Consider the following 56828-nt stretch of genomic DNA (forward strand, 5'->3'; position numbering starts at 1 on the left):
GTGTCTCGCGTGGCGACAGGGTCAAGCCATTGGCGCTGGTGCTGGAGTCGACCGTATACGCCTGAGTCTCTTCCGTGGTGCCGCCTTGCGCCTCGCCGACGACGGTCATCGCCTCAAGCGTGCGAGTCTCATCCGCGATAGCGGTGGCACTGAGCAGTGACGAGGTCGCGAGCGCAATGGAGAGGGCGAGTGGCGAGCGAGTGAAACCTGGACGGCGGAGTGAGTGAGCCAAGACTGCGTTCCCTAGTTGTTTATAATAATCATTATTATTTACCCGCTGGCGGCACTTTTGTTTTGCGAAATGCCAGACACGCTTTGCGGGATGCCAAGAATGAAAATTTCGGGGAACTTCATGAGCCCGGCGTGGTGCTATCGGGCGATGGGTCTGGTCATGCGGCAGGCCTGAGACAGCCGCCGGGCCTCTCATACAGGCCATGCATGCGGGCCACGCGCGCGCTCCACGCATTCAGGCCACGCACGCAAGTGACATACTGAAACGCCCCGCGACCGTTCATCCGGTCGCGGGGCGTTTCGTTTCAGAACTGTTGCTCTTTGTCTTGTGGTGCAGGACGGCTCAGGGTTACGGATCAGAGGTTACGGCGCGCTCACTCGCGCTCGACCCACGCCTTCCAGCCGCCGTACTCGCTGATGTCCGTCATCGGCACGCCGCTGTCAGCGGACACCGAGCAGATGAAGCCTGCGACCCAGCGGCCATCTTCGAGTTCGATCTGGCCCAGTCCCAGCGGGAAGGGGATGCCGGCGAGGAAGCTGCCGACGCTGCCGATGGGCAGAGACCAGATCTCCAGCGCGATGCTGGTGCCGTTCTGCGGGGCACGCAGCATGGCCGGTTTGGCGGGTGTCGCGTCATCCAGTTGATAGAGGCGGTAGCTGGGTGCGCTGTGAGTGCGCGCGACCAGACGGGCATCGCGCTGGGTGAGCTGATGATTGAGCGGCATGCCGCTGAGGTGTGCGCCGCAGACGGCGATCTCGAGTCGGCCATTGGCCGCCGCGGGCAGCTGGCTTTCCGCGAGGCGCGCCTGAGGACGGGCGACGGCGCTGGCACCCAGCGGCAGCGCGAATTCGTGCTCGAGCAGACGCGCGATGCTGAGCAGCTGCAGGTCTTCGAAGGCCGGCGCGAACAGCGTCACGCCTCCCGGCAGACCCTGGCGATTGAAGCCCACCGGCACGGCCAGCGCGCTCAGATCCAGCAGGTTCATGAAGTTGGTCCAGGTGCCTAGCTCGGAATTGACCGCGATCGGCGCCTCGGCCAGCTCCGCCTTGGTCGGCAGGCGCGGCGTGGTCGGTGCCAGCATCACGTCCACCTGCGCCAGCAGCGCCTCGGCCTGACGGCGATATTCGGCCAGCTGATAGCGCGCATCGAAGGCATCGACGGCCAGCGGCGTGGCACCGCCGAGGGTGATCTCGCGGGTTACCGGGTGCAGCGCCTCGGGGTTGCGCTCGATCAGCTCGCGCACCGCGTGATAGCGCTCCGCCACCCAGGGGCCTTCATACAGCAGGCGCGCGGCGGCCAGCAGCGGACTGCAATCCAGCTCGACCAGCTCGGCCCCCAGCGCCTTGCACTGGCGCATCGCGGCTTCCATGTAGCCGCTGTAATCGCTGTCGGTATGCCATTGAGCACGCGGCGGCACGCCGATGCGCAGGCCAGTCAGGTCGGGCAGCACGCCATAGGCCTGGCCGTGAACGCTGAAGTCATGCTCGCGCGCCCAGCGGTTGTCGGCATCGAACTGTGCGGTGACGGACAGCACCTTCGCGGCATCATCGCAGCCCAGCGCGAAGATGGAGATGGTATCCAGCGTCGCGCAGGCCGGTACCACACCGCCTGCGCTGAGCAGGCCAAGCGTCGGCTTCACGCCGACCAGATTGTTGAAGCAGGCCGGAACCCGCCCGGAACCCGCCGTGTCCGTGCCCAGCGCGAAGCTGACCTGGCCCTGGGCGGTGACGACGGCGGAGCCACTGCTGGAGCCACCCGGCACATAGGCGGGGTCGAAGGCATTGGCCGGGGTGCCGTAGACCGGCAGGGCGCGTTCACCGACCAGCCCGGTGGCGAACTGGTCCAGATTGGTCTTGCCCATCGGAATCGCGCCTGCTGCGATCAACTGCTTGACCACGAAGGCATCATCGCTCGGCGTGTAGGCAAAGTCCGGGCAACCGGCGGTGGTGGTCACGCCGGCGAGATCGATATTGTCCTTGATCGCGAAGGGAATGCCGTAGAGCGGCAGCGACTCGGGCGCCACGTCGTCCAGACGTGCCAGATAGGGTTCCAGCTGCTGTGCTGACAGGCGGGTGATCCAGGCGGCGTCGGTCTCGGCCTGCGCGGCCAGCAGCTCGTCCACCAGTTGGCGCGGCGTCATCTCACCGGCCTGATAGGCCTTGCTCAGCGCCGTGATGCTCAGGTTGAGCGGGGTATGGGTCATCATCACAGCGTCTCCTCGGAGGACAGGGTCGATCGGGCGTTGTCTGGTGCGCTGGTATCAGCGGAATCCGTGGTTTCCACGGCGGTCGACAGCACGATCAGTGGTTGGCCGGGGGCGACGCCACTGCCTTCCTTGATCGGCAGGCGCACGACACGGCCGGCGGTATGGGTGCGAATCTCGACTTCCATCTTCATCGACTCGACCAGCGCCACCACCTGGCCGGCCTCGACGTCATCGCCCTCGGCGACTTCCAGCTTCCACAGGCTGCCGGTGACCGGTGTCTCGATGCCCAGCTCGTCATCACTCAGGCTGTCGGCTTCCTGCACCTCGTTGATCTGATCCTCGAAGGTGAACTGGCCGCGCGCATGCCAGTCGTCGATTTCCTGCTGGAAGGCGGCCTGGCGGCGTTCGCGGAAGGCATCGGTCTCGGCCTGGTGTTCGGCGATCTGCGCCTGATAATCGGCGAGACGGAAGCGCGTCTTCTCGATCTTGAGGTCGTAACGCCCCTGAGGGTGATCACGACGGATCTGCTCGAGCGCTTCATGGCTGACCGGATGGAAGCGCAGCTGATCGAACACGCGCAGCAGCCACGGGGTGGTGAAGTGTTCGGTGCGGCGATAGCGATTCCACATCTGCAGCGTGCGGCCGACGAACTGATAACCGCCCGGGCCTTCCATGCCATACACGCACAGATAGGCGCCGCCGATGCCCACCGAGTTCTCGGCGGTCCAGGTGCGTGCCGGGTTGTACTTGGTGGTCACCAGCCGCTGGCGCGGGTCCAGCGGCGTGGCCACCGGTGCGCCGAGATAGACATCGCCGAGGCCCATCACCAGATAGCGGGCGTTGAGTACCGTCTCGCGCACTGCCGCCTCATCGGCGAGGCCATTGATGCGGCGAATGAATTCCAGATTGCTTGGGCACCAGGGCGCGTCCGGGCGCACCGAGCGCTGGTACTTGTCGATGGCCTGCTGACACGCCGGATCATCCCAGGACAGCGGCAGGTGCACGGTGCGGGCCTCGATCTCGATGTCCTCGACATCCTTGAGCGCGACTTCGGCCTGTTCGAGATGCGCCATCAGCGTCTCGAGCGTCAGGCTGCGCGGGTCGTAATGCAGTTGCAGCGAGCGAATGCCCGGGGTCATCTCCATCAGGCCGGGCAGCGAGTGTTCCTTGAGCCACAGCATCCAGGCGTGGGCGCGGAAGCGCAGCGCGATATCCAGCTCCATCTGGCCGAATTCGATCAGCAGGAAGTCATCCCCGGCGCGGCGATAGACGATCTGCTCGCCGCCTTGTTCGGCGCTCAGGCGCTTGAGCACAGGCGAGTCATCGGGGCGCGGACGTTTTGCGGCGATGGCGCTCAGCGTGGCGCCGCTGGTCTCCGCCTGGCCCTTTTCCAGAGTGTCGAGCTGGCCACTGGCGAGGGCGGCGATCACGGTGTCCTGCTGCACCTCGATGGTGCGAGCTTCCTCCAGGGTCAGTGCGACGAAGCGGATGCGATCACCGGCGGCCAGCTGGCCCAGCTTCCAGCGCTCGGCACGCACCACGGTGGCCGGACACACGAAGCCGCCCAGCGACGGGCCGTCCGGGCCGAGGATGACCGGCATGTCGCCGGTGAAGTCGATGGTGCCGAAGGCGTAGGCGTTGTCGTGGATATTGGAGGGGTGCAGACCGGCCTCGCCGCCGTCGGCGCGCGCCCACTGCGGACGCGGGCCGATCAGGCGTACGCCGGTGCGGCTGGAGTTGTAGTGCACTTCCCAGCGGTGGCCGAAGAAGGTGCTGATGTCGTCTTCGGTGAAGAAGTCCGGCGCCCCGTGCGGGCCATAGAGCACGCCGATCTGCCATTCGCGACCTTGTGTCCTGTCTTGAGCGTTCCCGCCTTGTTCATCCGCGACCAAGCTCGCGCCCTGCGGGATCAGCGCCTCGGGCAGCCGGGTCAGGGCGGGTGGGGGGCACTCGGCGAGATCGGCCAGCGGCAGGGTGTCGCCACTGCGCAGTGCACGTCCGGCATGGCCGCCGAACTGGCCCAGGGTGAAGGTCGCGCGCGAGCCCAGATACTGTGGGCAGTCGATGCCGCCGGCGATCAGCAGATAGCTGCGCGCGCCAGCGGCGACCTTGCCCAGACTCAGGGTGCTGCCAGCGGCAATCTCATGCACCTGCCACAGGGCAAGCTCGTGAGTCGCAGCGTCATCAGCTCCGTCTTGCGGTGCTGAAACGGACAGCGTGGCGGGCAGCGGCGCGCCGGCCAGTACCACGCGCGTGGCTCGGTGGAAGTGCAGCGTCGGGCCATTGAGGGTGATCTCGAGGCCTGCGGCATCGGCGGCATTGCCCAGCAGCGCATTGCCGAGACGGAAGGCGTAGTCATCGAAGGGGCCGGAGGGCGGCACGCCCACATCCCAGTGGCCCAGGCGACCCGGCATGTCCTGCACGGTGGTCAGGGTGCCGGGGACGAGTACCTCGAAGGTCGGCGCGGCCCACTCGAGGCCTTCCAGCCAGCGGGTGTAGATCTCGACATTGAGAAAGCGCGAGTCTTCCAGCAGGTGCGACAGCCACTGACGGTTGGTCTCGATGCCATAGAGGCGAGAGGCCGCCAGTGCCTTTGAGAGATCGCCGCGCGCCTGCTCGCGGGTCGGTGCGTGCACCATGACCTTGGCCAGCATCGGGTCGAACCAGGCGGGAACCTCGAAGCCGGCCTCGATGGAGTGATCCACCCGCAGCTGGCTGTCGTCGGCGAGGGCGGCGGTCACGGCGTCATTGGCGAACTCCACCTCGGTGAGCAGGCCGCTGGAAGGACGAAAGTCATGCTGCGGATTCTCGGCATAGACACGTGCCTGCATGGCGTGGCCGTGGGGAGTCAGCGGCGCGACCAGCTCGCGCAGATTGCCCAGCTCACCAGCGCCCAACTTGAGCATCCAGGCGACGATGTCCACGCCCCACACCAGCTCCGTGACACCGTGCTCGACCTGCAGGCGCGTATTGACCTCCAGGAAGTAGAAGGCCTGACGCTCGGCGTCATAGATGAATTCGACGGTACCGGCGCTGCGGTAATTGACGGCTTCGCCCAGGCGGATGGCGGTGGCGATCATGTCTTCGCGAACGCGCTCGGGCAGGTTGGGTGCCGGGCATTCCTCGATGACCTTCTGATGGCGGCGCTGACTGGAGCAATCGCGCTCGCCCAGCGCGATCACCGTGCCTTCGCCATCGCCGAACAGCTGCACTTCCAGGTGACGGGCGCGGGCGATGTACGCCTCGAGGAAGACGCCACCATCACCGAAGTTGCGCTCGCCCAGGCCCTTGACTGAATCGAAGGCGCGGCTGAGGGAGGCTTCGTCGTCACAGACCTGCATGCCGATGCCGCCGCCGCCGGCGGTGGACTTGAGCATCACCGGATAGCCGATACGGGCGGCCTCGCTCAGTGCGCTCTCGACGTCGTCCAGCAGGCCGGTACCGGGCACCAGCGGCACGCCGGCGTTCTCGGCGATGGTGCGCGCTTCGTGCTTGAGGCCGAAGGCGTGGATCTGTTCGACGGTCGGGCCGAGGAAGACCAGGCCGGCGGCGTCACAGGCCTGGATGAAGCGGGTGTTCTCGGACAGGAAACCATAGCCCGGGTGCACGGCCTGAGCGCCACTCTCGCGGGCGATGGCGATCAGCTTGTCGATGTCGAGATAGGTCTCGGCGGCGGCACCTTCGCCGAGGCTGTAGGCTTCATCGGCCTCGCGCACGAAGGGGGATTCACGATCGGCTTCTGCGTAGACGGCGACGCTCTGGACACCGAGGCCACGCAGCGTGCGCTGGATTCGGGTGGCGATGGCGCCACGGTTGGCAATCAGGACCTTGTGGAACATGACGGAGTCATCCTTCCGGCGGCGGGTCGTCCCGCCTTCAAACTGTGAGCTGCCGGTCGTCCGGTAGCCGGGCAGAGCCTTGAAGGCTGACGAGTGATGCAAGAGAGATGACATCGTCAGGTGGGGCTCGGCCTATCTTGTCGTGTGCTTGTGCGACGGCGGCTCAGCTCGGCCGATCAGCCCAAGGGCGAGTCGCTGATGCGGATGGCGACCGGTGTCGGGTCGTAGCCATTGCAGGGGTTGTTGAGCTGCGGGCAGTTGGAGAGCAGCACGTAGACGTCACGCTCGGCGACCATCTCGACGTACTTGCCCGGGCCGGACAGGCCGTCCTCGAAGCTCAGGCCCCCATCGGCGGTGACCGGCACGTTCATGAAGAAGTTGATGTTGTGGCCGATGTCGCGCTTGGTCAGGTCGTACTTCGGGTAGCGGGCGATGGCCAGCATCCAGTTGTCACGACAGGAGTGCATATGGCGCTTCTCCAGGTCGTAACGCACGGTGTTGGACTCGCTGGAGCAGGCACCGCCCAGGGTGTCATGCCGGCCGCAGGTATCGCCGGTGATGGTCAGCAGCGCACGGCCACGGGTGGAATAGAGCACCGTGCCGGTGGTCAGGTAGACCTTGCCCTGCTCGCGCACGGTGTCCATCGCACTGTAACGCTCGGCGGTGTCGTCGGCTGAGAAGAACAGGGTGTCGGCGGCCTGATTGCCGTGCAGGTCGGTGATGCGCAGGTGCTGGCCGGCGCGGACCAGGCCGATGAAGTGATCGCCGGCCTCGATGGTGCGCTCAAGCTCGCGCGGCTGCTGTGCGGGGTCGGCGTAGCTCAGCGGGCCACCGTCCGTCGTGGTCGGGGTGTGGGCATGTGGCTGTTCAAGTGTCGAGGTGCACATGGGGATGTCCTTTGTCCTTGTCATCTGGGGCGTCGTTTGCCACTAGCCAGTCGGCGTGGCGTCCGTCTGCTGTCGGGGGACGCCTCAGCCCGCCAGGTGATAGAGCTGGTTGTTGGCGTAGGCGCGGGCATTCTCGGGGCGCGACAGATAGCAGGCATCTTGCTCATCCATCGGCGTCGCGGTGCCGAAGGTCATGTCCACGCCGCGCAGCGGGTAGTCCTCGGCGGGGTCCAGCGGATGCGGACAGGTGTGCAGCATGACGAGGGTGTCCATCTCGAAGCGCAGGGTGACGCTGTCGCCGGCGGCGCAGTGGTCCGCGACGTAGTGCAGGTTGGCGTCTTCATCGGCGCGCACGCGGGAGAACAGGTTGAGGTTGGCGCACAGGTCGCGCTCGCCCAGACCGTACTTGGCCATCTCGATCAGCAGGCTGTCGTGGCCGCTGGGCGTGAAGTCGTTAAAGGCTTGCTGATAGGCCTTCTTGTGCCAGCCCTTGGCGGCGAAGTGATGCTCCATCAGGTTGCCGCTGGCGCTGTCATGCCAGCCGAGGTCGTCCTGGATGATGGAGACGAAGATACGGCCCATGTCGGAATACAGGCAGTGGCCTTCGGTGAGGCGGAAGGTGTGCTGACCCTTGAGGGTATCCGGCAGATTGAGGCGCTCAAGCGTATCCAGCGGGTTGTACATCACCAGGCCGACATTGGCGTTGGCCTCGCTCGCGGTCAGCTTGAGCGCGCTGCCACGCGGCATGCGCATCGACCAGTGATGGCCGCCGGGCAGATGGGTCTGATACTTGGCGGTGAAGCTGGCGCGGGCGGCGGTTGCGGCATCAAGCGGTATGTTCATTGAATTGGCCTCCGGTGAGAGTGGATTGGGAAACGGAGTGGGCTGGTGTCGTCAGCGCTTCGTGCTCGGACGTCGGTTGGCCAGAGCTCGTTTGGACAGAGCCCTGCTGGCCAGAGCCCGGCTGCGGGGACGACGCCTTGGTCTTGCTGCGCTCGGTGGGCAGGTCATAGGTGATGGTCGAGCCATAGGCCTGCGGGGCCTGCGCATCGACACGCACCTTGTCGAACACCCAGACGCGCGAGCCCAGCTCGAAGGCTTCCTTGAGATCGTGGGTGATCATGAAGATGGTCAGCTGCTGTTCTTCCCACAGGCGCAGGATCAGCTGGTGCATGTCCTTGCGAATGCCCGGGTCCAGCGCGCCGAAGGGCTCATCCAGCAGTAGGATGCGCGGCTTCATCATCAGCGCCTGGGCGATGGCGAGGCGTTGCTGCATGCCGCCGGACAGCTCATGCGGATACTTGTCCAGCGCGTGGGACAGGCCGACTTCTTCCAGGCGCGCTTCGGCGGCGACTCGCGCTTCACGGCGCTTGGCCCCGAACAGCTTGCCGGTCAGCGGGGCACGTGCCAGCTCCTCGGCCATGATCACGTTGCCCAGCACGGTGAGGTGCGGGAAGACGGAATACTTCTGGAAGACGATGCCGCGGTCCGGGCCCGGCTCACCGGGGATGGGCTTGCCATCGAGCAGCAGCTCACCGCGCGAGACGCCCTCGGTGCCCAGCAGCAGCTTGAGGAAGGTGGTCTTGCCGCAACCGGAGGCGCCGACCAGGGTGATGAATTCTCCGGCCTCGACGGTCAGGTTCATGCGTTCCAGCACGACCTGCTGGCCGTAGTGCTTCTCGAGGCCCTTGGCGTGGATCAGGCTCATGATTGGCTCTCCTCAGCGTGGTACCAGGGGAAGGCGCGGGTCGAGACAAGCACCAGCAGGCGGTCGAGCAGGAAGGCCAGCAGCGTGATCCAGGCCACGTAGGGCAGGATGACGTCCATCGCCAGATAGCGACGCACCAGGAAGATGCGGTAGCCGAGGCCATCCTGGGCGGCAATGGCTTCCGCGGCGATCAGGAACAACCAGGCGCTGCCGAGTGCCAGGCGCGTGGCGCTCAGAAGGCGCGGGGTCAGCTGGGGCAGCAGTACGCGGGTCAGCACCTGCCAGGAGCTGGCGCCCAGCGTCTGGGCCTTGATCAGCTGCTCATCGGGCAGGCGCAGGGCCTGATTCTGCAGGTCGCGAATCAGGAAGGGCGTGATGCCGATGACGATCAGCGCGATCTTGGCCAGCTCGCCGGTACCGAAGGCGATGAACAGGATCGGAAGAATCGCCATCGGCGGAATCAGGGACAGCACGGTGATCAGCGGTGACAGCTTGGCGCGCAGCAGCGGCAGGCCACCGGTGAGCAGGCCGACGGTCAGGCCGATCAGCGCACTGATCAGCACGCCGGCCAGCAGGCGTTCGAGGCTGGCGAAGGTGTCGGTCCACAGCGGCAGGTCGCCGGTGCGCACGTTGACCTCGGTGGCCAGTCGCGAGAACGACTCGCCCATGGCGGCGAAGGACGGCAGCAGGCGGTCATTCGGGTTGTCGAGCAGTCGCTGGTTGGACTGCACGATGTAGAGGATGGCCAGCAGCGCGAAGGGCAGGCCACCGAGCAGCCAGCGGCCACCACGGGAGGGTGTCAGATTGATCAGGCGTTTCATGCGCGGGCTCCACGGGTGCGAACGAGGGTGCGGTCGAGGGAGGCGGTCGGTTCACGTTCCGCGAGGCAGGCTGCCCCGCGGAGCGTGTGCGGCATCCACCGCGTGGCGTTACTGGCTGTCGGCCAGTGCGGCGGTGTAGCTCGGGTCGAAGCGCAACATCACGTTGCCTTCATTGCCGATGACGCCGGCGGGGGTCTCGATACCGATGAAGCCCGCATCCGGGGCGCCTTCGCCCAACAGGCCCTGCGCGAAGCTGAAGTCGGCGATGTGCTGCATGGTGTCCTTTAGGCTCGGCGCATTGAAGGCGGCCACGGCCTCGGCGGGGGTGTAGTACATGTGGGTCGCGGCTAGCTGGGACTGATAACCAGCGAGGTCGGTGCCGGCGGCATCGGCCATCTGGGAGAGGGCGGCTTCGTCACCGGCCTTCATCTTCTCCATCACCTCATACCAGGCACCGACCAGCGCGTGGCCGAAGTCCGGGTTGTCCTTCAGCGTCTGGGTATTGACGACCATCAGGTCGAGAATCTCGCCGGGGATGTCGCTGGAATTGAAGACTTCGGTGTAGCCGGGCATCTCCTTGAGCGTGGCCAGCTGCGGGTTCCAGGTCACCACTGCCTGGGTGTCGGTGTTGCTGGCCAGCGCCACGATGTCGGCATCGCCGGTATTAGTGGTGGTCAGGTCGCGCTCGCTCATGCCGACGCTGTCCAGCGCGCGTGCCAGCAGGTAGTGGGAGACACTGAACTGAACCAGATTGACCTCGCGGTCCTTCAGGGACTCGATGGAATCGCCATCGCGGACCATCACGCCGTCGTTGCCATCGGAGTAGTCGCCCAGAATCAGCGCGGTGGAATCGACGCTGCTGGCGGCGGGGAGGGTGAGGGCGTCCATGTTGGTCATGGCGCAGCCATCGACATTGCCGGAGGTGTACTGATTGATGGACTCGACGTAATCGTTGACCTGCACCACATCGATATTGATGTCGTACTTCTTGGCCCACTTGTCGACGATGCCCTGGGTGTCCGCGTATTCCCACGGCATCCAGCCGGCATACACCGACCAGCACACGCTGAAGGAATCCTGCGCCATGGCCTGCGGGCTCAGTGATGCGCCAAGCAGCAGGGCGCCGGCCAGCGCAGCACGTCTGGAAGCGTTTCGGGAAACGGTAGATGAAGCAGATGAGACAGCAGCGGATGACACCTGGGCGCTGGCATCCGAGGGGGAAGTCGCGGACTGGGAAAGGCGAGTGAGCTGGGTCATTGTCGTTATCTCCGGCGGAAAAAGTGAGAGGCGCCGACCTTTACAGGCTTTGCGTCTCCCGGGCTTTTGTCCCGCCGTGTAACCCCCAGCTTGGAGGTCGAGTGCTCTCGGACCAGTCGTGACGGCTATCAGCCAGTCACCGGAACCCTAGCGCTCCATTGGTGTAGATTTTCGATTGTTGTATGCCTATCGGTGCCTCGCTGAGTATCTAGCAGAAAGCGTGCCTAATTTTAAAAAATTTACATTTTTCAGTTTCTTATGGGGGATGCTTCCAAGGAGGGAGGGATGAAAAGTTGTCTCGGTGCACCAAATGAACGTTTTCTAGGAATGGGTGCACTGATGTGGTGTGGGGTGCTTTTTTAACAGGAATCAATTAAGATATAAGATGTTATAGAGTTATTGTTCTATGTATAAGTATTGAGGTTTTATATGAAGTTTATGGATTTGCAAGCGCAGCTGGAAGACAATAGAAGATCTGTTGCGTTTGATAGTTATGATATATCGGTGCGACAGCTATATGATATGACGCTTGAGGGGATGATCGATATCGCTCCTGACTATCAAAGGCACTTTGTCTGGGATGAGGCTAGGCAGTCTGAGTTAATAGAATCATTGTTTCTCGGTATTCCAGTCCCGACCTTATATATGGCAACTAATCGAGATTCAAGCTGGGAGGTGATTGATGGCCTTCAGAGATTGACCACAATAATTAACTATGTGGGTAGTTTGGATGTTATCAAGGAAGTTAATGCTAAGGGGAGTAAGTTAAAAATTTCTTCATTGGAAAAGCTTAGCTCTCTGAATGGTACTCGTTATGAGGATCTTCCAAAATCACTGCAGGTTATGTTCCAGACTAGACCTATCCGAGTTACTGTCTTGAATGATAGGAGTGATAATAGTGTTCGGTATGACTTGTTTGAGAGATTGAATACAGGTGGTGTAAACTTGCACCCGCAAGAAATAAGAAATTGTGTCTATACAGGGGAGTTTAACGATTTTATAAAAGAACTTTCAATGAATGATAGTTTTAGAAAAGTTGTTAAGGTTACAAAGAGCTCTGCAAATAAAGGGGTTTATGAAGAGCTGGTCCTTAAGTTCTTTTGTTATTATGAGCAGCGAGATAAGTTTGTGCATAATGTTAAAGAGTTTCTTAACGACTATATGGAATCGAAGACAAAGTCCTTTAAGAACAAAGTGCGTTTGCGCAATATTTTCGAGCAGACTTTTAACGAGCTTGAGCGTTCACTGCCAAACGGAATTGTCAGGGGGAACCGACTAAACGTGACGCCAATGGTATTATTTGAAGCAATAGCAATCGGTACTGCCGATGTTATTGATAATGATATTGCGGTTAGGCAAGGTGTTATCCAAGATCTCTTAGATAATGAAGCATTAAAAAAGCTAACTTCTGGTGCTACTAATAGTCGAAAAAGATTGCATGATAGAATTAATTTTGTAAAGGATGCTATCGAGCATGACTTTAGAAACAACTAGAACACTTTCTACTGAGAGATTCAACGAAGTTAGAATTTTTTTGGGATATTTAATTGAACAGGAGCCTAATGAGCCTGCAACACCTGATAGTCCAGAGTTTAAGATACAAAAAGGTCTTTTCTATGTGCAGTTATATAGTGCACTTGAGAAAACTATAAATGATGCGGTTGAAAAGGCACTTCTCTATATTGCCGAAAAGTCTATACTAGCATCGCATTACTCTGAAAGTTTTTATGCAGTTGTTCTTAAGGATAAGCTAAAGAGTTTTAAGGATTCTGGGTATAAAAAGTTTTTTGATGGTGCAGTTAGTATTTTCGCTGAAACTAGATCACAAAATACTGTGAGAATTGATGAGACTATTTTTGCAAATAGTCTTCAAAATGTTTGGGCCAAAAGCATAAAGACTATTTTTATAGTATTTGGCAAGCATGATTTTCAACTTGATAGAAGTTCAGAATTGGCTATTGACGAAGTGGTCAATAAGCGTAATGCCGTTGCTCATGGTAGAGAAAGTGCTCTTACGGTTGGGGAGAGTCACACGGTCGCTACATTACAGAACAGATATAACACAATTAGGCAAGTGTGTATAAGTGTGATCGATGAGTTGGAGGATTTTTGTTCTAGTCAGGTGTACATTAAGCCAGAGGCTAGAAGTAATTATGAATAATTTTTTTGGCGAAATTTATACGAATAAAGATTCCTCTGTTTTCGCAGTCACCCGTAATTTACTGGCTTAAAATGGAGCGACGCTGCCTTAGGATTTTGGGCCAGCTTCTGCCGAGAAGCATCAGCGCCTTGATAATGAGGCCAGAGGGTTGCCCTTGCCGCGGCGCATGGTTGCGCGATCCGGCGCGTCGTTTCGTTGTGCCTCTCACCAAAGTCTTATACGTTGGTGGTGCTTTATTAGCACATACAAAAACAACGGCTTGCTCCCGATTGCCCGTGTGGCTTCACACGAGGGGGAAGGGCAGCAGCGACAGACAGAGGACACACGATGACAGACGTAGTCGAGAAGGATCTGCAGGAGTCTTCTGTGGTTCAGGCGGTTGAGAAGGGCTCTCCATCATCGCGTTCGCGTCGTGGTTTCCTGGGCATGAGTGGGGCGGCAATTGCCGGGGCGGCGTTGGGTCAGTTCCTGCCGGGTATCCCCAGTGCCTTGGCCAAGGAGACGGCGCCTGCGGCGGAGGTGCTCAAGCCTTCCGCCAAGTCACCGGTGCGACTCAACTACAACGAGAACGCGCTTGGCATGGCACCGTCTGCACAGCGCGCCGCAGCGGCATCCATCCCGCATTCCAATCGTTATCCCTTCGCCCATCTGGGTAAATTACAGTCCCTGGTGGCGACTCACCACAAGGTGCCGAGCGAGAGCATTCTGTTCACGCCGGGCTCCTCGGACGCGATCCGTGCCAGTGTGCTGGCCCATGCGACTCCCGATACCCAGCTGGTGATTCCCGAGCTGACTTATGGCGATGGTGCCCTGTATGCCGGTTTCTATGACCTTGCCATTCGCAAGGTGCCGTCCTCGCGCGAGGACTGGTCATTCAAGATTTCCGACATGAAGCAGGCCGTGGCCGACCACTCCGGCCCCTCCATCGTCTATCTGGTGAACCCCAACAACCCGACCTCGACCATCATTTCCAGTGATGAACTGGAGGCCTGGGTCAATGACAGCCGCGACGACACGCTGTTCATCATCGATGAAGCCTACGCCGAATTCGTCAATGACCCTGCCTTCCGCTCCGCCGATCATCTGATTGCTGGTGGTGCCAAGAATGTCCTGCTGCTGAAGACCTTCTCCAAGATTCACGCCATGGCAGGCCTGCGTGTCGGCTACGCCGTCGGCGATGTCGATCGTCTCGAGCACGTCTCCCACTATGTCGAAGACGATGCCATGACGCTGTCATACCCTGGCGTGATGGCGGCGACTGCCTCCATGCAGTCACCGGAGTTTCTGGTCCACAGCAAACAGAGCAACGATGAAGCGCGCGCCATCTTCACGGCGACGCTCGACGAGCTGGGCTGGGAGTATCTGCCGGGGCAGACCAACTTCGTCTTCCACCGTATCTCCAGGCCGCTGATGGAATTCCAGGCGGCGATGAAGGAACGCCACGTGCTGATCGGGCGTGCCTTCCCGCCGGCGGATGGCTGGTGTCGAATGTCACTCGGCACACCGGAGGAGATGCACTACGTCGCCGCCGTGCTGCGCGAAATGAAGGCCAAGGGCGTCGTCTAGTCGTGACGGACTCCCTTGTAGGAAGATGAAACGCCCACCATTTGGCGGGCGTTTGCGTTTCAAGGCGGGATTGTCAGATCAGCTATTGCGTGTCAGACGAGTGGCCAGCCACCAGCCCAGCAGCATCGTCACCAGAAAGCCCGCCAATGGCAGACTCATGGCGCTGCTGGAGACGATGGCAGGCCCGGGGCAGTAACCGCTCAGCCCCCAACCGATACCGAACAGCGTCGCGCCGAGCAGCAGGCGGCCATCGATATCGCGACGCGTGGGCAGCTGAAAGCGCTCGCCCAGCAGGGGAGTGCCACGCCGCCAGACGAGTCGATAGCCGAGGAAGGTGGTGATGACGGCACCACCCAGCACGAAGATCAGCGTGGGGTCCCAGTCTCCGGCCACGTCGAGAAAGCCGACCACGCGCGCGGGGTCGGTCATGCCGCTGAGTGTCAGCCCGAGGCTGAAGACCAGCCCGGTGAGAAAGCCGATGACCTTTTTCATGGTGACTCCCCCAGCAGATGTTGGCTCACGAACACCGTCAGTATGGCCACAGCCACGAACACCACCGTGGCCACCAGCGAGCGAGGTGAGAGACGAGCGATACCGCAGACACCATGACCACTGGTACAGCCGCCGCCAATGCCTGTTCCGATACCCACCAGCAGACCGGCGAACATCATGCTCAGCACCCCGCTGGTGGGATTGCCGATCAGCGCATCCGTGCTTGCGGCCACATTGCCCCAGTCGAGATTGAGCAGCAAAAGCAGCAGCGGGCCGCTGATCAACCCGAGCACGAAGGCGAGACGCCAGCGGCGGTCCGGGCCTGATTCCAGCAGCGCGCCGCGCGTGATGCCACTGATACCGGCGATACGTCCCAGAAAGGCCATCAGCATCACTGCCGAAAGACCGATCAAAACGCCACCGGCGAGTCCTTTCATGCTGCTTATCATGTCCATGTCGTTCATCCTCGTGTCGCGATCATCCTGCGGTGCGTCGATGATATGCTCGTGGCTGGCGAGCGCCAACCGGCTGTCTGGCCGCTTGGCTGTACGACAAGGACGCCGACCTTTCGATGGAGGGCACCGCAGGAGCACCATGAACGAACTGACCCAACGCCTGCGCACCTTTCTCAAGGTGGCGGAGCATCAGAGCTTCAATGTGGCGGCGCGAGAGCTGGATATCGCCAGTTCCACGGCGACGCGTCACGTCAATCATCTGGAGCGCCAGCTGGGCGAGCCGCTGCTAGTGCGCACCACGCGCCATGTACGGCTGTCGCCGGCCGGCGAGCGCGCCCTGATCCGCTTTCGCGCCATTCTGGCCGAGGTGGACCAACTGGAGGATGAGCTGGAAACGCTGAGTGAGCGGGTCGCGGGGCCGCTGCGCATCTCGGTGCCGTGGCGCTATTCACGCCTCTATCTGGCACCGCTGGTGAGCGAGTTCATCCAGTGCTATCCCGAGGTGGCGCTGGATATCGTCAGCAGCGACCAGCGGGTGGACCTGGTCGAGGACCACTTCGACGTGGCCCTGCGCATCGGCCATCTGGAAGATTCGAGCCTGATCGCGCGGCATATCAGTGATCAGCGCTTCGTTCTGGCTGCCGCGCCGTCCTACCTCGCCGCCCAGCCACCTATCCATCAGCCACAGGACCTGGAGCAGCACCGTCTGCTGACCTTCAGCTATACCACCGCCAATCATCACTGGCGGCTGGTGCAAGGCGATCGAGAGCATCGCATCTCGGTGCGCGCCCGAGCGCTGCGCACCAACAACGCCGACATTCTCACCCAGGCGGCACTGGGGGGCGCCGGTGTGGTGGTGCAGCCGCTCTGGGCCATACGGGAAGAGCTGGCAAGTGGCCGCCTGCTGCCGGTGCTGGAGGACTTTCAGGTCACTTCATCGGATTTCGACACCGGCATCCACGTCGTCTTCGCGCGCGAGAATCAGCACAACCCGCGCGTACGTGCCTGGGTCGACTTCCTGCTCGCCCGCCGCGAGCGGCTGTCCTGCTGACATGCCCTGTGAACGACACACAGGAAAACATGAAGGGCCCGGTCTCGAGAGATCGGGCCCTTCGTGTTTTCAGGCTGCGCGCTGGGTACTTACCAAGCGGCACCTACCAAGCGGCGCCTGGCCACTGCTGCTCAGGCAGCCATCAGTAGAGGATATCGCTGCGGATGATGTACTTGGCACCGTCGCGGATCGGCTCGCCGGCATGCACGCAGTGCTGCGGATGCGAGCCATGCGGGAAGCACAGTACGCCACCCTTGGGCGTGGAGACCGAGACCTTCTGGATGTCATCCTGCGACTGGGCCGGCTTGCCGGGGTCGCGACGGCTGACCAGAAACTCGGTGCGCCCGCCGGTATAACCATCGCTCAGGAAGATGAGGAAGGTGTACTGGCTCATCAGGCCCGGATAGGCGTCCTGGACGATCTCGCCATTGATGACACGACTGCCCGGCCAGGCACCATCGGTATGCGGCTTGAAGAAGTCGCCGGCCTCGTAGCGATAGATGCGAAAGCGCGCATTGATGCCCTTGGCGCCTTCGCCCTGGATCTGCTCGGTCACCAGCTGCGCCGAGCGCTGCCAGATGACCTGATCGACCGCTTCACTGACGACCCAGTTGACGTTGTGGTTGTGGCGTACCGAACGCGGCAGGGAGACGGGCGCATCTTCCTCGAAGCCCATTTCCTCCAGGGCGGCGACGAAGTTGTCGCACTCGGCGGGTGTCAGCACATTGAGCAGCTGGAAGGCACCCGGGACACCCTCGACTTCCTGACGGACCACCTCTGGCGCCGCGTCGGCCTCGAAGAGATCAGACACGTCGCCGTTGTCGGTCCAGATGGGCAGGGGCGTGGGAGAGAAGCCGCGTTCGTGGCGGACGACATGGAAAGACAAGCTCATGGCAAAGCTCCTGAATGACGAAGAATGTGTGACGAGAATCTGGTGGCCGCCAAGCGGTGGCCGCCAGGCCTGCAAGGAGGGAGGCCTGGACGACGGTCATCTGGCGGCGAGTGCCGATAAGCTCGCGAGAGGGGCGAGAGAGGGGCAGCTACCCGGATGGGCCAGGTGTCTGCCATCTCGACCACGGCGCTCAGCCGCCACCAACCAGTCATTTTCAACCAGCCGCCACCGACCAGCCGTTATCAACCAACGGCCGTGACACCTCAGTCGGGATAGCGGACCAATACCCGCGTCTCGAGACTGGTGCGTGTCGGCGCATCGTCGGGCGTATCGAGCAGCTCGGCCGCGGTATGCGCGACCGGCGGCTTGCCGGCGCTGTCGAAGGCATTGAAGACGATGGCTTCGTCGGGGCGCATCTGTGAGGCGAAGTACCAGCGGTGAGCCGGATTGTGCACGAGGCCCTGGATCTGGCCGCAGCGGTCCGGATAGAGGATGTCGATGTTGACCCAGTCCTCGTGTTGCACGCTCTGGGTATCGGCGAAGGCCAGCGGGTCACGTGCGACGGCCTGCTCGACCGGCTGCCAGACATTGACGATGCCGTAGTGGCCGCTCAGCCACTGCTCCACCTTCTCGGGCGGGAGCAGATCGCGCACGCGCTGCGGGCCAGAGCGCGGCGAGTAGTCGACATGCACATGCTGCGCCGGCACGCGCTCACCCTCGAAGCCGCGCAGGGTGTGGTCGAACACCTGCACCTCACTGACGCCGAGCTGCTGCTTGAGCAATGCCTCGATGGCCGGTGTGTGCAGGCGATCGCGCACCTTGGCATCGCGCACATCGACGGCAAGCTCGGGTGTGTCGAGAAACAGCAACCCCTGGCAGGCGAAGCTGGGCGGTGTGGCGCGCAGGTCCTGCAACCTGACACCGCGGCGGTCATGCTCCGGCTCGATGCGGCGACCGGTCTCGCCGTTCGGGTCCACCTTGATCTGCAGGCCTTCCGGGCAGTCGAGCTGATAATTGACGAACGCCATGCGGGTAGGGACGGGCGCTGACATGAACGAGACCTCCTTCACGATGGGTTGTCAGAGGATGCCGCAGGGACAGGCACTCAGGCGGGTGCCTGCGGTGCCGAGTCCGGGAGGCTGGTTCACGAGGCTAGTGCACTGGCGCGGGCAGAAAAAGGCGCCGGTCGGCAATTGGTTATTGCACATATAGCAATAATTAACCGCCGACCGGCGCTTAATGCCCGCCGGACAGGTGCAGACCGGCGATGGACAGCACGATGACGCCGATGCAGGCCATGCGGCGAAACGAGAAGTGCTCGCGCCAGAACAGCACGCCGATGATGGCGCTGACCACGGTCCCGATGCCGGAGAACACGGCATAGGCGATGCCCAGACTAATGGTGTCCATGGCCAGATACAGCAGGCTCAAGGAGGAGCTGAAGCCCAGCGCGACCAGCAACACGCCCATGCGGCGGTGCTGATTGGCGTACTGGTTGAAACCGGTGACGCCGACGACTTCACAGCAGCCGGCGGCGATCAGATAGACCCAATCCATGGCGTCACTCCTGGTCATTCACTGAGGGTGGTCTGCGGTGTGGCACTCGCGCGAGGCTGCTTGTCGCCAGGTGCGCTGGGGGCCGTCTTGAGCACGATGATGCCGATCAGCATCAGTACCACGAAGCCCAGCGTGGACCACTGGAATTCGAGATCGAAGAACAGCAGGTCAGCCACCACCGTCCCCACCGTGCCCAGGCCGACGAAGATGGCGTAGGTGGTGCTGGCGGGCAGTGTCTTGGCGATCTGGGTGACCAGACTCAGGCTGATGATGACCAGCAGCACCGTCAGTGCCCATTCAAGCGGACTGTCGGCGACTTTCAGGCCCGTGGCCCAGCCGATTTCGCATAGGGTCGAGATCAGGAAGTAGAGCGTGATGCGCATGGTGATCGGGTGTCCTTGTGGGGTGTCGGGGTAATGCGGCGTTTCATCACCTGTGAGAGACCTGCGTGCCATCAATATCCAACATCAGTCTATATGAGTTTTTGTTGATGTTTTGATGCAGGAAAAGGCGGAGGGAAGCCCTCCGCCTGTTGTCCCTCCACCTGCTGCCTGGCAAGTCGTTGGCGCAGCCTTGTTTGGCCAGAGCCCTTGTGAAAAAAGGCCCAGGTGACCAGGAGCGTCAGGAGGCCAGCGGCGTGGTCGTCGCCTGAGCGGTTGCCTCTGAGTCGGATGGCGTCGCGGCCTCGGCAGGCTGGGCCAGATAGGCTTCCAGCGAGTCATCCATCGCCTCAAGCCACGGTGTGTGATGCTTGGGTGCCAGAGTGCCGGTCATCAAGGAGCGGTAGCCGTGATCGCGGAAGGTCATGATGTTCTCGTGCTTGTGATGCTCCCATTCCAGGAAGGTGCGATTAACGCCATCGATATCGAAGCTCGGGTAGTCGGTCTCCTCGATCAGCGATTTCACGTAATCGCCCTGGAAGAGAATCATGTCCTCATCACTTTCCAGCGTTTCCTCGCGGGCCCGCCCCGCCAGACTGTCTGCACGCATCGCGTCCATTGATGGCAGGGGCAGGGTGCCGAGAATCGCATCACGCACCCACCAGGCCTGGGCATCGAACATGTTGAAGGTGTACCACTGGTCCTGCATGCCGAGATAGAACAGGCGCGGATTCTCTTCCCACACCACCCCCTTGTAGAGCCCCAGCGGCCACATGCGGTTCTGGGTCTTGAGGCGCAGCGACTCCTCGAGGAACGGGAAGTGATGCAGATAGCCGGTGCACAGGATGATGGCATCGACGCGCTTGTGGCTGCCGTCACTGAAATAGGCGGTATCGCGATCAACCTTCACCAGCAGCGGCTTCTCTTCCCAGTTGTCCGGCCATTTGAAGCCCATCGGGGCGGTGCGGTAACTGGTGGTGATGCTGCGCGCACCATACTTGTAGCACTGTGAGCCGATGTCCTCGGCAGAATAACTGCTGCCGAGCAACAACAGGTCCTTGCCCTTGAATTCCAGTGCATCACGGAAGTCATGGGCATGCAGAATGCGGCCATTGAAGCTCGAGAAACCGGGGAATTCCGGCACATTGGGTGTCGAGAAATGCCCGGAGGCCACGATGACGTGATCGAATCTTTCGCTGGTCACCAGATCGAGTGCCTGGTCATGCACGCTGACCGTGAATTGCTGGCTGGCATCATCGAAGGTGACCTGGCGTACCGGGCAACCGAAGCGGATGTACTTGCGAACGCCGGCCTTCTCGACGCGTCCCTTGATGTAGTCGAACAGCACCGCACGCGGCGGATAGGAGGCGATAGGGCGCCCGAAATGTTCTTCAAAGGAGTAGTCGGCGAATTCGAGGCACTCTTTAGGGCCATTCGACCACAGGTAGCGATACATGCTGCCGTGGACCGGCTCGCCGTGGGCATCCAATCCGGTACGCCAGCTGTAATTCCACAGACCGCCCCAGTCATCCTGCTTTTCGTAACAGACAATCTCGGGAATCTCGATGCCCTTGTCGGCAGCGGATTGAAAGGCACGCAATTGAGCCAGGCCACTGGGTCCTGCACCGATGATCGCGATACGTTGGGTCATGGATACCTTCCTGTTCTTGTTGTGTCTTCATGCGTTATCCGAGGCTTCAGGACGTGGTGACGTCGTGAAACACTGACAACGAAACAGGCTAGCGAGATGTGGTCCGGCTGCACATTGCTCGGAAAGGGTAGCCATAAAGAGGTACATCAGTTCATGTCTCAGTTCATGCCTCATTTCATGATTCAGTCGATGGCGGTACGCCTGGAATATCCGAGGTGTCGACGGCGAAGATGATGCCCTCTACCGCCAAGGGCGTGCCATCCGGTGAATAGATGCCATGGCCCTTTTCCTGCACCCGGATGACCTCGCCGTCGCGATGGCGAATGCGGTAGGCAAGGGTGAAGGGAGTGCGGGCCTCAAGGGCTGCCTGCACCTGATCCCACACGCGGTCGGCATCTTCGGGATGGATCATCTCGCCGTAGGTAAGGGAGGGATGATCGAGCAGTTGCTGGGGGCTGAGGCCGGTGATGGCCAGGCAGCCATCACTGATGTATTCCATCGACCAGTGGCGGTTGTTGCGTGCGCGATAGACCATCGCGGGCAGCCCCTTGATCAGCCGCGTCAGGCTGCGCAGGTTGGCGGCGTCGATCTGCTCCTGCTGCACGCGCTCGCTGATGTCATGCAGGGTGAGCGTGGCGGGCCAGGGCGAGGCCAGCGAGAGCGACTGGCTGCGCACTTCACACCAGCGATAGTGGTGGTCCGCCCCCATGATGCGCAATCGCCAGCAGTCAGGGCGTTCGCGGCGCGAAACGTGGTGGGCGAGCATGTCCCAGCGCGATTGATCCGCGGGGTGCAGGGCATCGCGCAGGCGCTGCGCTGCAGTGCCGGGCCCGTCCGCCCGAGTGGCGGTTGGCGTGTCTTCTCGTGCGTCGCCTGATTCGCGTCCGCTCAGGGCCTGCCAGCCGCGCGAGGCATACAGCAGGGTACTGTCGGCATCCACCACCAGCACGGCATCACTCAGCCCATCGAGAATCGCCTGTGCGTTGAAGGGCGAGGCGGTCGAGGCAATCGAGGCGGAGGCGAACTGTTCGAGAAAGCGCATCATCGCAGGCTCTCCTTTTTGGCCCGGGTCGTATCCGTTTCGGCGCCTGTCGCGTCCTCGGCGAGCGCTCGGCTGGCATCGCTCGCGGGCGTCAGCGGGTGAGCGTAGACCCAGGCGGCCAGCTCCAGTCGCGAATGCAGGTTCAGCTTGCGCAGCAGATTCTTGACGTAGACCTTCACCGTGCTGTCACTGATGCCCAGCTCGCGGGCAATCAGCTTGTTGCTGAGGCCGCGCCCGATCCATTTGAGGGTATCGCGTTCACGCTCGGTCAGGCCTTCGTACCATTCAGGTGCCGTGGGCCAGTCAGGTGTCGTGGGCCAGTCAGCTGTCGTGGGGCGGTCGAGTGCGGCGGCCCCGTCGAGCGTGGGGCCAGCAGGGGGATTCGCCACAGTTGGCGGCGCCTCAGTCTGCTCCCGCTCCTGCTCCTGTTTATGCTGCTGTTTATGCGTTTGTGCTTGCGAGTGTTGTTCGCGCTGGCGGTGGTCCTGCTGCAGACGCCGGGCGAGCAGCAGCAAGGTCTCTTCCTCCAGCCCCAGCTTGCCGTCGACCACGGCCTGCAGGCGCTCGAGAATGCGTTCGGGGTCGGTGTCCTTCATCAGGTAGCCATCCGCCCCTTGCTGGATGGCATCCAACAGGTGGCGGCTGTCATCGGAGGCGGTCAGCAGCACTACCTTGAGAGTGGCATCACGCTGCTTGAGATGGCGCATCAGGGTCAGGCCATCGAGTTGCGGCATCTGCCAGTCGACGATCACCAGCTCCGGGGCGAGGGTGGGCAGGGCGTCAAGCAGATCGGTGCCGTCATCGAAGTCGGCCACGACCTCGAACAGGCCACCTTCACTCAACAGCTCAGCCAGCCCACGCCGAAACAGCGGATGGTCGTCGACGAGCACGACTCGTGTCGGGGGTGTCGAGGGTGTCTGGTGTGTCGAGGGCATCTGGCGAGTCACGGTCATGTGTCGTGGCGCTCCCAGCTCAGTGTCACGCGGGTACCGCCATGGCGGGGTTGGGTGATGGCAAAGTCGGCCCCGAGCTGGCGCGCGCGATCCTGCATGATGCCCAGCCCGAAATGGGCGGGGGCGACGTCGGCAGGGTCAAAGCCGCAGCCGTTGTCCTCGATGGTCAGCAGCACCCGCTCCGCTGGCTGAGGCTCTGAAGACTGATAGAGCAATTGCAGGCGCAGGTGGGTGGCCCGGGCATGGCGCACGCTGTTGGTCATCGCTTCGCGCACGATGAACATCACCTGCAGAGCCTGGGTATCGGGGAGGTGCAGCGACTGGATGCGGTTGTCGAGCTCGAACACCAGGCCTGAGCGTGTCTCGAATTCCTCGATCAAGTTATCCAGTACACAGGCCAGCGGCGCGTCTCCCCAGGTGGCGTGCGCGCCGTTGATCAGTTCTCGGGTCTGGCGCAAGGCGCGCCGGGCCTGGGTATGCACGTCCTCGGCCAGTGCCTGCACCTCCTGTGGCGCATGACGAGCGGCGCGAGTCAGGCGTGCGCTCTGCATCTGCAGATAACTCAATTCCTGGGCGAGGGTGTCGTGCAGTTCCGCCGCCAGATGCCGGCGTTCGTTCTTCAGCGCCTGTGCTACCGCTGCCTTCCTGTCTTCAGCGTGACGCGCCTGTTGCTGCTGATGCAGTGCCAGGCCACGGCTCAGGGCGTCGATGACGGCGCTCGCCAGCCTCGATTCCAGGGCTGCGGCGGCCGGCTCTCCAAGCCACAACCAGTCATCTCCAGTCGCCTGTCTGTCAGTGGTGTGCGTGAGGGCGATCAACACCCCGTGGGGCTTGCCCGAGACAGCTAGCGGCTGGCGGCTGACGTGCGCGTCGTGAGCAATCTGGCTGACGGTCTCCTGCAGGGTCTGACGCGTCTTCGCTTGCAGGGCGAGGCCAGTCGGCGCGATCACCTCATGGCGTTGCTGATCGACCCCGCGATGCAGCACGCAGCTCTCGACAGGTCGTGAGCAAGCCTGAGTGCCGGCAACATGCTGGCTCAGTAAGTCCATCCACTCTCGCAGCAGCTCTCCCAGCAATGATGGCAGCGTCTCTGTGAGGTCAGCGCAGGTGGCGATGCGCAGGGTGATGGCGTCGAGCTTTGGCGTCTCGCGCCTCGTATCGCCGGGGGAGGAGTGCAGTGGCTCGTCGGCACGGCGGACATTAACCAGGGCGGCCGCCGTTCGTGCAGCAGGCACCTTGCCTTCCTTCCCTGCGCCGAGAATGACTTGCATGCGAGCTCCTCTCTCTACTTCCTGCTTCGGGGTTCTTTCTTCGGGCTTGCGATGTCGCGTCAGCAAGCTTGATGAGCAAGCTTCATGCCAGTGAACGGCTTACCCCTTCATGGGTACCTCTCTTGATGGATTGTCGCGATCTCCACTGTGAGTAAATTTAATTAACCATGAAGAACATGGTGCGTCGCAGAAGGGGATATGCACCATCCAGGCACATCGGGGAGCTGCTTCACCCCATCACGCGTGCAACGCCCAACCCACTTGCCATGACCACAAGAGGTATCACCACGATGGAGCTTGCAGTCGAGATACCCGCTGCCACGCCGTGCCAGCCGTATCGTTATCGAATACCCGGGCTGGATGCGCTGGCGCTTGAGCTGTCGCCGGGGGACAGCGTGCAGGTGTCATCCGTCGATGGTGCCCAGGCCTGCGAGTGGCTGTTATTGCCGCCAGGGGGCCGGGAGGGTCAGCACGGGGTGGCAGAAGCTGGAGGGGCAGAAGCTGGAGAGATTGCAGACACAGTCGATGGACTGACACTCGCGCGCTACGCCAGCATCACCTGTCTGGAAGAACATGCCTTTGCCAGCCAGCCACAAGGGGCAGAAGAGGGTAAGGCCGAGCAGGTGCGAAGCCCGTTCACCCAGCAGCGTCTGGCAGCGCTGGGAGTCGCGCAGGTGCCGCTGTCGCAGTGGCAGCGCTTGTCAGTGGCCGGGTTGCCGGCCGAGATTCGCTGGCCGCGTGAAGCGCCAGCCGCGCGCCTGATTCTGCTGGCCCCCGGTGATGACATGCAGCTCGATGGCAAGCAGCTGGCCACTGAGCTTGAGGTCTCGCACTTCTGCGAGGGGCTGGTGGGGCAGGAGCAGCTGCCAGCGCCCTTGGCGCCGATCAAGCAGGAGACGAGAGTCTCGGCGGGCACGGTCGAGGTCTATGAGGTCAAGCAGGGCGAGTGGATCCAGATCATCGATGTGGCGGGTCGCCAGTGCTCCGATTTCGTGGCCTTCGATGCCAATGCCTGGGCGCAGGGGGAAGAGCTGGGGCTGGACGCCGGCGCCACGCGCAGCCTGTCCGGTCATTGCATGCCCAATCCGGGGCTCTATTCGGTGTTCTTTGATCAGCATCTGCATCCGATGCTGGAAGTCGTGCAGGACACGGTGGGGCGCCATGACAGCTTCATGCTCGCCTGTTCGCCGCAGTATTACGAACACCACGGCTACTTCGGCCACGACAGCTGCACGATCAACTTCAACAACGCCCTGTCGGCGTCGCATGGCGTTCGGCAGCGTGCCAGCTGGCCGGCGATCAACTTCTTCTTCAATGCTTATGTAGAACCCTGCGGCACCCTGGCGGTGGATGAGCCCTGGTCGCGCCCCGGCGATTACGTACTGCTGCGCGCCGACCGTGACCTCATCTGCGCCTCATCGGCCTGTCCGGATGACATCGATGCCGCCAATGGCTGGGTGCCGACCGATATTCAGGTGCGCATCTACGCCGCTGAACATGATTTCCCCCGTGGGATCGCCTATCGCAATCGGCCCGAGGAATTGCCGCGCATGACACTGCCCACCGCCTTTCATCCCTGCACCTCCGCCTTGACCAAGCAGTTCATCGACTACCACGGCTACTGGCTGGCCACGCATTACGAAGGGTGGGGTGCGCGGGCCGAATATCTGGCCTGCCGCGAGCGTGTCGCGATAATGGATCTCTCGGCGCTGCGCAAGTTCGAGGTCGCCGGTCCCGATGCCGAACGCCTGCTGCAATACGCATTGACCCGCAATGTACGACGGCTCTCCATCGGCGAGGTGGTGTACTCGGCCATGTGTCAGGAAACCGGCGGAATGCTCGATGACGGCACCTTGTTCCGCATGGGCGAGCAGACCTTCCGCTGGATCTGCGGTGACCCGGCCAGCGGCCAGTGGCTCAGGGAGCTTGCCCAGCGCCAGGGATATCGCGTCACGGTGCGTGACTCTACTCATCAGCTGCACAACATCGCGCTGCAGGGGCCGAAGAGCCGCGAGGTGCTGGCGCCGCTGATCTGGAATGCGCGTACCCAGCCAGACGTTCAGGGGCTGGGCTGGTTCCGCTTCATGATCGGTCGTCTGTCGGGGCCGGATGGCATTCCGCTGATGGTGTCGCGTACCGGCTATACCGGCGAGCTCGGTTATGAAATCTGGTGTCATCCCAAGGACGCCCCGGCCGTGTGGGAGGCGATCTGGGCGGCGGGTGAGCCCCATGGCATCGCGCCGCTGGGATTGGATGCCCTCGACATGCTGAGAATCGAGGCGGGGCTGATTTTCGCCGGTCATGAATTCTGCCCGCAGACCTCCCCCTATGAAGCGGGTATCGGCTTCACCGTGCCGATGAAGAGCAAGGAGGATGATTTCGTCGGGCGGGCAGCGCTGCAACGCGAGGCGCCGGAATCACGGCATCGTGTGATGGGCCTGAAGATGCACAGCAGCGAGTTGGTCAGCCATGGCGATCTCGTCTACCACGGCCGCTATCCGGTGGGCGTGGTCACCAGTGCCACCCAGTCGCCGCTGCTTGATCGTTCCATCGCGATGTGCCGCCTGGCACCGGACTTCGCAAGCCCGGGAACCCAGCTTGAGATCGGCCAGCTGGATGGCCATCAGAAGCGCCTCGCCGCCGAGGTGGTGACATTGCCCTTCCATGACCCGGAGCGCCTCAAGGTGCGTAGCTGATCTCACTGCCAGGAGGGCAAGCATGAGAGGTGAGTCGCGAGCAATGACCTGCGTATATGCAGCGCCCTGCAAGTCATCTCGCGGTGCATGCCGTGGCCGGCATGCCTCAATAACGCCCATCCTCCTCGCAGGGAAGGCTTTATGGGCTTCATATCTGAAGAGGAGTCCTCGGTTTCAAGAATGATGCAGTAAAAACAACGAATTGTTGAGGGTGGCCAATGAGGGTCATCTGGCATGTCGCTTGCTTTATCCAGCAGGTCCCCTTGAAAAACAACAACAACCCCCGGACGGGCAGTGCCGCTTGCACAGTGAGGCGCGCTGATCCACAGGCTCCGGTAAAGGAGAAAGACGATGGATGAAAAGACGTTGCAAAGCATATTGGATATGCATCAGGCGATGAACATCGAGGTGTTCTATTGGTGGTGTACCGCCATCATGTTCCTGATCCATGCAGGCTTTCTGGCCTATGAGATCGGTGCCTCGCGCTCCAAGAATGCCTTGGCATCCGGCATGAAGAACGTGCTGACGCTGGCCTCGATCATCCCCGCCTTCTACTTCGTGGGCTGGTGGATCTACAACGCCTTCCCCAACGGGCTGATCCCCATCGAGGCGTCCGCCGCTCTGCCGTGGAGCGCGAGCATGCGTCCGGACGCCGATGACATGGGCACCGGCATCTTCTTCGCCGCCTTTGCCCTGTTCGGCGCGACTACCGGCTCCATCCTTTCGGGGGCGGTGATCGAACGAATCCGCCTGGGGGCCTTCCTGATTCTGGCGGTGATTCTCGGTGCCGGTGTCTGGATCATGGCGGGCGCCTGGGGCTGGCATCCGGATGGCTGGATGCTGCACAAGCTGGGCTACCACGATGTCGGCGCCGCCGGTGTGGTGCATGCCGTGGCCGGCTTCTTCGCGCTGGGCGTGCTGCTCAATCTGGGCGCGCGCATCGGCAAGTACAGTGACGATGGCAAGCCGCAGGTGATCGCGCCACACAACATGCCGATGACCCTGATCGGCCTGATGCTGATCATCGTCGGTTTCTTCGGCTTCCTCGGCGGCTGCATCATCTTCAACACCGGTGACATCGGCTGGACCACCATCTACGGCAATCGCACCAACCTTTCTGCCTTCGCCTTCAATACCCTGATGGGCTTCGGTGGCGGCGTGATCGGTGCCTATCTGTCCTCGCGTGACCCCTTCTGGACCATGTCCGGTGCGCTGGGCGGCATCATCACCGTCGCGGCGGGGCTGGATCTCTACAACCCGGGGCTGGCCTTCGTGCTGGCGGTCACCGGCGGCGCCCTGATGCCGAAGATCGGCGCACTGCTCGAGAAGCGTGGCCTGGATGACTCCGTCGGCGCCTTCGCGGTGCATGGCTTCTGCGGCTTCTACGGCGTGGTACTGGTGGGTATCTTCGCGGCCGGCTTCCCGAATGTCGGCGAAGGCGTGCCGGACGTCTCCTTCACCGGCCAGCTGACCGGCGCGGTGGTGATGGCACTGACGGGCTTCATTCCGGGCTGGGGCGTGGCCTATCTGCTCAAGAAGTTCAACCTGCTGCGCGTGCCGCCGCATGTCGAAGTGCTGGGGCTGGACCTGTTCGAAGTCCCGGCCAAGGCCTACCCGGAAAGCCTGTCCTCCGAGACGAGCTCCAGCGTGCCGGCACGTTCCGGTGGGGTGGTCGCGGCGCCGATGGACAAGCGTCCTGACATCAGCTGAGTCCCGGCGCACATCCTGAAGGGGCCGGTCTGTCGAGATGATGTCGAGATAAGCGCTGACTGGCCCCGTTATTGCAGTACTGGTAGACCCAACCGATATCCGCTTTCGCAAGGAGTCTTGCAATGGAAACTGTCGATACTGTGGTACATGCTGGCAACTACGCCTTCTTCTTCAGCAACTCTGGTGCCGTGGCGGTGTGCCTGCTGGTAGCCGCTGGCGTCTGCATTGCGCTGAGCGCCAATATCCTGCGCCACGAGAAAGCGTCCTTCGAGAGCAAGAAGACGCCGTGACCTTGAGGTGAGCACGCGGTGCTCGCCAACGGTGCTTGTCAACGACATATCAAACGCCGCAGCGCTCAGCGCTGCGGCGTTTGATATGTGCCATACACCCGATTGGCTTTGCGCGAAGGAGTGTGGCGTGCGTCACGCAGTCGTCACCTGAGAGCTTGATAATGGCGGCCCCTCAAGGTGGCACTCATGGAACGCGCGATAGCATGAAACTGATTCATCTGACCGACACCCATCTGGTCGCTCCTGACAAGCGACTTTACGGGCTGGATCCACGTGCACGGCTGGCGGCTGCCGTCGCCGATATCAATCTGCACCACGGCGATGCTCAGGGCGTGATCATCAGCGGTGACCTGACCGATCGCGGTGAGCCGGCCGCCTTCCAGGCACTTCGTGAGGTACTGGAAGAACTGTCGATGCCGTATTTCCTCGGCATGGGCAATCACGATGCGCGTGAGGCTCTGCAGGCCGCCTTCCCGGAGCTGCCCTGTGATGACGGAGGCTTCGTGCAGTATGCGCATGCCTTCGGCCCTGACGCCGATGATTGCGTGCTGATGATGCTCGATTCGGCTGTCGCGGGGGAGCATGGCGGTCTGCTGTGTGAGTCCCGCCTGGCGTGGCTGGATGCCTGTCTGGCGGCGCATCACGATCGCCGTATTCTGCTGGCGCTGCATCATCCGCCCATGGCCCTCGGCATCCGCTATATGGACGACATCCGCTTGCAGAATTCACAGGCGCTGCATGACGTGATCCAGCGGCATGGCAACGTCGAGCACTTGCTGTTCGGGCATGTGCATCGTCCGGCCAGCGGTGTCTGGCGAGGGCTCTCGTTCTCAACCCTGCCGGGCGTCAATCATCAGGTCGGGCTGGATCTGGTCTCCGCGGCGGATTGTCTCGCGGGCAGTCATGAGCCGCCGGCCTATGGCGTGCTGATGATAGGCGAGGAGCAGATCGTCAATCACCTGCACCTCTACATGGATGACAGCCGCCGCTATTTCTTCCACGACGCGCTCGAGGCCGCCCAGTCGCTGGAGGCGCTCGATGAATTGATCGCTCTGCAGCGCGATGAGCGGATTCCGACTCGCGAGCGCGAGCCGTTGAGCAATACCTTGCAGGCAGCTGAGGCAGCAAAAGAATGAACAAGGCGTTATATGTCTTTGATTTTGATGGTGTGATTGCCGACAGCCTGACACTGTGCCTCAAGGCCTGTGCACATGCGGCGCGTCTGGAAGGGCGGACGATCGTGCTGGAACGCGATAGCTGGGAGTCGCTGGACAACGTGACCTTCGAGGAGATGGCGCGTGTGCAGGGTTTCACGGGCGAGGCCGTCGCGCGGTTTGCCGCGCATGTCTTTGCCTACACCCGTCAGGCGCAGCCGCCGGCGGTCTTCACCGGCATGCGCGAGGCCTTGTCGGCACTCGCCGAACAGGGCGATGTCATGGTGCTGTCGGCCAATCACAGCGAGATGATTCGTGCCACGCTCGCCGCCGCCGGCCTGTCGGATTACGTGTCACAGGTGCTGGGCGGTGAGATCGCGGGCAGCAAGGGGGCCAAGCTGGCGCGCCTGTTGGCAGCGCCGCAAGTGGCGGTGGAGCGCAGCTGGATGGTGGGCGACGCCGTCAGCGACATTCGCGCCGCGCACGAGGCAGGGTGTCGTGCCGCTGCCGTCAGCTGGGGATGGCAGAGCCCCGAGCGGCTGGCCAGCATGGCACCGGAGCGGGTCATCGCGCAGCCGCAGGCGCTGATATCACTTTGCGATCTGCCAAGCAGCGACAGTCGCGAAGCGGTATAGAGCCTCAGCAGGGCCTGCCGCAAGTTTCAGGCCTTTGCGCACGCTTGCTCTGATTCACTCATGCACGTGTGAGCTGTTGCACGTGTGAATTGATAGAACGATGCCGCCGAGTCGTGTCACGACTCGGCGGCATCGTTGCATCGTGGATCAGGATGCTCGTCGTCTCAGGCGGCTTGCTCGTTCAGACGGCTGCTGACTGAGAAGACCTGATCAGGCCTCGTCAGTCGCGAGCTGCGCGGCGGTGGCTGTCTCGCCGCCTGCTTGTCTGGCGCTCTTGTCGGGCTGCGCCAGGAAGGCTTCCAGCGAATCATCCATTGCGTCGAGCCAGGGCGTGTGATGGCGCGGGGCCATGGTGCCGGTCATCAGCGAGCGGTAGGAGTAGTCACGGAAGGTCATGATGTTCTCGTGCTTGTGGTGCTCCCACTCGAGGAAGGTGCGATTGACGCCGTCGATATCGAAGCTCGGATAATCCGTCTCCGAAATCAGTGACTTCACGTAATCGCCCTGGAAGAGGATCATTGATTCATCGCTGTCCAGAGTCTCTTCCCTGTCACGCCATGCCTGACTATCCGCCTGCATCGCCTCGCGGCTGGGCAGCGCGATCTCACCGAGAATCACGTCACGCACCCACCATGCCTGGGCATCGAACATGTTGAAGGTGTACCACTGGTCCTGCATGCCGAGGTAGAACATGCGCGGATTCTCTTCCCAGGCAGCGCCCTTGTAGAGACCGAGCGGCCACATGCGATTGCCCGTCTTGAGGCGCAGTGGCTCATCCAGGAAGGGGAAGTGGTGGAGGTAGCCGGTACACAGGATGATGGCATCGATCTTCTTGCTGCTGCCATCGCGGAAATAGGCCGTGTCGCGGTCCACCTTCAGCAACAGAGGCTTCTCTTCCCAGTTGTCCGGCCAGACAAAGCCCATCGGGGCGGTGCGATAGCTGGTGGTGATGCTGCGAGCGCCATACTTGTAGCACTGTGAACCGATATCTTCGGCAGAGTAGCTGCTGCCGATCAATAGTAGGTCCTTGCCCTTGAATTCCAGCGCGTCGCGGAAGTCATGAGCGTGCAGGATACGGCCATTGAACTGCGAGAATCCCGGGAATTCGGGCACGTTGGGGGTCGAGAAGTGACCCGATGCCACGATGACGTGATCAAACTGCTCCTGAACGACCGCATCGGCCTGCAGGTCATGGACACTGACGGTGAACTGCTCGCGGGTGTCGTCAAAGCTGACGTGGCGCACCGGGCAGTTGAAGCGGATGTACTTGCGCACGCCTGCCTTCTCGACCCGACCCTTAATGTAGTCGAAGACCACCGCACGTGGCGGGTACGAGGCGATGGGATGGCCGAAGTGCTCCTCGAAGGAATAATCCGCGAACTCCAGACATTCCTTGGGGCCGTTGGACCACAGGTAGCGGTACATGCTGCCGTGGACGGGCTCACCATTCTGATCGAGACCGGTGCGCCAGCTGTAATTCCACAGGCCCCCCCAGTCACTCTGTTTTTCATAACAGACTATTTCGGGAATATCGATACCCTTGTCAGCGGCAGATTGAAAGGCGCGCAGCTGTGCCAGGCCACTCGGCCCTGCGCCAATGATCGCAATGCGTTTTGTCATGGGTATTTCCTGTTGAGACTGTAATGAGACGTCATGTTCCGTGAACCCCGAGTTGCGGGATCTCGTGTTGACCAGGTGCTTTTTCCTATGTAGTGGAGCGCGATAATAATGAGCGTTATCCAGCGCTTGGGTGGCCTGGAAAGGTAAGGAATCCAGTTGACTGGCCACCTGACATTTCGCTGAACCTGAACACGGAAGCCGTATTTTTCTTGCCTTTAGAGCAATCTACGGCTCGCGGAACGTGAGGCATCCTCGCAGAAATGATGCGCCATCTCAAATGTGAGGCATTGATTCTGAGTGTATGAAGTGTACACGATCACGAGGGTGTTTAGACTTTAGTGGTAAGATTATTTCGGGTTGTGTCACTTTGGAAAGGTCAGGCGCAAGGATGCGATTTATCGGCTCATGGCTTGGGTGTTTTTCTTGTAAGCTGTTGATTTGTGTGTATATTTTTGAGGTTATGCCGGTGGTTTGCCATGGCGTTATCTGGCTTGTTTTCCATGTGGAAAGAAAAGAAGATTGCCGTGTTGCAATGTCGATTCGAAGGTGGATAATTTTCTGCCTATTCAAGGCATGCTGAGTCAAGCGGGTGAAGGGCTGAAATGATCTATTGGTCAAGCAGGCGGGTGCTGGTAATTTTGAGATTTTGCGTAAATAAGGGTGTGAGGAGGATGGAAAATAGGTGTCACAGTAGTGAGTGGTGTGTGAATGGAGAAAGAACAGGGGGCAGGAGGGAAAAGGGCGCCAGATTATCGAATGATCCTCGCTGGAGGATTTTCTGGAGGTTTTCCTATAGGAACTGCTGGGCTATTTGCAGAACTATTCGCGGGGCTATTCACTCGGCAGAGGCGGCGACGAGGGGGGAAGCGGAGGTTGATCACTCTGCATGCCGAAAGGGCGTATACTGGACCGGTGATAGAGAAGCCACAGGAGAAGACACCATGACTCACAAGCGCAAGGTGCAGGACAACGCGCTCAAGGCGGTGGTGCGTACCCCGATGTTCAAGCAACGCGTGGTAAAAGCGCGCAAGGGCAAGGGCAGCTATCAGCGCCAGGGCAAGTCGCAGGGAAACAGGGGCGGCAGTGAAGCGCCTTCAGTCAGTGTGCACAACGCTGCCTGAAGACGCTTCCTTGGTGCGGTTTCCCACGACCTGACTTGCATCACCGCAAGGGGCTGAAACATGAACGCCGCAGCGTCAGCGCTGCGGCGTTCTGCGTCTGTCCTACTGAAAGCGACTCAGTTCGAGAAGTGCGCATTCCAGGTCTCGGCGCGTGCGGCGTCGCGGGCTTCATAGTCGGCCAGCACCGTCTCCAGTTCGCCCAGTGATTCATGCTCACGATCCTCGCCCAGCTGGGTCAGGCGCAGGGTATACCAGGCTGTCACCCCGCCTTCAGGCGGCGCGCTGAAACGCGGGAATTCTGGTGCGGGGCATTCGCCGGCCTGCCAGAGGGCGGGCAGTGACGGGTGCAGCGCCAGTGGGCGGGCCAGGCCGACAAGGTCGACGGCGCCCTGTGCCACGGCGTCTTCGGCCTGCGCGAGTGTCTTGAAGCCGCCGGTTGCCATCAGGGGCAGGGTCGTTACCTCGCGTGCACGCTTGGCGAATTCGACGAAGTAGGGGCCGCTGGCACTGGCATCCGACGCCGAGCTCGCGCCGGGGAAGTAGGTGCCGCCACTGATATCGATCAGATCGATGGGCAACTCATCGAGCGCTGCTATCACCTGCAGCGCTTCGGCCTCCTCGAAACCGCCTTGCAGTTGGTCGCTGGAGTTGAGCTTCACCAGTACCGGGTAGTCGTGGCCTACGGCCTCACGCACGGCAATGATCACCTCACGCATCAGGCGCATGCGGTTGTCGAGGCTGCCGCCGTAGTCATCCGTGCGCTGATTGAAGAGGGGAGACAGAAACTGGCTGAGCAGGAAACCGTGTGCCGCATGTACCTGTACCCCGCCAAACCCGGCTTCACGCGCCAGGCGAGCCGTCGTTGCCATGGCGGCAGGCAATGCCTTGATGGCCGCCAGACTCATGGCCTCGCAACGTAGCCCGGGAATATCCAGGGCACTGGGGCCGTGCGCCGTGCTGGTCGGTGGGTAGGCCATCGCACCGGCGTGGCCGAGCTGCAGCCAGAGGTCTGCACCGTGCTGTTGACCGCGCTGGGCCAGTTGCGTGAAGGCCGCGAGATCGGATTGCGCGTTGAGCACCAGATTGCCCGGTTTCTCGGCATGGTGGTGGTCAGGCTGTACCTCACCGACCAGCGACGCCGCCACGCCACCCTCTGCCCAGCGCTCGTAAAGGCGCAGCTGTGCCTCACTGGGATGCCCCGTGCCATCGCCGAGAGAATCCGACATCGCAGCCTTGACGATTCGGTTGGCGAGCACCCGGCCGCTTGGCAACGTGAAAGGGGTAAACAGGGCGGAGGCTATCGGCTGGTCTGTCATGGTGGCGATGTCTCTCTTGGTGCGCGTTAAGTAAAAGATGTGGCAAGGGATATGCCGAGCAATGTGGCACTGAATCTGTCATTTCAGGAACTGATGACAGGGTGACATGCCTTGCGGACGGTGATAATCCGTTGTGCGCGCACAGTATCCGTGAGCAAATGGAACATATGAAAACGCATACGGACCTCGACATCTTTCACGCCGTCGTCGACGCCGGCACCTTCACCGGGGCGGCGCGCCAGCTTGGCATTACCCACTCCGCGATCAGCAAGCGCATCGCGCAGCTGGAACAGCGCCTTGGTGCCCAGCTGTTGATTCGCTCCACTCGGCAGATGCGCTTGAGTGAAGCAGGGCAGCTCTATGCCCTGGAGACGCGCGAGTTGCAGGAGCGCCTGCGCAATGTCGAACAGGAGATCGCCGAAGGCAGCGGCGCGCTCAGGGGGCGCATTCGCCTCTCGTGTTCCAATGCCTTGGGCAAGCTGCAGGTTATGCCGCTGCTGTTGCGCTTCATGGAGCGCTATCCCGAGGTGATCGTGGACCTGACGCTGTCGGACGCGGTGGTCGACCTGGTCCATGAAGGAATGGATCTGGCGATACGCAGCACCGCACAGCCCGAGCTCGGCCTGATCGCCAGGCGGTTGGCCACCAACCATCGCGTCATCTGTGCATCACCGGACTATCTGGCAAGCCACGGCACGCCGCGCTCAGTGCCGGAGCTGGCGGAGCATGTCAGCCTGATCCTGAATCTCCCCGGCGGCTTCAATGCCTGGGGGCTCAAGTCACTGCCCGACATGCGTTGCGGCTTCCTCTCCAATTCCCTGGAAACCCTGCACGCCGCCTGTCTGGGCAGTCGCGGCATTGCCTGTCTGCCGCACTACCTGATCGCCGATGACCTGGCTTCTGGACGCTTGATCCCGCTGCTGGAAGACATACGTGGGGACGGCGCAGATACCAGCATCTACATCGTACGCCCGGAGACGCAGATTCTTCCTCGGCGAGTGAGGGTACTGATGGATGCCTTGATAGAGGGATTTGAAACCGGCTAGGAGGCGTTTGCCAAGGGTATGACTTGTCTGGTGATCATCAGGGTCATTACATGACATATTATCTCCAGGAGAGATAACAGGATTTCAGTGACGTACATCATGGAGCGATACATGTCACAGATAGGACGCAATAGATTGGCGGTACTTATTGATGCTGACAATGCGCAGGCTGCTATCTGCGAAGCGCTGCTGGCAGAGATTTCAAAGCTGGGGGTCAGCACCATCAAGCGGGCTTACGGAGACTGGACGACGCCGAATCTTGCGCCCTGGAAAGAGCATCTTCTGCGTCATGCCATTCATCCGGTTCAGCAGTTCAGCTATACCCAAGGCAAGAATGCAACTGACTCTGCGTTGATCATCGATGCCATGGACTTGCTGTACTCGGGGAACGTGGAGGGGTTCTGCCTCATCTCTTCGGACAGCGACTTTACGCGCCTGGCGGCTCGTTTGAGAGAGAGCGGCATGCTGGTATATGGCTTCGGTGAAGACAAGACACCTCAGCCATTCATGTCTGCCTGTGACAAGTTCATCTACAGCGAAGGACTGCGCAAGGTTGCTGAGATGCCTCAGGAGAACGATCGAGAAAAAGAGGCCCGTGTCCTTAAAACGCAGATTTTGACAGCCGTCAAAGCATACAAGCAACAAGACGGATGGACGCCCCTGACCTTGGTTGGCAATCATATCTACAAGAGTATGCCGCAGCTTGAACTACGTAACCACGGTGCTGCCAAGTTAGGTATTCTTGTCAATAAGCTGGATTATCTCGAAGTTGATAGACGCCCAACAAAAGGTGGTATCGTTCACTTTTTTGTAAGGAAAAAGTCTAGCGCATCATCGCAACAAAAAGCTGGATGATGCCAGAGGGCTAGCCGCCGAGAGTGGTTTAAATAGCCCCCCCGATTCAATGTTAACTCATTCAGCCGCCATCATTCGCTCGTACAGACCATCCTTGAGCAGGCTGCGCTGGTGCTTGAGTTGGTGCATGGAGTCATCGCCGATCGGCGATTCATCGACTTCCAGGGCGTGAATCTCGATATCGATACGGGTATAGGCTTCCGCGATGCGGGCAAACTCTTCATTGCCATTGATCAGGCGCAGAATGAGTTTACGTTGCTGAGGGAAGTCGTTGCACAGGGAGTGGTCATCGATATGCATGGTGTGGCTCCGAAATAGGGTGGGAGAATCCAAAAAGAGAAAGGGGGGGAGAATCCAAAAAGAGGGAGTGTTGCCACTCCCCTAAAGGGCATCCTTGCTTACGTTGCAGGACGTATTCTCAAACGATGGACTGGACGTCGATCACGATCTGGTCCCAGTTGCGCTGGGCGGTCATGTCGTTTTCGACATCGCTGTCATAGGCATTCTGGAAGCGCTTGATGGCGGCGGTCTGGCTGGTGGCCTGATAGAGCCAATAGGCCTCTTCCTTCAAGGCGTCTTCGATGGGCTTGTCGATGGAGGTATAGACGGCCTGTTTGCAGGCGTTGATGGCGGCTGATGGCCACAAGGAGATTCGCTCGGCCAGCGAGTCGACGAAGGGGCCGATCTCCTGCGGGTCCAGCGCACGATTGATGGTGCCGTATTCGGCGGCCTGATCGGCATCGAAGTCCTTGGCGCTGAGGATGATTTCCAGCGCTCGGCCAAGACCTGCCTGACGTGCCATGCGTGAGGCACCACCCCCGCAGGGCAGAATGCCCATCGCGACTTCCATCTGCATGAAACGGGCCTTGCCACGTGCGGCGAAGCGCATGTCACAGGCCAGGGCAAATTCGTGACCACCGCCGCGGGCAAAACCTTCAATCTTGGCGATGGTCGCCTGGGGCAGGCGGCTTACGCGCTCGAGGACCACCTGCAGGTCCAGCAGCTTGACCTCACCCTGGTGGACCGCATGAGTCGACATGTCCTTGAGGAAGTCCACGTCGGCATGGGCGACAAAGATCTCCGGATGGGCTGACTGGAAGACCACCACCTTGGTGTCGCTGTCACGCTCGAGCTTCTGCGACAGCATGGTCAGGTCGGCCAGCATGGGAATGTCCTGAATATTGACCGGCGGATAATCGAAGGTCACATACAGAATGGCGCCTTTCTGTTCAGTGCGGAACGTCGTAAATTTCTTGTATATCATTATGTTATCTCGGTTCGTTCGCTGTCCGTCGTGTGTGATTAACGTTAGCACCGAGTCCGGAGATTGATTACCGAGAGATTGGAAGAAAGAAATTATTCGATTGATTGAGAGTAGGGGTTCGCAAGAGGAATCAACGGGTTATCAGGCGGTATCAACAGCCGCCAATAAAAAAGTCCCGCGATAGTCGTATCTGGCAACGACTTTCACGGGACTTTTGCCTGCGAGCGGGTCACAAGCGTGGAGGGACGAGCCTAGCCCTTGCTGTCATCGGCGCTCTTGGCAGGCCCTTTGGCAGAGTTATTGGCAGAGCCCGCATCTTGCTCGGTTTGCTCGTAGACGGGTAAAGCACCTTCACCAGAGCCAGCTTCATCACCCGGGACAGCACCTTTACCAGCAGCCGTTGCAGCGGCAGGCTGGGTGCTTGAGGTGTTGGCACCGATACGCTTGGTCCAGCGCTGGCGGGCAAAGCGACGCAGATTGGCCACGTTGTCCGTCTCGTCGATGATGTCCTCGCCCAGGATCGTCTCCATCACGTCTTCCAGCGTAATGACACCCAGCCAGTTGCCGAGGTTGTCGTAGACCACGCACAGATGCTGGCGTTCGCGCTGCATGAGCCCAAAGGCATGTTCGACGTTGTCTTCGGCATGCAGCTCGCTGATCGGGCGCATCAGGTCCTTGAGCGGCGTGGTGGGCTCTGCCTGATGGGCATCGGCCCGATGGATCATGCCCAGCGTTCGCTCATCGTCGGTCATCACCGGGTAGCGGCTGAAGGGCCAGACCGTCAGCTGGTCATTGAATTCGGCCACGCTCATCTCGGGACTGACCGTCTGGCAGACAGGGCGCGGCGTCAGCACGTCACGCACCTTCATCTCATGCAGATTGAGGATGTTGGTGATGACGCGCTGTTCATCATTTTCCAGGGCTTTCTTGTCGAGCCCCATCTGGGCCAACGCCTTGATCTCGCCACGCACATCGATGTCATGGGCATCCTTGCCGATGCGCGAGGTGATCAACTCCGACAGCCAGATCAGCGGCTTGAGCGCGATGACCATGGCATTGAGCACGCCGGGCAGCATCGGCGACAGCTGACGCCAGTAGGTGGCACCGATGGTCTTGGGGATGATTTCCGAGGCCACCAGGATCAGCAGCGTCATCACCGCCGAGGCCACGCCGACCCAGGCTTCCCCGAAGACGACCGATACCTGCGCGCCCACCCCCGTGGCACCGACGGTATGCGCGATGGTGTTGAGCGTCAGGATGGCGGCCAGCGGCTTGTCGATATTGTCCTTGAGCTTGGCCAGTGCGGCGTGGCGCTTGGGGTGCTGGTCTCTCAGGCTTGCCACATAGCTGGGAGAGAGCGACAGCAGCGCCGCCTCGAGCACGGAGCAGATGAATGAGATGCCAATCGCGATGGCAGCAAACAGGATCAACAGAAACATGAGGCGTGCTCCTTGGGGGAAAGGCATCCATTAGTGACATAAGGCGCAGCACTGTCAAACCCGTGAATTCTCGCAGAGTTTTCAGCCTGCTGGCCAAGCTTGCCAGCCTGTGCCGCAAAGTGCCGTTGACTCGAGGGATGCAAGAGGGCCGCAAGAGGGCTGCAAAAGAGAACAGGGCTTTACATGAGACAAGATGCAATACTTATATGATAATGAGATTGTTTTGCTTTCGATAATCATTGTATTTTGTGGTCGCCAGCCGTATTCGCAAGCCGCGGCCTGGCATGGCCGCTGAGTGGCACCGTGCGTCCCTTCAGCCGTCAGTGCGACCCGCAGCAGGCGGTAGGCCTTTACCAGGATTCACATTGCAGGGATTTGCAGCGACATGTCACAGCCGCTTGGAGACATAGCCGACAGTTGGATTACACGCCGCGTCATGGCCCCACCTCAACAGCGCCCTTCATCGCTCAGCGAGCGGCGAGGCTGGCAAGCAGCGAAATATCCGCATTGCGAGGGGCAGGTGCATGACCTGCATCCCTGGCGGGATGCGCATCTGACGCTGTGTGATCTTGAGGTGTCACGCGCCTATCACGGCCAGCATCAGTTTCATGAGGGCCTCTATCTCTGCCTGGTGCTGGAAGGGCGACTGACGCTATCAGGTGTGGACGGCGCGGGGATCGACTTGTCCGCGGGGCAAGGGGGGATATTTCGCCCGGCGAGAACGCAGTCTGCGCCGCCGACGCTTGAGAGCTATCACCCTCAAGGCCGCCTGCGCTGTATCAGCTTGCATCTGGAGGGTGAGGCCAGCCAGTCCCTGCAGGTGCGGCGGGGGCTGGCGAACTGGGATGCATTGCCGTGCGCGCGTCAGTCCAGCCCGCTGGGCTGGACGCCGGGGCGCTGGCTTCATCAGCAACTGGATGAACGTGTCAGAGCCCCTGATGGTGAGGGCCCACGAGGAGAGTGCGAGACGCCAGCGATTACCGCCTGCGACGGGGAGATGCTGGAATGGCAGGGGATCGCGTTGCAGTTGTTGGGGGCGGCACTCAAGCCCCGCGCTGGTGAGGCACAGGAGGTGCCGACGTTCTCCGCAGCTCCTGCCCCCCCTGCATCGCCATTAGCGTCCCCATCGCGCCCCCACGGCGCCTGTCGACATCTGGAGGCGGTGCGCCAGCGTCTTGCCGCCGTACCGCATGGCGCACACTCATTGGAGGAGCTGGCGCGGCTGGCCTGCATGAGCCCCTCCGGCTTGCGCCACAAGTTTCGCCAGGCCTTCGGGCAGTCACTGGGCAGTTATCAGCGTGAATGTCGCATGCGGTGTGCCGAGCAGGCTCTGCGGCGCGGGGTGAGCATTCAGCAGGTGGCGCATCAGGTGGGGTATGCCCATGCCTGCAACTTCGCCACGGCCTACCGGCGTCATTTCGGGGTGTCGCCACAGGTGGCACGAGCCAGGTTTCATCGCGTCGACTGAGCCGTGATGGCGGCGAGTACCTGACATTGGGCTTGGGGTTGTCACAATACGCAAGCGGGCACCCAATGGGTGCCCGCTTGCGTATGTCGTACTCGAGAGTTGAGTGCTGGTGATGCCCGCTGGCCTTACAGGAAGGGAATCATCGGCAGCACCACGTCATCCAGCAGACCCGTCGGGTAGTGCAGATTCATCGCCGCCTGCATGCCGAGCAGGAAGACTGCCACGCCCAGCGCGAAGAGCCCTGCGAACAGCGGCGACTTGCGTGCGATGGTGAGCTGGAAGCCCAGGCAGAACAGCACGGCGGTGGAGACGAAGCCCAGCAGCGCACTGACGCCGATCAGCACGAAGAAGCCAAGTACCACACCCACTGCCTTGAAGGCCGGTTGCTTGACACGAATCATGCCGCGACGCCAGCCGTTGAAGACCACGGCGATCACCGAGAGCAGCGTGATGAAGGCGGCTAGCGTCGGGAAGGCCTTGCCCAGCGGCATCAGGTCCCTGACGTCGTAGAGCGCCCACAGGGCGGCTGCGCCCATCATCAACAGCAGCAGGAAGTCGACGCCGCCGAAGCCACGCGATTCCAGGACATCCTCTTCCGGCGACGGCGCAGTCTCGACCACTTCATGGGTCTGGCGGCGACGCATGATCGCCTTGCGGATCACCGGCAGGAAGAAGGCCAGCAGGATCAGGCCGAGGATGATCAGCACGCCCGGACGCAGGAAGGCTTCGGCGCCGTGGAACTGCATGCTCTGGTAGAAGTAGTTCTCGGCACCCGGTGCCAGCACGAAGCCGATCAGGAAGGCCGGACGCGACCAGCCAGCACTCTTGAACAGCACACCGATCATGCCGATCATGCCCAGCGCGGCCCAGTCACCCAGCGAGCGGCTGGCCTGATAGGCAGCGAACAGGATCAGCACGGTGATGGCAGGGGCCAGAATGGCGAAGGGTACACGCGTCAGCTGCGCGACCGGACGCGCCAGCATCAGACACAGGCCCGCGCCCAGAATATTGGCCAGCGCCAGTGACCAGATGATGGTGTAGGTCATGTCCAGATTGGTGGTGATCATCGACACGCCGGGTTCCAGACCCAGCAGCAACAGCCCGCCCAGGAAGACCGCCGCCGTGCCGGAGCCTGGCACCCCGAACAGCAGTGTCGGCACCATGGCACCGCAGGCGCAGGCATTGTTGGCGGATTCCGGCGCGATGACGCCGCGGATGTCGCCCTTGCCGAACTGGCTCGGGTCCTTGGCGGTCTTGACCGCGAAGCCGTAGGTGATCCAGTCGACCACGGAACCCGCCAGACCCGGAATGGTCCCGATCAGGCTGCCGATACCGGCACAGCGCGCGACCAGCCACTTGTTCTTGACCACATCCTTGATGCCGGCAGACCAGCCTTTGCCCAGGTCGGTGTTGCCGTTCTTGGCGATACTGCCACGTCCCAGCAGCAGCTCGACGATTTCCGGCAGGGCGAAGATGCCCAGACCCAGCACGATCAGCGGCACGCCGTCGTACAGGTAGTCGATATCCAGGTTCATGCGGTACTCGCCGGTCGCCGGTGCGGCGCCGATGGCACCGACCAGCAGGCCGAGGCCGCAGGCAGCGGTGCCCTTGAACAGGTTCTTGCCGGACAACACCGCCACCATCGTCAGGCCCAGCAAGGTCAACACGAACAATTCGGCTGACGAGAAGGCCAGTACGAGGGGACGTGCGACGAGGATGAAGCCGGTCAGGATGATGGCACCGATCACGCCACCACACAGGGAAGACAGGAAGGCACTGGTCAGCGCGCGGGCTGCCTGGCCCTTCTTGGCCAGCGGGAAGCCATCCAGCACCGTGGCTTGCGACGCGCTGGAACCGGGAATGCCCATCAGGACAGAGGCGAAGGTATCGCCGGTAGGAATGACCGCGACCATGCCCATCAGCATGCCCAGGGCGTAACCCGGGTCCAGACCATAGAGGAAGGGCAGCAGCAGGGCCATGCCGGCGATGCCGCCCAGGCCGGGAATGATACCGACCAGCAGGCCGACGAAGATGCCGATCATCATGAACAGCAGATGCGTCAGCGTGAAGACGTGTCCAATGCTGGACAGGAGAGTGTCGATCATGGCGTTACTCAACCTCTTGTTCTTCTCTAGATGCTTCTCTAACACTCAGAGGCGGTGCCGGGGAGAGCATGGTGAGGCAGGGAGTGAAAGGCTCACGGGGCTGCTGGTCGGCAGCCCCGTGAGTGGGTCCCCATCACACCCGGGGGTTCAGACCGTTACGGGTGTGATTGCGCGCCTCAACGAGATTGCAGGCGGATATTGTGGCGTTCCATCAGCCAGTTCTTGACCCATTCGTGCTCGGCTTCGCTCAGCTGCATGGCTTCCTGAAGCTGGGTCGCGGCGGCCTTGCCGACCATCAGGCTATAGGGCCCGACCTTCTCGGCGGCCTCCTTGAGGAACTCGGGGTTCTTGGCCAGATCACGTGCGGCCTGGCGGTAAAGTTCCAGCAGTTCCGGGTCCACGTCCTTCGGCACCAGCAGCATCTTCTGCATGGCGTAACCGGAGGCGAAGAACTTGTGGAAGATCTGGTAGGCCTCGTCGTCACGTGAATGGCCTTCCTGGGCCAGATACAGTTCGGAGAAGGTCGGCAGGTCCGGGAAGGACGGATCGCGCTCGATATGGCCTTCGTCATCCATCACGCCAAGGCTGAACAGCGGTACGGCCTGGCCGGCGTCGACCAGCGGCGTGACGTTGCTCTTGTAGGCGGAGGTGGTCTGGAAGTCGAGGGCGACTTCGCCACGTTCGAAGGCCAGGCGGCCTTCACCACGGCTCTTCATGCCGAAGACCGGGTCGACCTGGAAGTCGAGCAGATCGAAGGCCATCAGTACCGGCATCTCGAGCCCGGTCGGGTTCTGGCCGGCGAACTTCACTTCCTGGGAGGCGAGGGCCTCGAGCGCACTGGCGCTGTCCTTGCCCAGCGAGCTTGAGGCGTAGACGACACCCCCTGTCGGTGCGGCGAAGATCGGCTCCCAGTCGGCATAGTCATAGCGCACGCGACGGTCGCGCAGCATGGCCGGATACTGGGTAGAGGCCGAGGTGACGACCATCTCGTCGCCGTCATCGCCGGCACGCTTGCTGAACAGGTTGACGCCGGTGATGGAACCACCGCCCGGGACGTTGTCGATGACGACAGCCGGGTTGCCCGGCAGGTCCTTGGTCACCCAGTTGGACATGAAGCGTGCCCAGACGTCCGTGCCGCCCCCGACACCGAACGGGACGGTCCAGGTCAGGGTATCGGGGACTTCCGCCGCGGCGTGAACGGCTGAGGACAGTGGCATCAGACCCATGACGGGCAGCATGAAGGCCAATGCGGTGGTGCGGGCATGACGCTTGAGGGTCTGGCGCTTGGGGGTAGACACGATGATGGACATGGTCTGACTCCTGATTATTGTTGGAATGCGTTGTCGATCAGTGATGCGCTATCTGCATGGCGGCGCAGTCAGGCTATTTCGTTTAGCGAAAATTCATTGTAAATCAATATACTGCAGTACCAGCTCGTTGCCTGTCGACGATGTCTCCGCGTCTGGCGCTTGCCAGCGCGGTCGTCTGGCGTGTCATGCACGCCCAGGCATTTCCACCGAGTCGGGGAGGTTCAAGAACACCTCGCCACTCATGATCTTGCGTGCCGTGCGCAGCAGAGACACGCGGCTGGGGGTCATCGGGTCGGCATTGGCATGCTCGACCTCGACATCCAGAAATCCGGCGGGATGTTCCAGATGGACGTTTGCCGCCAGGCTATCCGGTGCCAGAGTGCCGGCCGCGAGTGCCACACGATTGGCCAGGGTGCCCGGGATACTGGTCGCAACGGCCAGCGTGATGGCACCCGTGACGGCCAGGGCGCCATGGCAGCGATGCGGCACGAAGTAACGGGCACATAGAGTGCCGTCCTGGGTGCGCGGGGCGGAGAGAATCACCGGCTTGGGCAGCACCGAGCCGCTGACGTCGCCCATGCCCATCAATTCTCCCGCCTTGAGGCGAATCTGCTCGAGACGTGCCATCGCCTCGCGGTTGGCATCCATCTCGGCCGGCGCTTCGTTGCCCACCCAGCCCAGACTTGCCGCTTCGATCAGCACCACCGGCGTGGCGGAGTCGAGGCAGGTCACCTCGACGCCATCAATCACGTCGATGACCTGGCCGCTGGGCAGCATCTTGCCGGTCTTGGCGCCCACCGCGCCGAGGAAGCCCAGCTTGATGGCGCTGCCGGCGCCGGGCACGCCACTGATGCGCGTGTCACCCTGGTAGGCCACCGCGCCGCCGGGCGTCGGCACCTGGCTGTCGATCAGCGTGCGGGTGTTGAGGTTGTGAATCCGCAGACGCGTCAGGTCGCCCTGCGGCGCAATCATGCCGGTCTCGATGGCGTAGGGGCCGACGGCGGCCAGCATGTTGCCGCAGTTGGGCGAGAAGTCGACCTTGTCGCCTTCTACGTCGACCTGAGCGAACAGGTAATCGACATCAGCTTCAGGATGACTGGGCGGCCCGACGAGGGCGACCTTGCTGGTCAACGAATTGCCGCCGCCCAGGCCATCGATCTGCAGTACGTGGCCGGAGCCCATGACCTGACGCAGAACTTCGCGTCGGCCTTCGTCATCGGCGGGGAGGTGATCCAGACGCAGGAAGGGGCCCCGAGAGGTACCGCCACGTAGGATCATGCAAGGAAGTGAATGCATCATGTTGGAACGCGCTCCTGTCTGTTTGCGCCTTCGTGAAGCATCACAGCCGATGATCTATGCATCAAATGCAAATAAAACCTATACTGTCATCATTGTGCGCATTAATCCGAAAACTGAAACAATAAGGTAGTTGCATGCATAGATTGGAGTTTCTGGATCTGTCGGCGTTCGTCGAGGTCGCCGAGAATCATTCCTTCAATGAGGCGGCAGAACGGCTGCATATTTCGCAGCCGGCGTTGTCGCGCCGCATCCAGAAACTGGAGGAAATTCTGGGCGCCAAGGTGCTCGAGCGCACCACGCGAAGAAGTCGTTTGACGCCCGTTGGGCGTGATTTTCTGCCCAAAGCCCGCAAGTTGCTCGAAGATTATGAGTCGTCTCTGGTCGGCGTTCGCGAGCTTGCCACCCACCGCAAGGGGGTGCTGACCATCGCCTGCCTGCCCACGGCAGCCTTCTACTTCCTGCCCAGCGTGGTGCGCGAATTCAATACTGCCTATCCCGGTATCCGGATTCGCATCCTGGATGTCAGTGCCAATGAAGGGGTCGAAAGGGTGGTTTCGGGGGAGGCAGACTTTGGTATCAATATGGTCAGTGCCCACCATCCGGCGGTGGATTTCACCTCCATCTATCGTGATCCCTTCGTGCTGGCCCTGCGTCGAGACCATCCTCTTGCACAGAAACAGCGCGTGGAATGGAGCGACCTGGACGATGTGCGCCTGATCACGGTCTCGCGTGACAGCGGCAACCGCATTCTGCTCGACAACACCCTGCTGTCTGCCGGCCTGCATCTGGATGGCTTCTACGAGGTACAGCACCTTTCGACGTCACTGGGTCTGGTCGAGAGCGGGCTGGGCGTCGCCATCCTGCCGTCGATGGCCATGCCGGGGCCGGAACACGAGGTGCTGTGTCAGCGTGAACTGCCCGAACCGCGCATTGACCGGACCATTGGCCTGCTGCGGCGGCGCGGTGAGTCCCTGTCGCCGATCGCGGAACTGTTCATCGAGATTCTGCTCAAGCGCTGGAACTGAGTCGCTCGTCTGGGGCGAAGAGGGGCAAGGCCATAATGGAGAGCAGAGTGGCAGGCACCTCTCGCCAGGGTTGGCGTGGCGTGGCCTAGTACATAAGATGGTTGTGTATAAGACATTCATGTTTCACGGCAAGGCCGATGAAACCGTCTTGATGTCGCGTGGTCGGCTGCCGCCGGGCGTCGGTGAGGGTCTTCTCCTCATCCATTGTCTCTGCGGCCATTGACGACGTGGCGTCTTGCCTAACACAAGGACGTACATGCCCATGAGTACCCACACAGCCACTCACGCTACCTCTCGTCAGACGGCCCTCGCGCTGGGTCTGGCACTCGGGCTCGGCAGCGCACTGCCTGTCAGCGCAGACGAGCCGATGGCAGCCGATGATACGGGCAAGCGCGCACCGCAGGGCGAACATACGCTCAAGCGTGCCCAGCTGGTCAGCTTGATCGAACAGGGCCGGCAGGAGCTGGCGCCGGACTTCAATGGCTTTCTGACCCAGGTGGCCGAACGCAATTCCCAGGACACGGCCGTCAGGGCTGCCATCGAGCAGTATCAGGCCGGTGAGACGCTGGAAGGTGACGCCTTCGTCAACATCTATCGGCTGCTGGGGGTCTACAACCGTCTGCAGTACGGCGATGATGTCCAGGCGCTGCTCAAGGAAATGGTCGCGATCCCGACCGCCAAGGTGGGGGAGAAGCCGCAATTCGAGAACCCGGAAATCGCGCGCTTCGGTGAGTTGATCAAGGCGCGCGCCGAGGCGTTCGGCCTGACATTCCGTAACGTCGACAATCGCGTCTTCGAGGTTGAGCTTGAGGGAACTGGCGATGACGTGTTCGGCATTCTGACCCACGGCGATGTGGTACCGGCAGGCGAGGAGGGCTGGACACTCGACGACGGCACCCATCTCGACCCGTTCGCGATGACCGAGATCGACGGCAAGCTCTACGGGCGCGGCACCGAAGATGACAAGGCCTCTATCGCCGCAGCGCTGTATGCCATGAAGTCGCTCAAGGAGAATGAGGTGCCGCTCAAGCGCACCATTCGCCTGATGATCGAGACCACGGAAGAGACCGGCGGTGATGGCTTCGAGTACTACAAGGCCAGAAATGACCTGCCGGAATACAACATCGTGCTCGATAGCGGTTATCCGGCGATCACGGCCGAGAATGGTTTCGGCACCATCGATGCGCGCTTCCCCTTGACGCCCAAGGCGGGCGAGGCGTCATCTGATCAGGCAGTCGATGCTCTGCCGACGATCACCGACTTCAAGGGCGGCCTGGCGACCAACCAGATTCCGGAGCGCTCCACCGCCACGCTGCACGCGGCTGACGCAGCGGGCGCCAAGGCGCTCAGCCACAAGCTTGAAACGCTCGGCAGCCGCTACGTCAAGGAGCATGGCCAGGACTTCAGCGTCGCCAGTGAGGTGGAAGGTGAAGAGGTCAGCGTGACGGTGACCGGCAAGTCGGCCCACTCCTCGGCGCCGGCCAACGGCGTCAATCCTGTCACACGGCTGGCGGGCCTGCTCGCCACCTCCGGCATCGATTTCCATGACAATGCCTATGAAGATGCCATCCATTACCTGAACGACAACTACGGGCTGGACTATCACGGCAAGCAGCTGGGCATCGCGTATTCCCATGATTTCATGGGGCCGCTCAAGGTGACGCCGACCTTCTTCGCCAAGGAGGACGATGCGCTGCGGGTCGCGGTCAATGTGCGTGCGCCTGCCGGCGAGAAATCACCTGAGGAATTGAGCCAGACGATTCAGGACAAGCTGAGCGCCTATGCCAGCGAGCAGGGCATGGACATGACGCTGAATGTCGAGATTCGCGACTGGATGCTGCGTGATCCCAGCGGTGCCTGGCTGCAGACGCTGCTCAATATCTTCGGGGATACCACCGGCATGGAGGCCGAGCCGCGCTCCTCCGCGGGCAGCACGACCGCCAAGTTGTTGCCCAATGCGATCAACTTCGGCCCGTCCATGCCGGGCGAGACCTATACCGGGCATACCTCCGAGGAGTTCAAGCGGGTCGATAACCTGATGCTCGACATCCAGATGTTCACCGAGATGATGGCGCGCATCGGCAATCAGGATTCGCTCAAGTAACCGGGGCGGCTCACGGGGCCGCGTTCATGTGAATCGCCTTTTGCAGGGCGTATTGAAATAGCCCTGTGAAATAGCCCCTTTGATAGCTTGTTGAAATAGTTCTCGGAAATAGTTCCTGTAAATAGCCTGTTGCCTGGATGACAGGCATCACGGCCAACGCCCGCCACCGCCCTGATGAAGGGGCAGTGGCGGGCGTTGTCGCATGTGAAGGTCGCCGGTCAGCCAGTGCGACCGAGCGGCCTCATCTCGGACGGTAGGGCTCGACGGAATGCGCGGTAGGGTAGGCATCCATATAGGCAGCGGCTGCCCGCAGCAGTCGCACATCATCGTGCTTGCCGCCTGCCAGCTGAAAGCCGACGGGCAGCCCCTGAGACGTGAAGCCACAGGGCACTGACGCCGCAGGTTGGCCGCTCAGATTGAAGGGATAGGAGAACGGTGCCCATTCCTCCCAGTCATGCATCTGGCTATCCGGGGGTACCTGATGATTCAGGGCGAAGGGGGTGACGGCGACGCTGGGTGTCAGCAACAGGTGGAAATCCTGATTGAATTGCTCCAGCGCCTGGGTGATCCGGTAGCGCTCCTCAAGCGCCTTGAAGAGATCCAGCGACGACCATTCGCGTGCACACATGGCATTCTCGACCAGCCCGGGATCGAGCTGTTCGCGCTGCTGGACATCGCAGTCATCCCAGAGCCCCAGCGAGGCGGTGAACCAGATCTTGCGAAACGTCTCGAGGCTTGTCGCGACCGGGGGATCGACCGCCACGATGTCCGCGCCAAGGTTCGCCAGACGCTGTGCGGCGCGCTCCACCAGGCTTGCGATCTCGGGGTCGACCTCGACAGACCCGAAACATGGCGAGTAGGCGATGCGCAGTCCTGCCAGCGACTTGCCGATATCAGCGCCCCAATCCTCGGGTTGGCCGCGGTTGGCGTATGGGTCCCGGGCATCGTGACGGCCGATGACATTGAGCATGGCGGCGGCGTCACGGGGGCTGCGGGTCATGGGCCCGATACTGGACAGGAAGGCAGCCTTGGAGGGTGGCCACTGCGGTGTCCAGCCAAAGGTGGGCTTGAAGCCGAAGATGCCACTGAAGGCGGCAGGAATACGGATCGACCCACCGGAATCACCGCCTTGATGCAGCACGCCCAGATTGAGGGCGGCGGCGGTAGCCGCGCCACCGGAAGAGCCACCGGGTGTCAGTTCGGTATTCCAGGCATTGCTGGTGGTGCCATGCACGAGGTTATCGGTGACGGCCTTCCATCCGAACTCGGGGGTGTTGGTCTTGCCCAGTAGAATCGCGCCTGCCTCACGCAAGCGCCTGACCGGCGGCGCATCCTGCTGGCATGGCGTAGCCGGTGTGATCAGGGAGCCTGCTCTCGCTGGCATGCCGGCAACATCCGTCAGGCCTTTCAGTGAGGTAGGAATGCCATCGAGCGGACTCAATGGCTTGCCGGCCTGCCAGCGCTGCGTGGATTCACGCGCCTCCTTCAGCGCCGTGTCATGCGCGACATGCACATAGGCATTGACGAGCGGGTTGAGCCGCTCGATACGATCGAGCACCGCTCGGGTCACCTGTAGCGGGTCGAACTCACCGCGTTGATACCCGCGTGCCAGTTGCTCGGCGTCCAGCGCCGTCAGGTCATCCTTGGCAGTATGGGGCGAAAGATGTTGAGGAAATTCGACGTCACGCATGGCGGCTCTCCTGCTGCTGGATGGCGATATTATTGTTGAGGATAGTCATCTGTCTCTCCTGCATGGCCTTGGGTCAGAGAGGGGAAACTCAAGGCATCGCGAGGCTTGAAAAGGGCGAAGGAGGGCCGCATGGCCTATGGGGAGTGACAGCAAGCGGCATGGTCGAGCTCATGGCAGCCGACCATGGTTCACGATATTCGCCCAGAGGGAGGATAATCATGCCAGCCAAGTCCAAGGCACAGCAGATGGCAGCCGGGGCAGCACTGTCAGCACGTCGTGGCGAGCAGAAGGTCAGCGAACTGGATGGGGCCGCCCGCTCGATGTATGACTCCATGAGTGAGGAGGAGCTCGAGAAGATGGCCTCGACACCACGTGAAGACAAGCCGCGACACGACAATCAGAGCTGAGCCCTGCGGGATGCCCATTGCGGCTTCCTGACGCGATAGCTGAAACGACAAGGCGCCTGGCAATTGATTGCCAGGCCTTGTCGTAGATGCATGTCGTTGGTGCGTGTCGTGGCTTGTGTCGCTGATTCGCCGCTGGCCTCAGCGGCTGTCGTTCAGGCTCTCATGCGGCGGCTGGTGGGACTCGCTGTCGGGCGGGGTCGGGCCACCGTTGGCCTTGGGGCTGACATCGGGCAGCGGAATCTCGGCGCGCTTCCGGCGGCGCTCCTCAGTGCTGATGCCCAGGCGCTCATCGCGGCGCTTCATCAGCTCCTCGTCGATCTGACCGTCACGGGTGAAGGCCATCATCAGCTGCGGGATACCGTAGGGGAAGTCGTCGCGGTCGATCTGCCAGGTGTGGAAGGTCTTGCCGTAGGTGGTGACGAGGTCCTCGAAGTAGCTGCGCTCCGCCAGTTCCGGAATCCCCGGGGCCACCAGGATGCCGGACTTCACTTCATAGTGATGGCTGTGCCAGAGCGGCTTCTCTTCCTCGGGCAGTTGCTCGTAGCGCTCGGCGCTGATGATGTATTCGATCCCGATCAAGCGGGCATCACTGCGATTGGAATCGAAGATCACGCATTGGTGCAGATCATGTTCCAGGTGGATGCAGAAGTGGCTGGCCTCCACCTGACGCCCCATGTCATCGGCGTAATGGTGGAAGCCGTTGAGATAGGTACTCATCGCTTCCATCGGATACTTGCGCTGCATGACCTGCGAGGCCGCATCGAGCACCTGATGCTTCAGCGGATGGCCGCTACTGACCTTGCGAGCACTGTTGAGGCGTCGGCCCAGAAAGAAGGCGGTCGCCGCGGCGGCGCCGGCCAGAAGGCCCGTGCCGAAGCCGGACGAGTGTGAGGGATGTGAACATGTGCGGGAATGGCGATGTCGCATACTTCCTCCTGCATGGGTGTCTTGATAAGGCAAGAATTCCTGTCATGACGTTGCCATTGCAGTGCATTACCCTTGAGCGCGTCAAGTCACCTACCGACAGCCTTGCCTCGGAAAATCCTCGCCCAGGTCTGCTGCAGAATGTCGGGATTGCTTTTCAGTTTTCTGCCCTCATCAATGAGGGATATCACTTCTTGTGGCCGCTCAATGCCTTGCGCGACAAGGTGTCTTGTTCATCACGTGTTTCGGCCATCTTTTCTCGAATTGGAGCTCGCATGAAGCAACTTATCTTTGATTGTGACGGTGTATTGGTGGATAGCGAGATCATCGCTGATGGCGTGCTCAAGGAAAAACTTCCCGTCTGGCTGCCAGACTTGGGGAGTGCAGAGCAGATCGAGCATGAGCTGGACCGCTGTCTGGGCATGATGACGCGCGATATCCTGCTGGACCTGGAAGCCCGCAGTCAGCACACGCTGCCCGTGGATGCGCTCGACCAGGTACGCCATCTCGTCGATGCCCGCCTGGCCGACTCGCTCAAGGCCATGCCCGGGGTGCGCGAGACGCTGGAGTGGATTCGCGATCAGCGTCTGCCGTTGGCGATCGTGTCCAACAGCTCTGAGCAGCGCATGAAGATCAATCTCGAGAGCTCGGGGCTTCGTGGCATTCTCGATGAGATTGCCGCGGCCAATGGCGACGAGCAGCTGCCGATCTTCACCTCCGATGAGGTTATGAATCCCAAGCCGGCGCCAGACCTCTATCTGCTCGCCCTCAAGACGCTGGGACGCTCCGCCGAGGAATGTCTGGTAGTGGAAGACAGCCGCACGGGAATGCAGGCAGCCGTGGCCGCGGGCCTCAAGGTCGTCGGCCATCTGGGCGCAAGCCACATCCCGCCAGGCCACGCCGAGGTGCTGCGGACTACAGGCGCCTGGCAGGTCATGCAACACTGGGATGAATTCAGCCGCCTGTGCGCTGATGCCGGTTTCGTGGCCAATGAAGAAGCCGTCAGCCACTGAGGTGCCTCCAATTCTTTCGCATTCTCGACAGAGCTTGAGCCAGGCACATTCTGCTGAGAGCTGGCCGGATGGATGATCTTGGATATGGCACAGCAACACACAAAAGCCGCCCTCGGCAGGGGCGGCTTTTGTGTGTCTGGGCGGACATCCCCGGGGGGACATCTCTCGGGTATCACTTGAAACAGATACGCGTGCCCCAGGCGAGCAGTTCTTCCTGATTGAGGCTGCGCGATTCGACCCCGATCATTTCATCTCCCCATTGATCTGCCCAGGTCAGCACGCCGTGGCTGATGCCGCGTGCGCCCATCAAGTCGCGTATCTCACCGGTACCCTTGAACCATAGTGCGCTGTGATCATTGCGCGTCAGGTCCGAGATACCATGGCAATGATGGATTCTCACCTTGTAGATGCCATCCAGTGACATGACCTCGACCACCGGCACCATGCCGTGCTGCAGTGCGCGTGCCAACGATTCGAGTGTCATGCTGGTCTCGTCCTGGTGGGCGGTCGTCTGATCGGCGAGCTGGCTTGGGGGTAGTGGAGCAGCAGGCGACGCGTGAGTGGGGGTCACAGCGGTGCGTGGCTGGTGCGTTGCAGTGGTATGTGCAGGCATCGGGAATACCCTCAGTGGGATGTCATGTCGGCGGTGAATCGCATTTTATAACTATCGTACAAGTAATGTAGAGGTTATCTGGCGATCTCGCCATCGTGGCTGGCCAGCTTGCCCGGGACTTCCCGTCTTCCTGCTCCCTCGTCACTGTCCTTCCAGGGCCTGCGCTGTCCCTTCAAGGTCTGCACTGTCCTTTCAAAGCCTTCACTGACCTTTCAAAACCGGCTTTCTCCTTCCACGCGGAGGCTGTGGCCCGGCTGGGGCAAACGCTTGCCTGTACAGACAGTGACAAATTTTCCTGTGCTGCTGGCGTCGTCTGCCCTTGAAGTTCTGGGGAATCAGGTTCATGTCTAGAAGGCACTGCGAATATTCGTTGGCAATACGCTACTCGTTTCTCGCTGGTGCGCGATCCACCTCACCGCTGTCACAGCTCACAGGGAGTAGCGATTTATGACATCTGGAGGAAAGCGCGTATTCAGCGCGTCGGTCATCATCATTCTGGGGCTGGTCGCATTGGGGGCAGGATTTCCCACCCGTTTCGGTGAATTGGCAGATCAGGCGCTCGGCGCCGTGACCAGCATGTTCGGCTGGTTCTATCTGATATCCGTCTTTGGTTTCGTGATATTTCTCATCAGTCTCGCGCTGAGCAAGTACGGCAAGATCCGGCTCGGCCCGCAGGATAGCCGGCCTTCCTATACCTTCTTTTCCTGGGTCAGCATGCTGTTGGCAGCAGGGTTTGGCGTCGGGCTGGTGTTCTATGGCATGGCGGAACCCATGCAGCACTATCTGAAGCCGCCGTTCGCCGATATGCCGGGCGAGACGCCCGAGTCTGCGCGCTATGCCATTCAATATGCCTTCTTCAACTGGGGCGTCCATCAGTGGGCTGCCTTCTCGGTGGTCGGCCTGATCATTGCCTATTTCCAGTTCCGCAAGGGACAGGCGGGGCTGGTGTCCTCGGTGCTGTCTTCCGTGACGGCCAAGCATCCCAAGGTGCGCCGCTATGGCCCGGTACTGGATGTCTTTGCGGTAGTGGCGACCGTGATGGGGGTCGCGACATCGCTGGGCCTGGGCGTGTTGCAGATGAATGGGGGGCTGCACTTCGTCTTCGGCGTGGAAGAAGGCTGGCAATGGCAGTTCATCATCATGGGCGTGATGTTCTGTGCCTACATGGCCTCGACCTGGTCCGGGCTCGACAAGGGCATCAAGCGCCTGTCCAACCTCAACATGAGCATCTGCATCGCGCTGATGCTGTATGTGCTGTTCACTGGCCCGACGCTGGACATTCTCAAGACGATCACCCTGGGCATCGGCGATTATCTGCAGAACTTCATCGGCATGAGCCTGCGCATGTCGCCCTATGACGGCAATGACTGGAACAGCTCCTGGACCGTCTTCTACTGGGCATGGGTCATCGCCTGGTCGCCGTTCGTCGGCACCTTCGTCGCGCGTGTCTCGCGTGGCCGCACCATCAAGGAGTATGTGGTGGGCGTGCTGATCGTGCCGCCGCTGCTGGCGTGCCTTTGGATCGGTGTCTTCGGTGGCGCGGCGATCAACATGGAGTTGGCCAGTGATGTCGGTCTGGCGGCCGCGACGGATGCCAACATCACGTCTGCCTTGTTCGAGATGTTCGATCTGATGCCCTTCAGTAGCGTGCTGTCGGTGGTCGCGATCATGCTGATCTTCATCTTCCTGGTGACCTCCGCCGATTCGGCGTCCTACATCGTGGCGCAGATGACCGACGGCGGCTCGATCAATCCGCCACTCTACAAGCGTATCGCCTGGGGCGTGCTGATCGCGGCCATCTGCCTGACGCTGATCTCGACGGGCGGTCTCAAGGGCTTGCAGTCAGCCTCGGTACTCTCGGCCTTGCCCTTCACCTTCATCATCTACGGCATGATCGTGGTACTGGTGAAAGAGCTGCGGGCTGATCGTCGCCAGATGCTCAGTCAGCTGTATCGCCGTCATGGTGAGACACCGGTCGGTGCGGATATCTTCGAGGCTGACAGCCTGGCCGAGGAAGATCGCATCCGCCGTGCGCCGGACGTCAAGAATCGTCGCGTGAACCCGCGCGACCATCATTGAGCCGAGTCGTGGCATGAACTTATCGACTTGAGCTCATCGCCTTGAGTTCATCGTTTTAAGCTCATCGCTTTCAGATCATGACGCCAATGCGTGGCTTCACGGCAGGCTCAGAACGACAAGACGCCGCTCACAGGAGATGTGAGCGGCGTCTTGTCTTGGCAAGCCAGTCAGCGTGAAGGGGCTCACGTCATTTACTGGCGTCCGGCGTCCGGCGGCCGGCGACCTCGGCGAGTATCTCGTAGCTCTTCAGGCGGTCGGCATGCTCATAGAAATCCGAGTTGAACATCAATTCGTCGGCCTGGGTCACCTCCAGCAGATGCTCGAGCTCGCTGCGAATGCGCTCAGGCCCGCCGATGATGGCAGCGGCCAGATTCTGACCGACCATGGCTTCCTCGCGTGCTGACCAGTCCAGTGTCTCGCGTGGGGGCAGGGCGCGCGTGCTCTTGCCGCGGATCAGATTGAGGAATTTCTGTTGCTGGGTGCTGGCCAGGAAACGGGCGCGTTCATCGCTGTCGGCGGCGATCAGTGGCAGTCCGAGCATCACGTAGGGCGCATCCAGCACCTCGGAGGGCATGAAGTTCTCGCGATAGAGCTTGATGGCCTCCAGCATGTAGCCGGGGGCGAACTGGCCGGCGAAGGCGAAGGGCAGGCCTTTTTTCGCTGCCAGGCGTGCGCTGTAGTCGCTGGAGCCCAATAGCCACAGGGGGACATGAGTACCTTGCCCCGGCATGGCCTTGACGCGCTGACCGGGTGAAGCCTCGCCCAGATACTGCTCGAGTTCGGCCAGGCGCTGAGGGAAGTCATTCACGCCGGCGGAAGGGTCGCGGCGCATCGCCTGCATGGTGATGCCATCGGAGCCCGGCGCGCGGCCAAGTCCGAGATCGATCCTGTCCGGGTAGAGCGTGGCCAGGGTGCCGAACTGTTCCGCCACCACCAGCGGGGGATGGTTGGGCAGCATGATGCCGCCCGAGCCGACCCGCAGGCGGGAGGTCTTGCCGGCTACATGGCCGATCAGCACCGAGGTGGCGGCACTGGCGATGCCATCGATGTTGTGATGCTCGGCCAGCCACAGGCGATGAAAGCCCAGCGCTTCGACATGCTGGGCGAGACTGACGCTATTGTGGAAGGTTTCAGCAACACTGCCGGTATCGCGGATGGGGGCAAGGTCAAGCACCGAGAGCGGGATCGTGCCCAGGCGTGAGGTAGGGGCTGTCGTCATGTGCG

The 56828-nt window shown here is 61.3% G+C and carries 48 protein-coding genes and 1 riboswitch (1 of these 49 only partly in view); of the genes, 18 read left to right on the top strand and 30 right to left on the bottom strand.

What is annotated here, in order from left to right; all coding sequences use genetic code 11:
- The 8 genes from R2R70_RS11995 to R2R70_RS12030 all read right to left on the bottom strand — a co-directional run.
- Positions 1 to 232, bottom strand: the beginning of a protein-coding gene (locus tag R2R70_RS11995) for a TonB-dependent siderophore receptor (RefSeq protein WP_410978102.1). The gene continues 1964 nt to the left of window position 1, outside the view; 232 of the gene's 2196 nt are visible here — the first part of the coding sequence; its start codon is at positions 230 to 232; the stop codon falls past the left edge of the window.
- A 373-nt stretch (positions 233 to 605) separates the two neighbouring features.
- Positions 606 to 2438, bottom strand: coding sequence for an allophanate hydrolase (gene atzF, locus R2R70_RS12000; RefSeq protein ID WP_410978103.1), 1833 nt, complete (start codon positions 2436 to 2438; stop codon positions 606 to 608).
- Complete coding sequence (gene uca / locus R2R70_RS12005) at positions 2438 to 6277, bottom strand: urea carboxylase (protein WP_410978104.1); 3840 nt, start codon at positions 6275 to 6277, stop codon at positions 2438 to 2440. Before uca ends, atzF begins: the two co-directional genes overlap by 1 nt.
- Before the next feature lie 176 nt (positions 6278 to 6453).
- Positions 6454 to 7164 carry an urea amidolyase associated protein UAAP2 gene (locus R2R70_RS12010; protein ID WP_410978105.1) on the bottom strand — a complete coding sequence of 237 codons (711 nt, stop codon included), beginning with the start codon at positions 7162 to 7164 and terminating at the stop codon, positions 6454 to 6456.
- Positions 7165 to 7248: 84 nt separating this feature from the next.
- Positions 7249 to 8007, bottom strand: a complete 759-nt coding sequence (locus R2R70_RS12015; RefSeq protein WP_410978106.1) for an urea amidolyase associated protein UAAP1 — start codon at positions 8005 to 8007, stop codon at positions 7249 to 7251.
- Positions 7991 to 8872 carry an ABC transporter ATP-binding protein gene (locus R2R70_RS12020; protein WP_410978107.1) on the bottom strand — a complete coding sequence of 294 codons (882 nt, stop codon included), beginning with the start codon at positions 8870 to 8872 and terminating at the stop codon, positions 7991 to 7993. The genes R2R70_RS12015 and R2R70_RS12020 overlap by 17 nt, the downstream gene beginning before the upstream one ends.
- Positions 8869 to 9693 carry an ABC transporter permease gene (locus R2R70_RS12025; protein WP_043332237.1) on the bottom strand — a complete coding sequence of 275 codons (825 nt, stop codon included), beginning with the start codon at positions 9691 to 9693 and terminating at the stop codon, positions 8869 to 8871. Before R2R70_RS12025 ends, R2R70_RS12020 begins: the two co-directional genes overlap by 4 nt.
- 108 nt (positions 9694 to 9801) lie before the next feature.
- Entirely contained in the window at positions 9802 to 10950 is a 1149-nt protein-coding gene (locus tag R2R70_RS12030) for a putative urea ABC transporter substrate-binding protein (RefSeq protein ID WP_410978108.1), read from the bottom strand.
- A 53-nt stretch (positions 10951 to 11003) separates the two neighbouring features.
- Positions 11004 to 11112: riboswitch (guanidine-I (ykkC/yxkD leader) on the bottom strand.
- Positions 11113 to 11379: 267 nt separating this feature from the next.
- Here R2R70_RS12030 and R2R70_RS12035 point away from each other — a divergent pair.
- The 3 genes from R2R70_RS12035 (at position 11380) to R2R70_RS12045 (ending at position 14677) form a co-directional block, all read left to right on the top strand.
- A complete protein-coding gene (locus R2R70_RS12035) occupies positions 11380 to 12444 on the top strand; it encodes a DUF262 domain-containing protein (RefSeq protein WP_410978109.1) in 1065 nt (354 codons plus the stop codon).
- Positions 12425 to 13111, top strand: a complete 687-nt coding sequence (locus R2R70_RS12040) for an MAE_28990/MAE_18760 family HEPN-like nuclease (RefSeq protein ID WP_410978110.1) — start codon at positions 12425 to 12427, stop codon at positions 13109 to 13111. The genes R2R70_RS12035 and R2R70_RS12040 overlap by 20 nt, the downstream gene beginning before the upstream one ends.
- Before the next feature lie 327 nt (positions 13112 to 13438).
- Positions 13439 to 14677: a pyridoxal phosphate-dependent aminotransferase gene (locus R2R70_RS12045; protein ID WP_410978111.1), complete on the top strand. Its 1239-nt coding sequence runs from the start codon at positions 13439 to 13441 to the stop codon at positions 14675 to 14677.
- A gap of 78 nt (positions 14678 to 14755) precedes the next feature.
- On the opposite strand, the gene R2R70_RS12050 is transcribed toward R2R70_RS12045, so the two are convergent.
- Both R2R70_RS12050 and R2R70_RS12055 read right to left on the bottom strand, forming a co-directional pair.
- The gene (locus R2R70_RS12050; RefSeq protein WP_410978112.1) at positions 14756 to 15169 is read right to left on the bottom strand and encodes a DUF6691 family protein; all 414 of its coding nucleotides are present in this window, start codon (positions 15167 to 15169) and stop codon (positions 14756 to 14758) included.
- Entirely contained in the window at positions 15166 to 15624 is a 459-nt protein-coding gene (locus tag R2R70_RS12055) for a YeeE/YedE family protein (RefSeq protein WP_410978113.1), read from the bottom strand. Before R2R70_RS12055 ends, R2R70_RS12050 begins: the two co-directional genes overlap by 4 nt.
- A 139-nt stretch (positions 15625 to 15763) precedes the next feature.
- Between R2R70_RS12055 and R2R70_RS12060 the strand changes: the two genes are divergently transcribed.
- On the top strand, positions 15764 to 16675 hold the full coding sequence (locus R2R70_RS12060) for a LysR family transcriptional regulator (RefSeq protein ID WP_410978114.1): 912 nt from the start codon (positions 15764 to 15766) through the stop codon (positions 16673 to 16675).
- A 142-nt stretch (positions 16676 to 16817) separates the two neighbouring features.
- Here the strand turns inward: R2R70_RS12060 and R2R70_RS12065 are convergent, their stop codons facing one another.
- The 8 genes from R2R70_RS12065 to R2R70_RS12100 all read right to left on the bottom strand — a co-directional run bounded on the left by R2R70_RS12065 (position 16818) and on the right by R2R70_RS12100 (position 24421).
- Entirely contained in the window at positions 16818 to 17567 is a 750-nt protein-coding gene (locus tag R2R70_RS12065; RefSeq protein WP_410978115.1) for an oxidoreductase, read from the bottom strand.
- A 263-nt stretch (positions 17568 to 17830) separates the two neighbouring features.
- Entirely contained in the window at positions 17831 to 18619 is a 789-nt protein-coding gene (locus R2R70_RS12070) for a CmcJ/NvfI family oxidoreductase (RefSeq protein ID WP_410978116.1), read from the bottom strand.
- Positions 18620 to 18803: 184 nt separating this feature from the next.
- Complete coding sequence (locus tag R2R70_RS12075; protein WP_043332225.1) at positions 18804 to 19124, bottom strand: DMT family transporter; 321 nt, start codon at positions 19122 to 19124, stop codon at positions 18804 to 18806.
- 14 nt (positions 19125 to 19138) lie between these two features.
- The gene (locus R2R70_RS12080; RefSeq protein ID WP_410978117.1) at positions 19139 to 19579 is read right to left on the bottom strand and encodes a DMT family transporter; all 441 of its coding nucleotides are present in this window, start codon (positions 19577 to 19579) and stop codon (positions 19139 to 19141) included.
- A 166-nt stretch (positions 19580 to 19745) separates the two neighbouring features.
- Positions 19746 to 21155, bottom strand: a complete 1410-nt coding sequence (locus R2R70_RS12085; protein ID WP_410978118.1) for an NAD(P)-binding domain-containing protein — start codon at positions 21153 to 21155, stop codon at positions 19746 to 19748.
- Positions 21156 to 21330: 175 nt separating this feature from the next.
- Positions 21331 to 22200 carry a PAS domain-containing protein gene (locus tag R2R70_RS12090; protein WP_410978119.1) on the bottom strand — a complete coding sequence of 290 codons (870 nt, stop codon included), beginning with the start codon at positions 22198 to 22200 and terminating at the stop codon, positions 21331 to 21333.
- Positions 22197 to 23150: a response regulator gene (locus tag R2R70_RS12095; RefSeq protein ID WP_410978120.1), complete on the bottom strand. Its 954-nt coding sequence runs from the start codon at positions 23148 to 23150 to the stop codon at positions 22197 to 22199. Before R2R70_RS12095 ends, R2R70_RS12090 begins: the two co-directional genes overlap by 4 nt.
- Positions 23147 to 24421 carry a sensor histidine kinase gene (locus R2R70_RS12100; protein WP_410978121.1) on the bottom strand — a complete coding sequence of 425 codons (1275 nt, stop codon included), beginning with the start codon at positions 24419 to 24421 and terminating at the stop codon, positions 23147 to 23149. The genes R2R70_RS12095 and R2R70_RS12100 overlap by 4 nt, the downstream gene beginning before the upstream one ends.
- Before the next feature lie 290 nt (positions 24422 to 24711).
- Here R2R70_RS12100 and R2R70_RS12105 point away from each other — a divergent pair, with 290 nt between their 5' ends.
- The 5 genes from R2R70_RS12105 (at position 24712) to R2R70_RS12125 (ending at position 30906) form a co-directional block, all read left to right on the top strand.
- Positions 24712 to 27117 (top strand): DUF1989 domain-containing protein, encoded by a 2406-nt coding sequence (locus tag R2R70_RS12105; protein ID WP_410978122.1) that lies wholly within the window; start codon positions 24712 to 24714, stop codon positions 27115 to 27117.
- A 351-nt stretch (positions 27118 to 27468) separates the two neighbouring features.
- A complete protein-coding gene (locus R2R70_RS12110) occupies positions 27469 to 28827 on the top strand; it encodes an ammonium transporter (protein ID WP_107335007.1) in 1359 nt (452 codons plus the stop codon).
- 122 nt (positions 28828 to 28949) lie between these two features.
- On the top strand, positions 28950 to 29117 hold the full coding sequence (locus R2R70_RS12115; RefSeq protein ID WP_153635554.1) for a hypothetical protein: 168 nt from the start codon (positions 28950 to 28952) through the stop codon (positions 29115 to 29117).
- Positions 29118 to 29320: 203 nt separating this feature from the next.
- Positions 29321 to 30253, top strand: a complete 933-nt coding sequence (locus R2R70_RS12120) for a phosphodiesterase (RefSeq protein ID WP_410978123.1) — start codon at positions 29321 to 29323, stop codon at positions 30251 to 30253.
- Entirely contained in the window at positions 30250 to 30906 is a 657-nt protein-coding gene (locus tag R2R70_RS12125; protein WP_107335005.1) for an HAD family hydrolase, read from the top strand. The genes R2R70_RS12120 and R2R70_RS12125 overlap by 4 nt, the downstream gene beginning before the upstream one ends.
- 210 nt (positions 30907 to 31116) lie before the next feature.
- On the opposite strand, the gene R2R70_RS12130 is transcribed toward R2R70_RS12125, so the two are convergent.
- Positions 31117 to 32526 carry an NAD(P)-binding domain-containing protein gene (locus tag R2R70_RS12130; RefSeq protein WP_107335004.1) on the bottom strand — a complete coding sequence of 470 codons (1410 nt, stop codon included), beginning with the start codon at positions 32524 to 32526 and terminating at the stop codon, positions 31117 to 31119.
- 941 nt (positions 32527 to 33467) lie between these two features.
- On the opposite strand from R2R70_RS12130, the gene arfA reads away from it, so the two are divergent.
- A complete protein-coding gene (arfA, locus tag R2R70_RS12135; protein ID WP_410978124.1) occupies positions 33468 to 33647 on the top strand; it encodes an alternative ribosome rescue factor ArfA in 180 nt (59 codons plus the stop codon).
- A 116-nt stretch (positions 33648 to 33763) separates the two neighbouring features.
- Here the strand turns inward: arfA and R2R70_RS12140 are convergent, their stop codons facing one another.
- A complete protein-coding gene (locus tag R2R70_RS12140; protein ID WP_410978125.1) occupies positions 33764 to 34963 on the bottom strand; it encodes an oxidoreductase in 1200 nt (399 codons plus the stop codon).
- Positions 34964 to 35130: 167 nt separating this feature from the next.
- On the opposite strand from R2R70_RS12140, the gene R2R70_RS12145 reads away from it, so the two are divergent.
- Both R2R70_RS12145 and R2R70_RS12150 read left to right on the top strand, forming a co-directional pair.
- The gene (locus R2R70_RS12145; RefSeq protein WP_410978126.1) at positions 35131 to 36009 is read left to right on the top strand and encodes a LysR family transcriptional regulator; all 879 of its coding nucleotides are present in this window, start codon (positions 35131 to 35133) and stop codon (positions 36007 to 36009) included.
- Positions 36010 to 36120: 111 nt separating this feature from the next.
- A complete protein-coding gene (locus tag R2R70_RS12150) occupies positions 36121 to 36864 on the top strand; it encodes an NYN domain-containing protein (protein WP_410978127.1) in 744 nt (247 codons plus the stop codon).
- 57 nt (positions 36865 to 36921) lie between these two features.
- Here the strand turns inward: R2R70_RS12150 and R2R70_RS12155 are convergent, their stop codons facing one another.
- The 3 genes from R2R70_RS12155 to R2R70_RS12165 form a co-directional block, all read right to left on the bottom strand.
- Positions 36922 to 37164 carry a YdcH family protein gene (locus R2R70_RS12155; RefSeq protein WP_410978128.1) on the bottom strand — a complete coding sequence of 81 codons (243 nt, stop codon included), beginning with the start codon at positions 37162 to 37164 and terminating at the stop codon, positions 36922 to 36924.
- 118 nt (positions 37165 to 37282) lie between these two features.
- Positions 37283 to 38128: an enoyl-CoA hydratase/isomerase family protein gene (locus R2R70_RS12160; RefSeq protein WP_410978129.1), complete on the bottom strand. Its 846-nt coding sequence runs from the start codon at positions 38126 to 38128 to the stop codon at positions 37283 to 37285.
- Positions 38129 to 38379: 251 nt separating this feature from the next.
- Positions 38380 to 39567, bottom strand: coding sequence for a CNNM domain-containing protein (locus R2R70_RS12165; protein WP_410978130.1), 1188 nt, complete (start codon positions 39565 to 39567; stop codon positions 38380 to 38382).
- A gap of 436 nt (positions 39568 to 40003) precedes the next feature.
- Between R2R70_RS12165 and R2R70_RS12170 the strand changes: the two genes are divergently transcribed.
- A complete protein-coding gene (locus R2R70_RS12170; protein WP_410978131.1) occupies positions 40004 to 41035 on the top strand; it encodes a helix-turn-helix transcriptional regulator in 1032 nt (343 codons plus the stop codon).
- A gap of 125 nt (positions 41036 to 41160) precedes the next feature.
- Here the strand turns inward: R2R70_RS12170 and R2R70_RS12175 are convergent, their stop codons facing one another.
- From R2R70_RS12175 to R2R70_RS12185, 3 genes are all read right to left on the bottom strand, one after another.
- Positions 41161 to 43140, bottom strand: a complete 1980-nt coding sequence (locus tag R2R70_RS12175) for a tripartite tricarboxylate transporter permease (RefSeq protein WP_043332191.1) — start codon at positions 43138 to 43140, stop codon at positions 41161 to 41163.
- A 176-nt stretch (positions 43141 to 43316) separates the two neighbouring features.
- Positions 43317 to 44450: a tricarboxylate transporter gene (locus tag R2R70_RS12180; protein WP_410978132.1), complete on the bottom strand. Its 1134-nt coding sequence runs from the start codon at positions 44448 to 44450 to the stop codon at positions 43317 to 43319.
- 183 nt (positions 44451 to 44633) lie between these two features.
- Entirely contained in the window at positions 44634 to 45749 is a 1116-nt protein-coding gene (locus tag R2R70_RS12185) for a 4-oxalomesaconate tautomerase (RefSeq protein ID WP_216060986.1), read from the bottom strand.
- A gap of 134 nt (positions 45750 to 45883) precedes the next feature.
- Between R2R70_RS12185 and R2R70_RS12190 the strand changes: the two genes are divergently transcribed.
- Both R2R70_RS12190 and R2R70_RS12195 read left to right on the top strand, forming a co-directional pair.
- Positions 45884 to 46774, top strand: a complete 891-nt coding sequence (locus R2R70_RS12190) for a LysR family transcriptional regulator (protein WP_043332186.1) — start codon at positions 45884 to 45886, stop codon at positions 46772 to 46774.
- Positions 46775 to 47036: 262 nt separating this feature from the next.
- Complete coding sequence (locus R2R70_RS12195) at positions 47037 to 48878, top strand: dipeptidase (protein ID WP_410978133.1); 1842 nt, start codon at positions 47037 to 47039, stop codon at positions 48876 to 48878.
- A gap of 241 nt (positions 48879 to 49119) precedes the next feature.
- Here the strand turns inward: R2R70_RS12195 and R2R70_RS12200 are convergent, their stop codons facing one another.
- A complete protein-coding gene (locus R2R70_RS12200) occupies positions 49120 to 50568 on the bottom strand; it encodes an amidase (protein ID WP_410978134.1) in 1449 nt (482 codons plus the stop codon).
- A 218-nt stretch (positions 50569 to 50786) separates the two neighbouring features.
- Between R2R70_RS12200 and R2R70_RS12205 the strand changes: the two genes are divergently transcribed.
- Positions 50787 to 50975: a DUF3008 family protein gene (locus R2R70_RS12205; protein ID WP_131431876.1), complete on the top strand. Its 189-nt coding sequence runs from the start codon at positions 50787 to 50789 to the stop codon at positions 50973 to 50975.
- Positions 50976 to 51113: 138 nt separating this feature from the next.
- On the opposite strand, the gene R2R70_RS12210 is transcribed toward R2R70_RS12205, so the two are convergent.
- Positions 51114 to 51902, bottom strand: coding sequence for an OBAP family protein (locus tag R2R70_RS12210; RefSeq protein ID WP_054555938.1), 789 nt, complete (start codon positions 51900 to 51902; stop codon positions 51114 to 51116).
- Between the two features lie 272 nt (positions 51903 to 52174).
- Between R2R70_RS12210 and R2R70_RS12215 the strand changes: the two genes are divergently transcribed.
- Entirely contained in the window at positions 52175 to 52912 is a 738-nt protein-coding gene (locus tag R2R70_RS12215; RefSeq protein WP_410978135.1) for an HAD family hydrolase, read from the top strand.
- Between the two features lie 172 nt (positions 52913 to 53084).
- Here R2R70_RS12215 and R2R70_RS12220 read toward each other — a convergent pair whose 3' ends face one another.
- Positions 53085 to 53396, bottom strand: a complete 312-nt coding sequence (locus R2R70_RS12220; RefSeq protein ID WP_043332181.1) for a hypothetical protein — start codon at positions 53394 to 53396, stop codon at positions 53085 to 53087.
- A 576-nt stretch (positions 53397 to 53972) separates the two neighbouring features.
- Between R2R70_RS12220 and R2R70_RS12225 the strand changes: the two genes are divergently transcribed.
- Positions 53973 to 55604: a BCCT family transporter gene (locus tag R2R70_RS12225; RefSeq protein WP_054555939.1), complete on the top strand. Its 1632-nt coding sequence runs from the start codon at positions 53973 to 53975 to the stop codon at positions 55602 to 55604.
- Between the two features lie 187 nt (positions 55605 to 55791).
- On the opposite strand, the gene R2R70_RS12230 is transcribed toward R2R70_RS12225, so the two are convergent.
- On the bottom strand, positions 55792 to 56823 hold the full coding sequence (locus tag R2R70_RS12230; protein ID WP_410978136.1) for an LLM class flavin-dependent oxidoreductase: 1032 nt from the start codon (positions 56821 to 56823) through the stop codon (positions 55792 to 55794).
- Positions 56824 to 56828 lie beyond the last annotated feature (5 nt).

Source organism: Cobetia sp. SIMBA_158 (genome assembly GCF_046566945.1).
In the GTDB taxonomy this organism is placed as follows: domain Bacteria; phylum Pseudomonadota; class Gammaproteobacteria; order Pseudomonadales; family Halomonadaceae; genus Cobetia; species Cobetia amphilecti.

What these genes read in the sequence shown, in the direction of transcription:
- R2R70_RS12060 (WP_410978114.1), top strand. Translation starts at nt 15,764, where the DNA reads ATGAACGAACTGACCCAACGCCTGCGCACCTTTCTCAAGGTGGCGGAG.
- atzF (WP_410978103.1), bottom strand. Translation starts at nt 2,438, where the DNA reads ATGATGACCCATACCCCGCTCAACCTGAGCATCACGGCGCTGAGCAAG.
- R2R70_RS12010 (WP_410978105.1), bottom strand. Translation starts at nt 7,164, where the DNA reads ATGTGCACCTCGACACTTGAACAGCCACATGCCCACACCCCGACCACG.
- R2R70_RS12210 (WP_054555938.1), bottom strand. Translation starts at nt 51,902, where the DNA reads ATGCGACATCGCCATTCCCGCACATGTTCACATCCCTCACACTCGTCC.
- R2R70_RS12220 (WP_043332181.1), bottom strand. Translation starts at nt 53,396, where the DNA reads ATGACACTCGAATCGTTGGCACGCGCACTGCAGCACGGCATGGTGCCG.
- R2R70_RS12065 (WP_410978115.1), bottom strand. Translation starts at nt 17,567, where the DNA reads ATGAGCTTGTCTTTCCATGTCGTCCGCCACGAACGCGGCTTCTCTCCC.
- R2R70_RS12020 (WP_410978107.1), bottom strand. Translation starts at nt 8,872, where the DNA reads ATGAGCCTGATCCACGCCAAGGGCCTCGAGAAGCACTACGGCCAGCAG.
- R2R70_RS12205 (WP_131431876.1), top strand. Translation starts at nt 50,787, where the DNA reads ATGCCAGCCAAGTCCAAGGCACAGCAGATGGCAGCCGGGGCAGCACTG.
- R2R70_RS12190 (WP_043332186.1), top strand. Translation starts at nt 45,884, where the DNA reads ATGCATAGATTGGAGTTTCTGGATCTGTCGGCGTTCGTCGAGGTCGCC.
- R2R70_RS12105 (WP_410978122.1), top strand. Translation starts at nt 24,712, where the DNA reads ATGGAGCTTGCAGTCGAGATACCCGCTGCCACGCCGTGCCAGCCGTAT.
- R2R70_RS12075 (WP_043332225.1), bottom strand. Translation starts at nt 19,124, where the DNA reads ATGGATTGGGTCTATCTGATCGCCGCCGGCTGCTGTGAAGTCGTCGGC.
- R2R70_RS12225 (WP_054555939.1), top strand. Translation starts at nt 53,973, where the DNA reads ATGACATCTGGAGGAAAGCGCGTATTCAGCGCGTCGGTCATCATCATT.
- R2R70_RS12035 (WP_410978109.1), top strand. Translation starts at nt 11,380, where the DNA reads ATGAAGTTTATGGATTTGCAAGCGCAGCTGGAAGACAATAGAAGATCT.
- R2R70_RS12030 (WP_410978108.1), bottom strand. Translation starts at nt 10,950, where the DNA reads ATGACCCAGCTCACTCGCCTTTCCCAGTCCGCGACTTCCCCCTCGGAT.
- R2R70_RS12125 (WP_107335005.1), top strand. Translation starts at nt 30,250, where the DNA reads ATGAACAAGGCGTTATATGTCTTTGATTTTGATGGTGTGATTGCCGAC.
- R2R70_RS12040 (WP_410978110.1), top strand. Translation starts at nt 12,425, where the DNA reads ATGACTTTAGAAACAACTAGAACACTTTCTACTGAGAGATTCAACGAA.
- R2R70_RS12120 (WP_410978123.1), top strand. Translation starts at nt 29,321, where the DNA reads ATGAAACTGATTCATCTGACCGACACCCATCTGGTCGCTCCTGACAAG.
- R2R70_RS12085 (WP_410978118.1), bottom strand. Translation starts at nt 21,155, where the DNA reads ATGACCCAACGTATCGCGATCATCGGTGCAGGACCCAGTGGCCTGGCT.
- uca (WP_410978104.1), bottom strand. Translation starts at nt 6,277, where the DNA reads ATGTTCCACAAGGTCCTGATTGCCAACCGTGGCGCCATCGCCACCCGA.
- R2R70_RS12215 (WP_410978135.1), top strand. Translation starts at nt 52,175, where the DNA reads ATGAAGCAACTTATCTTTGATTGTGACGGTGTATTGGTGGATAGCGAG.
- R2R70_RS12230 (WP_410978136.1), bottom strand. Translation starts at nt 56,823, where the DNA reads ATGACGACAGCCCCTACCTCACGCCTGGGCACGATCCCGCTCTCGGTG.
- R2R70_RS12195 (WP_410978133.1), top strand. Translation starts at nt 47,037, where the DNA reads ATGAGTACCCACACAGCCACTCACGCTACCTCTCGTCAGACGGCCCTC.
- R2R70_RS12115 (WP_153635554.1), top strand. Translation starts at nt 28,950, where the DNA reads ATGGAAACTGTCGATACTGTGGTACATGCTGGCAACTACGCCTTCTTC.
- R2R70_RS12050 (WP_410978112.1), bottom strand. Translation starts at nt 15,169, where the DNA reads ATGAAAAAGGTCATCGGCTTTCTCACCGGGCTGGTCTTCAGCCTCGGG.
- R2R70_RS12175 (WP_043332191.1), bottom strand. Translation starts at nt 43,140, where the DNA reads ATGATCGACACTCTCCTGTCCAGCATTGGACACGTCTTCACGCTGACG.
- R2R70_RS12160 (WP_410978129.1), bottom strand. Translation starts at nt 38,128, where the DNA reads ATGATATACAAGAAATTTACGACGTTCCGCACTGAACAGAAAGGCGCC.
- R2R70_RS12045 (WP_410978111.1), top strand. Translation starts at nt 13,439, where the DNA reads ATGACAGACGTAGTCGAGAAGGATCTGCAGGAGTCTTCTGTGGTTCAG.
- R2R70_RS12180 (WP_410978132.1), bottom strand. Translation starts at nt 44,450, where the DNA reads ATGTCCATCATCGTGTCTACCCCCAAGCGCCAGACCCTCAAGCGTCAT.
- R2R70_RS12145 (WP_410978126.1), top strand. Translation starts at nt 35,131, where the DNA reads ATGAAAACGCATACGGACCTCGACATCTTTCACGCCGTCGTCGACGCC.
- R2R70_RS12090 (WP_410978119.1), bottom strand. Translation starts at nt 22,200, where the DNA reads ATGATGCGCTTTCTCGAACAGTTCGCCTCCGCCTCGATTGCCTCGACC.
- R2R70_RS12095 (WP_410978120.1), bottom strand. Translation starts at nt 23,150, where the DNA reads ATGACCGTGACTCGCCAGATGCCCTCGACACACCAGACACCCTCGACA.
- R2R70_RS12155 (WP_410978128.1), bottom strand. Translation starts at nt 37,164, where the DNA reads ATGCATATCGATGACCACTCCCTGTGCAACGACTTCCCTCAGCAACGT.
- R2R70_RS12070 (WP_410978116.1), bottom strand. Translation starts at nt 18,619, where the DNA reads ATGTCAGCGCCCGTCCCTACCCGCATGGCGTTCGTCAATTATCAGCTC.
- arfA (WP_410978124.1), top strand. Translation starts at nt 33,468, where the DNA reads ATGACTCACAAGCGCAAGGTGCAGGACAACGCGCTCAAGGCGGTGGTG.
- R2R70_RS12080 (WP_410978117.1), bottom strand. Translation starts at nt 19,579, where the DNA reads ATGGCACGCAGGTCTCTCACAGGTGATGAAACGCCGCATTACCCCGAC.
- R2R70_RS12150 (WP_410978127.1), top strand. Translation starts at nt 36,121, where the DNA reads ATGTCACAGATAGGACGCAATAGATTGGCGGTACTTATTGATGCTGAC.
- R2R70_RS12100 (WP_410978121.1), bottom strand. Translation starts at nt 24,421, where the DNA reads ATGCAAGTCATTCTCGGCGCAGGGAAGGAAGGCAAGGTGCCTGCTGCA.
- R2R70_RS12185 (WP_216060986.1), bottom strand. Translation starts at nt 45,749, where the DNA reads ATGATGCATTCACTTCCTTGCATGATCCTACGTGGCGGTACCTCTCGG.
- R2R70_RS12110 (WP_107335007.1), top strand. Translation starts at nt 27,469, where the DNA reads ATGGATGAAAAGACGTTGCAAAGCATATTGGATATGCATCAGGCGATG.
- R2R70_RS12025 (WP_043332237.1), bottom strand. Translation starts at nt 9,693, where the DNA reads ATGAAACGCCTGATCAATCTGACACCCTCCCGTGGTGGCCGCTGGCTG.
- R2R70_RS12055 (WP_410978113.1), bottom strand. Translation starts at nt 15,624, where the DNA reads ATGGACATGATAAGCAGCATGAAAGGACTCGCCGGTGGCGTTTTGATC.
- R2R70_RS12140 (WP_410978125.1), bottom strand. Translation starts at nt 34,963, where the DNA reads ATGACAGACCAGCCGATAGCCTCCGCCCTGTTTACCCCTTTCACGTTG.
- R2R70_RS12200 (WP_410978134.1), bottom strand. Translation starts at nt 50,568, where the DNA reads ATGCGTGACGTCGAATTTCCTCAACATCTTTCGCCCCATACTGCCAAG.
- R2R70_RS12015 (WP_410978106.1), bottom strand. Translation starts at nt 8,007, where the DNA reads ATGAACATACCGCTTGATGCCGCAACCGCCGCCCGCGCCAGCTTCACC.
- R2R70_RS12165 (WP_410978130.1), bottom strand. Translation starts at nt 39,567, where the DNA reads ATGTTTCTGTTGATCCTGTTTGCTGCCATCGCGATTGGCATCTCATTC.
- R2R70_RS12130 (WP_107335004.1), bottom strand. Translation starts at nt 32,526, where the DNA reads ATGACAAAACGCATTGCGATCATTGGCGCAGGGCCGAGTGGCCTGGCA.
- R2R70_RS12170 (WP_410978131.1), top strand. Translation starts at nt 40,004, where the DNA reads ATGGCCCCACCTCAACAGCGCCCTTCATCGCTCAGCGAGCGGCGAGGC.